Consider the following 57671-nt stretch of genomic DNA (forward strand, 5'->3'; position numbering starts at 1 on the left):
CGTGTACCTTGGTTATCCAAACTTAAGCCAATGCACCTGTTGCTTATGCTTATTGCAGGAAATCTGATTTGGGGAATCGCCAATAAGCACTCATTTTATGATTTTTGGCTATCCAACGATCAACACGCTTATATCGAGTTCAAGCAAGGCAACTACGCACAAAGTGCCGCCCTATTCGATGATCCAAACTGGAAAGCCTACAGTCGTTATCTGTCAGGTGATTTCCTTGGCGCAATTGACCAATTGAGCCCACAAGCAAGTGAACAAGGTGGTAAACCGGAAGAGCTGGCTGATTTCGCTAAGTTGATCGTCGCGAACAGCTATGCTCATACGGCTCAATTTGATAAAGCCACTGCGCTTTACAACGAACTGTTGAACAACGAAACGTATGAAGAGCAAGCGACAAACAACCTCGCTGTTGTGGAAGCTGCGATAGAGAAAATCAAGAACACACCACCGACAAAACAAGATTCAGAAAAAGTCATTGATGATAGGAAATTGGTCGACGACGAACCAAAAGAAGGGAGTAAGAAGGAGCTAGTGATCTCTGACCAAGTCTGGCTAAAACAAGTCAGACAGAATCCATCTAAGTTTCTAAGACAAAAATTTCAGCAGGAATACAGCAATGAACAAAAATAAATCGACAGTCCGAGCATTCGATCTTCTGAAATGTTGGTTTACTGTCTTATCAGCGATGATGCTTTTAATTTCAATGCCTGCAAGTGCTAGTGACATAGACCAACTTGTCAGTGGTGGTGAATTGAAGCTGAACGTTGAGATAAAAGCTCAAAATGTCGCTGTGAAACAACAAGTCGCACTCGACGTTGAAGTATTGAGTACCCGCCCCTTTAAAGAAGAGTTGGCATTACCTTACTTAGATATACCCTACACAGTCGTAAAGAAAGATGAGCAGAAAGTCGCACGTTCAGTACGCACAATCGAAGGCACTAAGTGGTTTACACAAAAAGCACGCTACTACTTGTACCCAATGCAAGCTGGCGAGTTTACTATTCCTGAATTGAGCATTCCCATTAGTGTAGAGCTTACTAACAAAATCGTTATTGAGGGCGTGATTCATTCGCAACCCATTAACTTTGCATCCAAAAAGCCCGTGAGTAACATTGATACAGACGCGTTGATTGTTAGCCCAAATGCTGATCTTTCGATATCAACCGACCGTCCGTTAACCGGCGAATTCGAAGTTGGCCACGCTATCACTGCCACGTATACGTTGAGCGTGGCAAACTCGCACATGATGTTGCTGCCGGAGATCAACATCCCAGACATTTCCGGCGTTGAGTTGTATCGCAAACCAGCAGTCAAAGAAAACGTGTTTAATCGACTGAATAAAAGCAATACCGCGACACTCAAACAACAGTTAACGTTAATCCTGCAAGAACAAGGGAAAGTTGTCTTACCAAAACAGACCATGACATGGTGGAACACAAAGACCAATCAGCTGGAATCGTTAACTATAGAGCAGCAGACGCTTCAAGTCGGTGACGCAAAGTTGTTAGACTCGTTAAGTAACACTTTAGGCTCTATCGATGGGGCTCAAACCTTATCGAATTGGTTGGGTCAATATTGGTATTACTTGGTCATCGCTGGAGTATTCCTTGCTGCGATTGCTCGCCAGATCGGAAATCACTTCATTGATTTAAAACGTTATTTTGTCGCACGCCAGCAATTAAATACCAAAAAATTTAATATTCAATTTTGTCGACACGTTGAAGAAAAGCAGTACAGCAAAGCAGTGCAAACTATCTATGAGATTACGGGGCGAAAAAACTTTTCGAAAGGCACGCTTCAACTGCCTCTAGATTCGGAATCAAACGACATTTGGAAGAAACTATTGAAGCTTGGCTACACAAAAGATGCGGAAGGCTCAGTTTCAGCTTCCCTCTCAATTTCTCTAGTAGAAGCCAAAACACTGTTAAAAGCTATCAATGATTCGCCCAAAACCCGAAGCACACCGTTTAAGTTTAATTGGAATCTGAACTAAGCGGTGAACTTAACTTAGGCTGCGGTGTAAGCAAAGACGTTGGGGTCAACTGTCACAAACAACGTCTTCAATCACGGACACTACTAAGTTTTTGAACCATTGATGTGCTGGGTTGGTAACGGTTCTTTTATGCTCAATCAAAAACAGTTCGAACATTAACTCTGGCACGTTATCTAGAGAAAAAATAGGCGCTATCTTGTCACCTATCCCCTCTAGTTCAGTTAACTTATGAGTCGCAATCAGAATTGTATTCGAACTCTGCATCACTTCCACCAACGTAAGAAGCTGTCCACTTTTAAATGCAATATCTCTCTGCACTCCATTCTTTGCTAGGTAGCTATCCACAGGGTGTTGCAGACCGTAGTTCGAACGGATATCGAGCGTGAGATCAACAAAGCGAGACTCTAGACACTGCTCAAGCGTTACATTTTCAACTTTCGCTAAAGGGTGATTAGCCGCAACATAAAAAACTGGGTAGACTCGGCCAAGGCTAACGTATGGGAATTCTATTGGGTTACTCGGGGCTTCGATGTGAATTGTAAAATCCACATCTCTGGATAGCAGCTGACTGGTTGGCGTTTTCGCTACCGGATATTCGATAAGACTAGCGTTAGGGGCTTCTTTCATAAATCGCTCAGCAAGCGGCACGGAAAGCATCCTACTCATCAATGGCGGTATCGAGACAACAAACGTTTGAACACATTCTTCTGGATTAAAAGCTGATTTTGTCACTAGGCTTCGCATCGCCAATAGTAACTCTTCCAAAGGCGCTTGCAGTTCCAGCGCTTTTTGCGTGGGCACTAAGCCATTAGACTCTCGATAAAACAATGGATCATCAAACAACTCTCGCAAGCGACTTAACGTACGACTCATCGCAGGCTGAGACAGGTACAAGGTGTTGGCAGCTCGCGTTACGTTCCTCTCTTTGATTAAAACACTTAACGACACCAATAAATTTAGATCCAGCCGAGAAAGCTGCTGTTCGATAGTCATCATAAGACATGCATCCGAGTAATATCACTCGTTAAATAATTACACCATTGTGACTAACAAACAAGTCTCTATTAAAACCATGCAACTTATATCCAACTAAAAAGGCGAACCAATCGGTTCGCCTTTCTGTTCAAATAATCGTATTTATCGATTTATTGCCAAATATGATCCTGCAGCAATCATTATTCCACCAGCACTTTGGTTTAATCTTTTATGTGCACGTGGCGTTTTAAGTAAACTAGCCATTCTACCCGCACCCATTGCAATTAGCATTAAACCGGACATCAGAGCAACCGCCGCTAAAACAGAAACCAAGACGATATCTTGTGAACGCAAAACCGTCAGATCAATAAACGTCGGCAAGAATGAAATATAGAACAGAATCACTTTCGGATTTGATGCTGAAATCAAAAAGCCTTGCACGAAACTGGCGAGTTCCGATTTCTGACTTTGTTTGGCCGCAAGTTCTGCTGAACCTTGCACTTCAGGTAGGCTCTTAAACATCTTGTAGCCCAAGTAAATCAAATAAGCGGCACCAACATAGCGAATCACCTCAAAGGCAAACGACCAGTTCTCAGCAATCGTCGCTAGACCAAAACAGGCAAGCGCAAGATAGATAAGATCACTGCATATCATCCCTAACGAAAGAGTGATGCACTTTTGCCAACCGTTAACCATGCCACGAGCTAAAATGGCAAATACGCCAGGCCCCGGAGTAATACCAAATATAAACATGGCAATAAAGAATGTAACTGCGCCTTCTAGTGACATCTGTCGTCCCTCAAATATCATTCAACATTATAATTTTCGAACGTATCATGGAGCCCCGATTCGGGTAAAGAGCGTTTTTGTCTAAGAGCGTGTTTGACTGACAGCGTTTTTAACTAAGAACGATTCACAAGACTCATGTTTTGAATAAGTGTCATACGTAACTTCCCCACTAAGCATAACCGCAAAGCTAAACCCAACATGTTTTTCGTTAAGACACAAAAAAGGCGAACCTAGTGGCCCGCCTTTGCAAAATATTGACTACGAATCAACGTAACAAGATTAGTTCGATATTGGTGACAACAACTCAGGGTTTACGACTATGTTTCTCACACCGTGGGCGTGGTCTTCGTTAAAGTCATTGCCTTCACACCAACTCCCCACTGTCGCGATGTTTACTTTCGCAACTTGTGGACGAACGCTCCATGTTACTTGGAAAGGTGAACCTTGCTCATTGTAACCAGGACCCGTTGTAGAACCTGCGTATTGAATCGCTGAACCCGTATTTTGAGGAATGTTTGGGGCTTGGTGTAATCCGTTGACTTTTGAATGTTTAGCGAGTACTTCGAAATCGAGTGCTTTGTCGTCATTCACTAATACGTAAACTTGGGTTTCTACACGCAGTTGCGGGTTGGTAATCGCGTCGTTAAAACAAGCACCCAATGTTTCACCTGGTTCAACTTGTGCAGTCGAGTACACGTAATGCACCTCGATAGTGTCACCAGAATTAAGTGAACCGTGGTCGCTAGGACAAACCTTCTGCTCGAATGGTTTAAGCTCGGCCGCGCTCAACTTACCTGTGTATTTAAATCCACTCTGGAAACCTTTACCATCACCGTTACCAGCGTATTGAGTAAACTCACCACCTTTGTGCTCAGCGTTTTTATGGAAGTGGATATTACATAGATTCATGGCTGTTGAATCTGGCGCATCCGAAAACAATCGGGCATTTGTTCCTTCGGCTGAGCCTAAATCGCGAGGCGCTTGTGGGCCAAAACCTTTTCCTTGCGTGTTTTCAGATAGGTTTGCTCTTTGTTCAGCGATAACACTGTCAGCTACAGACTCATGGTTCGCGTCAGATGCGTTCGCTTGAGCCGCCAACATAGCCATCGCGACGCTTAAAAATACACTCTTATTCTTCATATCTCTTCCCTAGAATATTGATAACTAAACCTAAAATGAACTTAACAGCAAACATATTACTATGCTCGCAAGTGAATATGGTGCTTGTCTTTGTAAGATTAGATTTCACAGCTTACTTTGGGAAGAGTATTAAAACCCTTGATGCATATAACAAGTCAAACACGGTAAATACGGCGAGTCCATTCCAGAACAAACAAATACCTACTTTGCTGACTGTCCCGTGACTCAAGCCGATAAACAAGCGGACAACACGCTACAACCAGAGCTAATAGTAGAGTTTCTGATATAAAAAAGGCGAACCATTTGGCTCGCCTTCACGTCTCATTCTATCTATTAGTTTGGCTTTCTGGTTAACGGATCAACCGTGGCCCGTGGCAAATATCCCAAACGTCATGACGTTCAATGCATCTGTCACGCCCTCTAATGATTTAATCACCGTCTTGGTCGGTTCGTTATGACGGATAAAATAGCTTCCGATACCTTTTTCATCGCTACTCTTAGCATCATTCTCAGTTGTTTCTGTTGCTGTTACTTGAGAGGGATCCGCTGATTCTGGCTCTGCATTAGCGTGAGTTCTCGTGCCTTTATTTGAATCAAGGTTTGAGTTTGCGTCATGGCCATTTATAGATTCATCGCTAATGGTTAGTTCATGGGAAGATTCGCCGCTGGTCTCAGCATTTGTATCCATTGAAGTCTCGAGATTACCCTCTTTCTCTACGCTTTTCGACATAGCGTCTTCGTTGCTCAATGTCTTGTCGTCTAGCTGATGATTATTCGTTGAAGAACAAGCTGTTAAGAAGAACAGGCTAACGATGAATATGAGTAAGTTTCTCATCATAATGATAAATCACGAGTTAATAAAACATTGTTCGATTGTATTTTATTTGGCTGATGACATCCAGTAATAAGCGGAGTAAACGTGAAAAGTCGAGTTTTGAAAGAGTAAACAAAAGCGTACGGGTTTAGCGCTTAAGCCTAATAATTCGAAATCTCAATCAGATTGCCATCAGGATCTCGAATATAAACAGAGACAATTTTTCCCATTGCACCTGTTCGCGGTACTGGTCCCTCTTCTATCACGACTGCTTGCGTTTGGATATGCTCTACGACCTCAACAATTGGTGTATTGGTAACAAAGCAGAGGTCTGCACTGCCCGCTTGCACGCGCTTTGCTTTTGGTTCGAACTCATTACCTAACTGGTGAAGGTTTATCTTTTGATTACCAAATGACAACGCCACGCGACCTTCACCGAATTGGATAGGCTTCATACCCAAGACGCGCTGATAGAAATCTACCGTTATCTCTATATCTTTAACGGTTAGTACCAAGTGATCTAAATGACTGATTTCCAAATTAATCATCCTTGTGTCGTCGTGACTAAATATTGCGTGCTGAATGGCGAATTAGCCTTAGCCACATACTCCAATGTTGGACGTGCTAACACAAGATAAGCATACAGCTTCACCTCTCACTTTGAACGAATGAAGGGAGCACAGACTGTGCTCCCTTCTCATCAGTTTTAGCTAACTTAAATCACTGTAAGTCGTTTTAGCTAGTAACAAGCACCTTCAAATACCCAGTACCAATAATTGTTGAACGGGTCGGCTCCCCAGTTATCCGCAGACGCTGTGAATCTATTGCCATAATATTGAATTACCGTACCTGCTGGATAATAGTAATTTGGGTTCCACTCTTGAAGGTTATCGCACAAGCCTTGTGGCTCAGGTTCTGGTTGAGGCTCAGGCTGAGGGAATTCAAACTCTGCGCTAATAGCAACGTAAGCATCCATTGAGCTTTGAGCACCGTCCACCAGCACGTAAATATCTTCACCCTGCACACCACCAAAACCGCAATATTCGCTGTTATCTGAGTTGGTAGAAGAGCAATCGTAGTCGCTTAGTGACGCAGGTCTGCCGATTGCGACATACAAGTCAACGTTACCGTAACCATTATAAGTCTGAATCCAAGCATCACTTCCAGGTACATTCTTTAGAACGAACTGTTGCTGTTCTTCGCCACCGCTTACAATTGGTGTTGGCACGTTTATCTCTAGTTCCACGACACCAGGTGTTGGAGTTGGAGTTGGAGTTGGAGGATTAGGGTTCGGATTTGGCTGACCAGAGCCACAGTTTTGTACATTAATACCCACTTCGCTAAACGCAGATTTCACTGCAGAGGTCTCATAACCTAGCTTTTCAGCGGCTTTGCAAACCCCGTTGGCACCTTGTTGGAAATCCGAGTTTGTTGTCCAGTAAAGTTGGTTCGCGGTTGCGTAAGCCTTAAACGCTTTTTTGATATCCCAACTATTGCTCGTGGCTAGATGGTAGAACGCTTTATTAAAGATCCCTGAACTATGGTGAACATCAATGCCATTGTAGTACTGGTTGATGTGACCGATAGACATACCATCTTGACTTGGGTTAATGAAGTAACGCATCGCATCACTATGCTTCATTACATGCTCGCCCATCTTCCAATTGAAAGTGCCATGTACATATTCACTAAGCGCCGCAGCAGCTACATCAGAGAAAGATTCGTTCATTCCGCCCGACATACCACGATACTCAAGGTTTGAGTTTTGTTCAGTAAAGCCGTGGCTCACCTCATGAGCAATCACGTCCCACGTCGCTAATGGATACATGGATTGGTTACCATCGCCAAACGTCATTTGACGGCCATCCCAAAACGCGTTCCCATAGTTCGAACCGTAGTGAACACGCATAGTAAGCTTTTGTTGAATAGGACGTGTGTTCAACCAATCTTGGTACATGTCGAACACACGTTGGCCAAAGTAATGTGCGTCGTTCATTGGCGCATACGCACCGTTAACAGCGCGATAATTATTGACGTTCTTACCGTAATTTCCGTTACAACTAAATTGATGAATCTGCCCTGAGCCTTGTTGGTTGTTCATGTTCATAGTCACAACGTTTTGGCTGTCCATCTGGCAATACGAGTTGACTTGGAATCCGCCAAACTGTGTGTTCGAGCCAAAGTGATAACGGCCACTTTTCTGGTTTCCGCCCGGTCCTTCTGCCTCAATGAACGCAATACCTTCCCAACGATCCAGTAACTCACCCGATTTAGCATCAACAAGCGTAATCGGTCTTGAGGGTGCCATGCCCAGAGTCTGCAAGAAATCGACCTTATAAATCAGGCGCGCTTGTTGCTGTTCATCAAGCCAAATAAGAAGCTCGGTGTTAGGGTCACGAATAGTCGCCGCGGCAACCCCTTTGTGCTGTGACTTTGCAATATCGACAGCTTGCTTTGCGCTAATCATTGGCAGTGTCGAGCCAATATCTGACTCAATACCCGTTAATACTTGGCCATCAACCGCTTTCGCAAAGCCCTTCTGAGAAAGATCAACCACTACCGATTGACCGTAAACCGGAATCCCGTAGTGAAGTTGTGTTTTACGTAGGAGTGTTGTTGTACCAGTGTTCACTCGACTTGCGTCTTGGTAAGCAAGTGGTTGGCTTACAGCGGTAAAACCCTGTGTTGTTTGATTGAGTACTGTAGATAAATCGACTTGCGAGTAGTCGACAATATTGGCAGCTTGAGAAGTAAACGCTATCGGAAATAGCATTAGTAAATGTGCACCACGCATACATCACCTTTATAATTATGTTTTTATTGATTCACCAACTAGATGAAGTCGCATCTTAACGATAGATATTGCACATAAAGAAACAAACTCAGTTGCATATGTGAGATTAATTCAAAACATAATTAATGATGTCTTTCGAATTGAGATATACCGCAAAAATTTATTTAAAATCTTATATTTAGCTAAATATTAAAGTGTTATTTCTATAAATAGGAAATGATAAATCGCACAGTAATAAGCATTAAAACCAATCCAAAGAAGTCACGTGAACGATAACCTCTTTGATAGTTTCACACAGGTCGGGTAACCGATAGCGAGATCAGATCGCTATCGGGCAGTGGTCTGATGAATAAGTCAAGGATGAAATGTGAATAGATGAAGAATAATCGCTGATGAAACTTACAAGATGTTCAGGCCAAATAGTTCTTTAACATCAAACAACACGGTTTCGGTTCTTTCTCTCGAGACTTGTGTACCTTGGCGTAAGATATCGATGAGTTGCGCTTTGTCATCCAACAGTTCGGCTCTGCGCGCTCTTATCGGGCGAATCATCTCTTGCAGGCACTCTTCCAATACCTTTTTAGTTTGGCCATCCCCTAACCCGCCTCTGCGGTAGTGATCTTTTAGTTCATTGACGTAGTGAGCGTCAGTATGGAAAGCATCAAGATAGGTAAACACGATGTTCCCTTCTACTTGGCCCGGATCTTCGATTCGTAGATGATTTGGGTCGGTATACATGGATTTCACTGCTGCTCGAATCTCTTTCTCAGTCGCACCTAAGTTGATAGCGTTGCCCATTGATTTGGACATCTTGCTCTTACCGTCCGTACTCGGAAGCCGAGAGGCGTTGCTAAGCAGAGGTTTACACTCATTTAAGATTGGCTTGCCCGCGAGTGAGTTAACTTTTCTCACGATCTCGTTGGTCTGCTCTAGCATCGGCAATTGGTCGTCACCAACAGGAATCAAAGTCGCGTTAAAGGCTGTGATATCAGCCGCTTGTGAAATCGGATAAGTAAGAAAACCAGCCGGAATTGAACGACCAAATTCCTTGTTTTGAATCTCACTTTTAACGGTTGGATTGCGTTCCAAACGAGCAATAGACACAAGGTTGCTGTAGAACATGGTAAGTTCAGCCAGTGTTGGTAATTGCGATTGAAGGCAGATTGTGGTTTTTGTTGGGTCGATACCTACCGCTAGATAATCAGCCACCACATTGAGAATGTTAGACGATACCTTGGCAGAATTATGAGCGTTGTCAGTAAGCCCTTGCATGTCGGCAACCAATATCGTTTGGTCGTGAATATGCTGCAACGAAGTGCGCTGCTGAAGTGAGCCAACATAGTGACCCAGATGTAAAGGGCCTGTCGCTCGGTCGCCAGTCAGAATAATTTCAGGTTTGTTCGTGTTTTGAGGTGTTTTCATAAGGTATCTCCAAGTAATAAAAGCTACTGGAGATAAAAAGAGACGACATTCTTGGTGACATTCTTCACTACCTTCCAGCAGCTAAAGAATGTGAGTATTCCGTGCTGCTCTAAATAGAGCACCACCAAAAGAAGATTGAAGTTGAAGCGGAAGTAAATTTCATTATTAAAACCTACCAACAATAAAGGTTAACGACAACCCTTTTATTGGTAGGTAATAAAACTAACGTACCGAAACCAGTTTTTGATGCGTTTTAAAACAGAAACCATTGAAGATAAATATCGTAAGTAAATGTATTAATTACATAAATCAATAATTCTAGAGCACATAGCTTGGTTGACGTTGAAGTGAGCATTCAAAAACTCAAGCTGTGCCAAAGCCGATTCCGCCGTGCGTTCGTAACCTTGAGTAAAGGTTGGCAGTAGCTGAGCAAACTTAGGGAAGCGCGCTTCTAGCCTTCGATCAGACATAAACTCATCGATAAATTCCGGTTGTGAGCTTTCAGTTTGATCCACAAGATCGATCAAACGATCAAGCGCGTAAGATTGAACAAACCGGCTCCCAGAAAGCTTTTCACCTCGGTTATAGCGAGACATCCCCACGTAAAGGTTAGTGAGCGCCTCTCCTATAATCCATTCCTGAGAATTGGGTTGTGTAGCAGCTTTTGTTGGAGGCACACAACACTGAGTATCAAAGTCGGCTTCCTGCCAAACGATTCGCCCTTCAGCAAACGGAATATGCGCTAATTCATGTGGTTCGAATACGGCAAACTCACAGAATATCCCATCGGCATAAAGTACTTTATAACCATCGATGGTGTTCCTTACGGCATAGTCGATTGGGTTGATATCAGACAACCAATGCAAGCTGTCTAAGAAATACTGTTTGTGTCCCGTTTGCACTATCGCGAAGAAATCGATGTCTGAATACTGATCCAATCGTTCCGTTTCAATGCCGACAGAACCTAACCCCAACAAGACATGTGCCTTACCTGAAGATCTTAAAGACTCCCCAATGGCATCTAAACGTTGTAAGAGTTTTTCTGGTGTATTTGGCTGTTGTGCTTGCATCGCTCTATCCCTATCAAATTGAATGCCACTCAACCTAACTGACAGTGATAACAAGCATGAAGTCTAATTTATAAAATCCGTGTTTTAGGTAACGATCTGCGCAAGTTATTGTTTCATTTAAACTCGAAAACCATCCGTTAGCGCCTGCCTTTCTATCCGATTCACACCGAAGACTTAGCTAAATACGCGGCCATTTCTTCCTCTGGCACCATGCCGCCGCCTGTCGCCCAAACAAGATGTGTTGCATTGGCTAACGTAGATTCAGTTATGCCTAACCTTTCCAGATATTCTCGGTTGTGTTCGACATGCACTGCGCCCGGCATACCAGCCAATGCAGAAGGCTCTAACTGAATACCTTCGGCTTGATTCAATTCACGCAACAGTTGATACATCCGTTCGTCTGTTAATGTGTAGTAACCATCCAATAAGCGTTCCATTGCTCGGCCAACAAAACCAGATGCACGGCCTACTGCAAGCCCGTCTGCTGCAGTCAAATTATCAATACCAAGATCTTGGACTGAGATTTCGTCATGCAAACCAGTGTGGACACCCAGCAACATACAAGGCGAATGAGTTGGTTCAGCAAAAATGCAGTGAACATCATCACCAAAAGCCATCTTTAAACCCAATGCCACACCACCAGGGCCGCCGCCAACACCACATGGCAAGTAAACGAACAATGGGTGCTCTTTGTCGACGATAATCTGATGTTGTTCGAATTGTTGTTTGAGTCTCTCTCCTGCCACCGAATAACCGAGAAACAAGGTTTGAGAGTTTTCATCATCAATGAAGAAACATCGCGGGTCTTGCTCTGCTTCTTTACGACCTTGTTCTACCGCAACACCGTAGTCTTGTTCGTACTCAACGACATTAACGCCGTGCTCACGCAGTTTGTTCTTCTTCCACGCTCTTGCATCAGCAGACATATGAACCGATACCGTAAAACCAAGCTTGGCACTCATGATGCCGATAGACATACCAAGGTTACCTGTTGACCCTACGGCAATACTGTATTGTTTAAAGAAGTCACGAAATTCAGGCTCTAACAGCTTGCTGTAATCATCGCTCTCACTCAGTAATCCAGCTTCAATCGCAAGCTTTTCGGCATGCGTAAGTACTTCATAAATACCACCACGAGCTTTGATTGAACCAGAAATCGGCAAGTGGCTGTCTTTCTTCATCATCAAGCGCCCTTTTATTGGCTGCTGATAATGAGCTTCTAATGCCAACTTCATTGCAGGGATATCGATAAGCTCAGATTCGATGATGCCATTCGTCACATGAGTTTCAGGAAATGCCTTCGCCAGATAAGGGGCAAACCTTTGTAACCTCAAACTCGCATCATGAATATCTTGTTCGCCCAATCCCACATAAGGTAAACCGCGCTCCAGAGTCGTCACATTTGGGTTAAACCAAACCACTTCTTCCAATGCAATTAATTGTTGAAGTAATGGGAAATCTGAGATGAGTTTATCGATATTCAATTCAGTCATGGGTGACCTTCTCTGGTAAAGCGCGTACTGCGCAGGTTCAATCATTAGTAACCCTATTTAAACGGGATTTTGGTGTTTGTTCAAACGACGAAAAATCACACTTACATGAACTAAATTCATCTATGGCCTAATAGTTCGAGAATTAACTCAGCTAAAGTAAGTTATGATTAACTATAACTCATAGATAGAGCTATGATATGACCTCCACGATATGTATCGAATTCCTCTTGTTTGAACCAAGGTGCCCTTAACGACATGTATAGCGAAGACAACCTGTACTCCAAAAATCAACGCTTAAACAGCCACCAGCTGTCAAAACTGCACACGTTTGAAGTAGCGGCTCGACATGGTTCTTTTTCACTTGCAGCCCAAGAATTATCGATGACACCAAGTGCGGTTTCTCATCGTATCAACAAGCTCGAAAGAGAAATGGATATACAGCTGTTTGAACGTGCGCACCGAAAAATCGCTCTAACAAGCGAAGGCAAACGCATCTATGCCGCATTGAGCCGCACCTTGAATGATCTAAACCAAGAGATTTTAGATGTTAAGAACGACGAAATATCGGGCACACTCACGATCTATTCACGACCGACATTTGCGCAGAGTTGGCTAGTACCTCGGATAGCGGACTTCAAACAACGTTACCCATCAATCACATTAAAGCTGCTAACGGGTAATGAAAATATCAGCTTTCAAGGACACGGTATCGATATTGCCATCTACTTCGATGATCTTTTTCCCGATAAACTTTTCTGCCAAGCATTCATGCACGAGAGCATGACTCCGGTTTGTAGCATTCAATACGCTGAGTTACACGGGCTTAATCAACAACCAGAGAACCTCAATAGAGCAACGTTACTGCATGACAACCAAGCATGGAACTACGATTCGAACCGCAATGAATGGGAAGTGTGGGCACAAGCGAACAAACTCAGCACTGTGCATTCAAACTCTAACATCGAGTTTGACCGTTCAGATCTCGCGATACTGGCAGCTATAAACAATGCAGGTATTGCCATTGGGCGATATAGCGTTGTATCGAAATATCTTAAAGACAATACGCTCATCGCACCGTTTGCTGAACCACCAGTTACGTGCAAACAACAGTATTATTTTGCGACGCCGTCAGAACACCAATCACCAAAAGTTAAAATGTTTATTGAGTGGGCTTTAGAGCAAAGAGATCAAATGTAGGTGTGTATGTTCGGATCGTGTGAGTAATACGGAGTACGTGGAATATGGGAATTCTTGGCACTTAACCTTCGCGGGCCTTTTACGAGCTTAGCTCCGGTGCTTTCTCAGGTTATTGACAGGTTGGCAATTAGCGCTGTTAATGAACTTGGTATTTCCAATATTAGCTTTGATGATCTGGTTGCCTAAAATCAGAAAACGCTCATCTTCGGCCAACAATAACAAGCAACAAGACAAACCTCTGCCGATGAAGAAGATGATTAAAAGCGGCGTAGCGTGGCAAGTAACGTTAGCGCTTGGGCCAAACAAGAAGGGTTACGGTGTCGCGACTCTATTGCTGACGACGGTTTTGATGTATTCACTTGGCGACAAACCAAATTTCCCTTTAAAGCGCTGACTAAAACGCCCTTCCGATTGGTAACCGCAAGACTGAGCCAACATCGCTACATTCTGTTGTCCGTTTTGCATCAGATAAAGCGCATGACTCAACCGAACTTCAGCCAACACCTCACGATATTGCATACCTTCCAACTTGAGCTTTCGAATCAGCGTGGCTCGGCTCATTGCAAAACGCTCCGCCACCGACTCTAGCGGATGCTTCTCATCTGGTGAGAGTGAAAGATAATGGCTGAGCTTTTGGCTAAACGAAACGTTGGCACTGGCAAACAATCGATGCAGCACCGCTTTTTCAGCTAATTGCTGGTACAAGCCCTGCAACCAAAACTGTTGAGTCTCTTTGCTCATGCTCTGTGTATCAAACGAGAACAGCGCGTTGAGTGAGTCTTGTAAGTTTCGATCCGCTTTCACTGTAGGCAGTCCCAGATCATTCGAACGTTCCTCACTTAAATCAAGCATCGCCTGAGAAGGTTGGAATTGAAAGCTGAATACTCGCGACAAGAAACGCCCTTTGCGGGGCATGTTCTCAAAACTTAGTGAAGCTGATGCCTCACACAACAGCAGCTCAGAATGTGAGAGCTCTACCGCCGAATCTTTCCAAAACAGGCGCTTACTGCCTGTAATGATCTGAATGATACTAGGGGATAGAATCCTCACATTACGCAGCTTTTGTAACTGCTCTGCACGAAAGATCGTCACTTGATATTGATGATTCATCTCATCCCCTTGTTTACTTATTATCAACTTGTATAAGCTATTAACGTGTATAAGTTGCGGTCAATTTCGCTTTGTCCAAAGCCATACTGTTCAACGTGAACCCAACCACTGCCGACGGCGTATTATCGTCTAGGTTAAGTTTGTCCGTTGGCAGTGCCCAAACCGTGAACTGGTAGCGGTGCATGCCATCTTTTTCCGGAGGACAAACGCCACCGTAGCCAACTGTGCCGTAATCAATACGACCTTCTTTGCCGCCGACTTTAGAGATGTCGACACCGCGAGGTAACTCGTTCACAGTTGCAGGGATATCAAACGCAACCCAGTGCCAGAAGCCACTTTCAGTCGGTGCATCTGGGTCATAAGCCGTGATTGCAAAGCTTTTGGTACCTGCTGGTGCATCTTTCCACATCAACTGTGGTGATAGGTTTTCGCCATCACAACCCCAGCTTGAGTATTCAAAGGTCTTCGCCATTGGATGACCTTCTTGAATGTCATTACTCGTTAGTTCAAACGCCTGGGCAGTGCCTACAGATAAAATGCTAATTACCAATACTGATTTAGTGATTGCTTTCATGATGGTGTTCCTCTGATTAGGTATGAACTCAGTATAGTCTGAGCAACCCGCAAGTGAATAACAATAAGTATACAATTAGCCAAATAGCACTTTCATAATGATACTTACTGCATTTTTCACCATTTTTGAAAAAACATTCAACAATTGCTATTCAAAGAGCACATATTGACGTGCAGGTTAGAAGTCATTTCCAAGGCCTTTAGTCTTACCAAAGAGCCTTTAACGAAGATGACTAGCGTTATGGATTAACACTAACTAAGACTCGCCCCTAACTAATAGTCGCACCCTACTTATGGTCCCCATTTTGAAAGGCAGTCAGTAAATAAGCGATAAAGACCTTCTTACGTTTCGGCATCAACTTCCTGTCTGCATACACTAGGCTTACTGAAACTTCCGGCATCTCATATTCAGGTAACAAACGGATCAGCTTACCTGTTTTAAAGTGCTCACGACAAATGAATTCAGGAAGCACCGCTAAGCCGAGCCCATCCAAACATGCCGTTAAGCATGCCGTGATGGTATTCACCCGCAACTGACACGGCAGATCGATCAAAATTGACTCTCCGCCTTCTAATTGTAAATGCCACTTGGGTAGACGCGCCGCCTTGTTAACCACCTCAATCATTCTAAATGGCGGTTTAAGGTCATTGGGCGAAGAAATTTCACCGAACTGTTCTAAATACTCAGGGCTAGCTACCAATACACGCTTTGATGTTGTGAGGTAGCGAGAAACCAAGCTCGAGTCCACTAGCTCACCAATTTGCGCGTAAAGATCGATCCCCTCCGCAATGATGTCGACTTCTCGATTCGTCAATTCTAAGTTCAAAGTCACGTTTGGGTGCTCTTTTAGGAAGCTGTGGATGTACTTTGCTAATACTTGATGCCCCAACTCGACGGGCAACACAACATTCAACTGCCCTCTGACCAAATCCTGATTGGCTGAAACCTCTAACTCAGCTTGGTTCATGATCTCTTGCATCTGGACACTCGACTGATAAAAGCTCTCCCCCTCTGGCGTTAAGACTAAACTTCGAGTCGAGCGAGTGATCAACCTCACACCTAGGTGCTGTTCCAGCTCGTCTAGCTTCCGGCTGACGGTCGACTTGGTCATGTTCAATGCCTCAGCTGCGTGCGTGAAACTACCACAATCAACAACTTGCGTAAAAACAGTCACAGCATTTAAGTCCATCGTACTTCTCCCAAAGTGCTATTAGTTAGATTTTTGCAACAGTGTTTTCCTTTTTTCCTATCTTATCAATCAATCGAATTCATTTACAATTCGTTACATCTAAATAAAAACAAAATGAGAAATAAAAAATGACAGAGAACAACAACGCTTCGCAAACAGTAAGCAAAAAAAAACGTAAAAAAGCTCCGCTTATTGCTACTGCGATCATGCTGTCATTGGGTTTAGCTGGCGCCGGATACTGGTACGGCTATGGTCAGTACTTTGAATCTACCGACAATGCTTATCTACAAGGCGACATCACGAATATTAGCCCTAAAGTATCAGGCTATATTGTTAAGTCTTACGTGAGTGATAACCAATCGGTTAAAGAAGGTGATTTATTAGTTCAAATCGATGACCGTGATTACCAAGCAGCCCTCGCTCAAGCTAATGCCCATTTATCCGTCGTACAATCCGACGTAAAGAACTTAATCGCCCAACAGACGTTACAACGTAGCAAAATAAACCAAGCAGAAAGTGGCGTCGATTCCGCACAAGCAGAATATGAACGTGCTATCCAACAGGTGCAGCGCTCTCGCAGCTTGTTAAAACGCAATTACGCTTCTCAAGATGAAGTCGATAGCATGGTCGCTCAACAAAAAGTGACCCTTGCAGACTTAGAAGAAGCGAAAGCCAACCTTGTCGCAAGTAATGACCAACTCTTCGTTATTGCTAGCGAAATTGAACAAGCCAAAGCCTCAGTAACAGAAGCTCAGGCACAGCAAGATCAAGCACAGCTAAACCTTGACTACACCAAAGTCTACGCACCTACTGATGGCGTCATTGGTAAACGCAGTGTACGTGAAGGCTTGTTGATTCAAGCTGGTGCACCACTTATGAGTTTGGTACCAAACAACCAAGTGTGGATTGAAGCCAACTTCAAAGAGACACAGCTAAGTGGCATTCACAAAGGTCAGACGGTTGAAGTAGAACTGGATGCGTTCCCGGGGCAACCACTTGAAGGCGTGGTCGACAGCTTCTCCCCTGCAACTGGCGCCAAGTTTGCTCTACTGCCACCAGAAAACGCGACCGGTAACTTCACTAAAATCGTTCAACGTGTACCAGTGAAAATTACTATTCCTGATCAGCAAGAGTTGAAAGGTCGACTACTTCCTGGTTTGTCTGTGGTCGCGACCATCGATAAACGAGGCTAAACCATGAGTAACGCTGATGTTGTCACCCAAACCAATGATGATGGAGAGGTTTCAAGACGCCATTGGATCGCCCTATTTGGCGGCTTAATTGGCGCGTTTATGGCGATCTTGGATATTCAGATCACCAACTCGTCTCTCAAAGACATTCAAGGTGCGCTTTCTGCCACCTTAGATGAAAGTTCGTGGATATCTACGTCTTATCTGGTCGCAGAGATGATCGCTATCCCACTCAGTGGTTGGCTTTCAAAAGCGCTTGGTAAACGTCGATATATCACGTGGACGACGGCCATCTTCACCCTCTCATCTTTGTTATGTTCATTTTCATGGAATATGACCTCGATGATCGTGTTCCGTGCGATGCAAGGCTTTAGTGGGGGCGCTTTAATTCCACTTGCCTTTTCTCTGGTGATACAGTTACTACCTGTCAACAAGCGCGCTGTGGGTATGGCACTGTTTGGTGTCACCGCAACGTTTGCTCCGTCGATTGGTCCTACGTTTGGTGGCTGGCTGACTGAGAACTTCTCGTGGCACTATATTTTCTACATCAATATTCCACCCGCCCTACTCGTGATCACCATGATTCGATACGGCTTGGAAGATGAAAAGCTTGACCTTGGTACGCTTAAAAAAGCCGATTGGTTTGGTATTGCGACCATGGCGCTGGGACTAGGTTGTCTAGAAGTGGTTCTAGAAGAAGGTAACCGTGAAGAGTGGTTCAGCTCAAGTTTTATCATTACACTTAGCATTATTTCTGCGGTGAGCTTGGTGTACTTCGTAATAAACGAACTGCAACACAAAAAGCCACTGGTGAACTTGCGGCTATTGCGTGATGGGCAGTTTGCGATGTCCTGTATCGCCTATTTGATTCTAGGGATGGCATTGCTTGGCTCTATCTATGTTCTGCCGATGTATCTCACTCAAATTCAGCAATATAACGCGATGGAAATTGGTGAAGTGTTAATGTGGATGGGTTTCCCACAACTTCTGATATTCCCAATTGTGCCCAAACTAACACAGATCATTAAGCCTAAGTACTTGGTTACCTTTGGCTTCGCGATGTTCGGTTTCAGTTGTTACGTAAATACACACATGACAATTGATTTTGGCGGGCAACAGCTGATTTTGTCTATGGTTCTACGTGCTATTGGTAGCCCGTTTATTATGGTTCCGCTGTCTTTGGTTGCTATGAAGAACATCAGCAAAATGGACACCCCTGACGCTTCGACCTTAACTAACGTAATGCGTAACTTAGGTGGCGCGTTCAGTATTGCGATTATCGCTACGCTGCTGGATAACAAAACCCGTGAGCATCTTGCACACATCAAAGAGTCGCTACCTTCTGTGAGTCAATTAGGTTGGCAAACCCTCAAAGACCAGCAAGCATTCTTTATTCAATCAGGAAGTGATGCCGCGACTGCGATGCAACAAGCGCAAGCAAGCCTACTTGGCACCATGCAACGTGACGCCGCTATCATGGCTTACAACGATGTGTTCTTAATGATGACGGCATTCTTGGCGTTAGCCGCTGTGTTGATTCTTAATATGCGTGATTAGCGCTAGAGTTTCGTTAAATAGAGCTTCAAGCAAAGAACAATATTTCGAATAAAAACTCGAACAATTAAATTGAGAGGTAAGCTTATCGACTTGCCTCTTTTTTATTTCTAAAACACGTATAACCCTACAAAAATCAGGCAAAAGTAACCTGCGTTTGAAGTCTTTCATAAATGTTATCGAATACTCCTTAATTACCAATAGTTTATTGAGTGTTTGTATGTGATATTGGCACCTTGACAATGTGCAACTTGACGCCTAAATTAAAAATAACATTTGGTATTGAGGAAAATGGATTTGACCTTACCACCTGACCTACGAGTTTTAATTGTCGACGACTCTAAGAGTGCAACTATTCTTATAAAGCAGCAACTCTCGAGCTTAGGCATTTCACATGATTGCATCTTTATTGCGACCGACTATCGACAAGCTATTAGAGCGGTCGAAACGCACTCTTTTCATGTACTTCTCATCGACTACCATTTAGAGCAATCCTTTACCGGGTTTGAACTTTTGGGAATCCTCTATCGAAACAGGCTCATCGATCATACGGTAGCCACTATTCTTGTTTCCGGTGATATGCGTCAAGAAACGGTATTAACCGCTCTTTCCGGTGAAGCACATCATTTCGTCTCTAAACCAATTCATACTCAGATGCTTGGTAAAAAGATACAACGTGCTGTGTCTGTATCAAAGAAACTTACCCAACTGAATGATTTATATCCAATCACCAATCAGGATAGTTTGACACAAGCCTTAGCGATCTCCCCTAACGGCACTAACGTTCAGTTTGAAGCGACATTAATTGAACATTTAATTGCAGGCAAAAAATGGCAGTTGCTCTCTAGCGTCATTAACAACTCTAAAACCAACATGCACCCAACAAAATTGGTTGCTGAAGCTCTCATTTTGGACAGCTTAGGTAAGCCAAATTTAGCAATAGATAAGCTACACAACTTTCTGATAGCTCAGCCACTCTCATTGAACGTTATTGACTGCTTAAGCTGCATCTATGAAAAACATAAGATGCTGTTGCCAGCTCTTAAACTGGCTATTCGCGCATTTGAAATGACACCGAGTATCAGCCACCGTGCAATCAGAGCGATTGACTTAGCAGAAAATGCAAACAACACACATATGATCATAAAGTTAGGTGAGATGTACGCAAACCACATTTCAGCTGCCGACATTGATGTCATCCACTCAATTGGTGCGCACTTTAATTCGTTAAACGCGACCTATCAACGAGAGGCAAAACTCAAGGACAAACGGATTTTACTTGAGCACGCAAAGCAATTCACAGAGTTGGTAAACCTCAAACTTCCGGTAAAACAACAGCAGCAAGTTCTGACCAGCCTTGCCCTATTTCAGAGCAGCATATTGCTCATCGAAAATAGTCCTCAGGTTGCCCACAAAAAATTGATTAGAGCTTCGGCACTGTTAGCGAATAATTTCCACAGCCAACCGACTTACTTACTCACACAGTTATTACCACTGCTCGTCCATTTTGGTGAGTACTCTCTTTATCACTTAGCGGTCGAATGTCTAAAATCTCGTGGAGAAACAGTAAGTCACAAACTTGAGTCCAAAAATGTCGACCCTTCAACGTGTATAAACATTGAAAACTTTGGGTCGATCCAGGAATTAAAGGACTACATTCACAGTTACCCATATTCAGTTGCCGCCAAACTTGACTATATATATGCAGTCCATAAAGCTCATATAGAAGAGAAACTTAGCGACGACTATTTAGAAGAAATCTTACAATTAGAACTTCCTCCAAAATGGAATCAATGGATTAGTGATTCATCACGGTATGGTTTTTCCACTAAGCCGCCTAGCCCATTCTCAACATGCAGCCGACAGGAGTCCACATGCTAGACTTTGATGCTTTAAATGCCTATTTAGACAACGACAGAGAAGTCATTTACGCCGTTTTGTCTACCTATCAAGAAGATCATGGCAATTCGCTACAAGAAATCGAAGAGTTGGTTCAGCAACAAGATTGGGACAAGCTTCATTTTACTGTACACACCTTAAAAGGCATCTTAGCCAGCTTTGGGGAAGAAACGGCCACTGTTGCATTAGAAAGAGTAGAACAAAACACACTCAATAAGCTTGCGCCGCAAGATGATGATCTTTCAGTTATCTACAGCGAAATGAAAATCATTAATCAGCAAATCAATGAGGTTCTTAGCACTTATTAGTCGATAGAATTAAGACGTGCATGGCGATGCTTAATAACCGACATAGCCAAAAGAGTTGAGGCACTTGGAAACATTGAACCTCGACTCTTACCATTTCTTTTATCATCTCCCATCTCAATTATAGATCTAACCCACACCTATAAATTCAGGTAATTTATCTAGACAAAGCAATGCATAACACATGCTTTATAAACCAGCCATCTTAATGTTTTAAATGGAAAACCAACAGATTTGATGAGATGCAAAATAGTTAAATATTTGTAGATCTTTTTGTGACATAAACATACGAGATTGCATTTTATTCATTGGTAAAAAAGAAACTGTTATCTACACTCTAATGAAACCAAGCGTTAATCACTTGATAGCATAATAATAAAACGTTCAGTCGGCTAGATAAGGACAAGGAAATGAACAATGATAGTTTTGCTGCGTTTCAGGGGCTCACGGATGAAACACCCATTACCGAATCATTTTCTACCAGTGCAGACCCTTATGCTCATTATCTGAAGGATATTGTAGGTATTGATCTGCTGTCGCGTGAAGATGAGGTGTATTACGCAAAATTGAATCGCGCGGGTGATAAAAAAGCACGTGATGTCATGATCGAATCAAACCTGCGCCTTGTTGTGAAAATCGCAAAGAATTACCTAAAACGTAAAGGCAACAACTTCACGCTGCTCGACCTGATCGAGGAAGGTAACATTGGCTTGATTAAGGCCATCGATAAATACGATCCAGAACCAGGCTATCGTTTTTCAACCTATGCTGTTTGGTGGATCCGCGAAAGTATCGAAGCCGCATTAATGAACACGGGTCGTACCGTTCGATTGCCAGCTCACGTTTGCAAAGAAATAAACAGCCTCGCCTCAAAGAAGCTCGATGTGAGCAAAAAAATGAGTAAAGAGGTTTCAATTTCTGAGCTATCCGACAGTTCAGGTGTTAAGGCCGAACGCGTCAATCAACTGGTAGCGTTAAGCGGATTTATTGACGTGACGACAACGGTTGGAACCAGCCATGCGCCAATGGTGCTTGATCAATGCGAAAGTGAATATACCCCCAACCCTCAACAAGATTGTGAAGATCAATCCTTTACCCAAGCTCTAGAACAAATCATCAATACACTTCCTCCAAAATTACAAAAGGTGCTCATCCACCGTTTTGGTTTCTTTGATAACAAGGTGAAAACGCTGTCTGAGGTCGGACAAATGTTGGATGTGAATGTTTCTAATGAACGTGTTAGACAAATGCAGAAAGAAGCGGTTGAGAGAATTCAAAAACGACTCAAATTTGATGGTTGGGTGTAAATCGCAACCCTGCTGAGAAGTGGGTGAAAATAACGTTAAGTCAAACAACAACGTTAGCTATGAAAGAACCTTAAGGGTGAGCCTCCAAACTTGCCCTTTTTGTTTGCCTAATTCGCTAGAAAACAACAGGATAGTAAGCACACGAACCCTAAAATCGCTAATGGGGAACTCCACGTTATTAGCTTACGTTAGAGAAGTGACTCGCTCACTGCGTAAAATGAGATAGTGGATATAAGTGGTTTCAAGACAATCTTGTTCCCACACAGACAAGATACGTTTGGCTGCGAAGTAATAATCTTTGTTCCTCAATAACATTCCAACCGTACGGCTGAGTTTCTCAAATCGAACTTGATCGCTGGCAGAAATATAATCGTCATCACTTTGAATAATCGGTGCTAAACCATCGGCAAACCAATTGTTTAGAATTTCTCGCATCTCCAATTCAGATTCAGGTACATCAACACTCGACAACTCTCGATGCTGAGGTGGTGGCACGATGTATTTGGATGCTTGTGGTGAACTGACATATCGATACATGTTGTCCCTCCTTTTAACTGACTCTTCTAATAATTAAGGACATTTTTATTGGTTCACAAGTTTTAATGCCCAGCTTTTAACAGCAATTTGTCATAGCAAGTGACGAGCAATACAGCACAAATAAAAAAGCCATGCAAAGCGCGTTCTGCATGGCTTTGATGAGGGCAACATTACACTGCCCTATCTATGTGTGGGCTCAAACGAACCCAACCTTTCTGGTTAGATCGAGCTTTGATCGAAGTCGTTGCCTTGATCGGTTCCAGTTTGAGAGTCTGAATCGAAGCTTCCAGAGTCGTCCGTGAAGTCAACACCTTGGTCTTGACCACCCGCACTTGTCCAATCGCTGCCACCAGATTCCATTCCGGCCATGTCTGGTTGCTGCTCTTGAGTAGAACCTTGCATGGTGTATTGATCATCAACCTCAACTTCAACAGAGCCGCTTGCACCGTCTATCGAACTACCCAATTCGTCGTAACCTTGGAATTGGATCTCACTAGTACCTTCGTAACCCTCAGGAAGTTCAACCGATACAGACTGATCTAAGTTGCCGCTGATTGTGAAGCTACCATCACCGTTATCCAGTGCGTTACTCACTGTAGAACCTTCAGGTAAGCCAGACATTTCAGCGTAATCAACCGACTCGTTACCACTCACCTCATCTGGAATCGAGATAGAGATGGTATCGCCCGGAGCCGCTGTCACATCAGCAACGCTATCTTCAGTTTCTGTTTCACTGTCTTGAGCTTGGTCATCAGCTTGTTGTGCGACGTCCACTTGCTGCTCTTCAGTTGCTTGAGCGGCTTGTACTTGTGGTTCATCACTCTGTGCTGAATCATCAGCTACTTGGATGCTTAAGCTATGGCTCGATACTTCACCACCATCGTTAACGTCGACATTCATCACTAAGTTGCCGTCGAAGTCTTCGTTTGGCCAGTATGTCCATTCGCCTTCCCCAGATTCAGCGAAAAAGCCTGCGTCATTCGCGTCTGCAACATCAACAACTTGTGCTGTATCGCTAACGCCTAACTCATCCACCAGCTGAGACTCTGTGATAGTTAATGAACCGTCATCCGCTAAGGCGTAACCTTCACTCGCTGCTGATTCATCGCCACCTTGAATATCCACGTTGAAGAAACTTTCGATGCGGTTTTCGCCATCGGTCGCTATAAATCCAACTTGAACATCTCCGGTGTAATCTTCAGCAGGTGTGAATTGATAATTACCTTGGTTATCGCTCTCTATCACGCCCTGACCTTCCATCAAGCTCACTGACTCAATGCTCAAGCTATCGCCTTCTGCATCGCTTAGGTTCGCTAACATATCTTGATCAGTGAACGACAAGGTAGCGTCCGCTGCAATTTCAGTGGTTGTGATGCTGTTAACTTCTGGAGCTGCATTATCTTGTGAATCGCCCTCTTTCACGACCACGCCAGTCTGCTCGTCATGAAGCACGCCATCTTTATCGACCACGTAAGCAATGTCTGCTTCGCCAGTAAAGCCCGGTGCCGGTGTGAACGTCCAAGTACCATCGCCATTATCGACAATCTCACCTTGGCTGCGGTCTGCTAGATGAACCAGTTTCACTTCATCGTCGCTGTCTGCATCCACATTTTCAGCCAACCCGATTAGGTCGTCCGCGGTAAGGATAATGGAATCACCCGCTACCGTTTCGAAGTCACCAGAGTCGATGCCATCTTCGAACGCTTCTGGCTCATCTCCGTAATCGACCGTTGTTGCACTTACGGTTACGAAGAACTCACCATGGAAGTCTTCAGGAGGCGTCATTTGAATGTTTGAAATATCCCAGTCGAACAGGTCGATGTATTGACCCGGCTCAGTGATCATTACTGTGTTCACACCGTCGGTTACTTCGAATCCAACAGGGAAACCTGTCATCACCAAGTTACTTAGTGTTTCTGAATCATCGACTAGGCCAACATTCAGTCCTAAGTGACCCGTTTCATCTTCACCGAAGACTAAAGGACCGTCATGGTCAGTGGTAATCACCGCGCCATCCGCAACAGGGCGAACGTACACAGGAACATCGAGAACCGTTTCAAACTCACCGTCACTCACGACAACTTGTAGGTCTGAAACGCCTGCGAAGTCACCGGTTGGTGTGAATGTCCAAGTACCATCGCCGTTGTCTGTGACTTCTCCGCCATCTTCACCGTCGGCGGTGATAATGCGTGAAACCACAAGGTCAGCCGTATCAATGTCACCGAACAGGTTCATCAAGTCGCCAGCATCGAAGGTGAACGCGCCATCTTCGTCTGTGGTCATCATCGCGTTACCGACATTGAATGGAGCGTCGTTAACTGGAATCACATCCACATTCAGCGAACCATCAACCACTTCTTCGCCATCAGTTGCTTGATATCCCAGTTCTACCAAGCCATTGAAGTCTTGAGTAGTGACTAAGTGATACATGCCGTCTGGCTGCTGAGTTAAGGTCGCATTAGCTGGAGCACGAACCGTGATGCTTTCGATACTGATCTCGTCACCATCAAGATCTGTGACTTGATCCGCGATGTAGGCTGGGTCAATCACCATGACTACATCTTCTTCGCCTTGCATCTCAATGGTTGGCGCTTCAGGTGCATCGTTCACTGGCGTGACGTCGATATTGCCGTCTACTGAGATTGTCTCTTGGCCATCGCTCACGTTAAACGTCATTGGCACATCGCCATTGAAGTTCTCGTTTGGTGTGAATGACCAAGTACCATCTTCGTTGTCTAACAACTCACCCAAGCTAGGGTCGATTTGTAGACCAGATGCTGACAGCTCGTCTGCGGTGTTATCGATGTCGGTAGCTTGAGCTAACAACATGTCTTGTGTGATAAGAATGGTGCTATCTTCGGCTGTGGTGAGTTTCACATCCTCCGACTCAGGTCCATCATTCACAGCCAGAACTTCAATGCCCGCCGTTGTTGTCGCGGTTGCACCGTCATCGTCGGTTACAACCACATCTAGGCTGATATCACCGTTAAAGTTCTCACTCGGCGTAAAGGTCACAGAACCATCATCGTTTTGAACCAATTCGCCATCAGAGCCAGTGTAAGTCACGCTTTCAAGCGACACTTCACCATCAACGTCTGAGCTGTTAGCAATCAACTGCTCAGGGCTAATGGTAATCGTGCCATCTTCGTTCATCTGGTAAGACGTTGAACCCGCCACTGGTGCGTCGTTAATGTCGGTTACGGTCACATCAATACTGGCATCAACTGTCTCAGTGCCATCAGACACTGTGAAGCCAAGGTTTACATCGCCATTGAAGTTCTCGTTTGGAGCAAAGCTGTAAGTGCCATCACCATTATCCGTGAACACACCTTCTGCGTCCGTGTAAGACACATCCGTGATAGACAAGTCATCGCCGTCAATGTCTGCAGCGCCTGCTAGTAGGTCTGCATCCGTGAAGATTAGCGTTCCATCTTCCTCAACGGTGAAGTTTTGGTCTTCAGCCGTAGGCAAGTCGTTCACTGGGTTAACTGTTAGGTCAACGCCTGCTTGAACGGTTTCAAGGCCATCTGAAACATCGAAGCTTAGGTCAATGTCGCCATTGAAGTCCGCATCCGGTGTAATCGTAAATGAACCATCATCGTTTGCCGTTACTGTTGCGTTGTCACCTGCCGTTAAGTTAGCAGCCGTAAGGTCATCGCCATCCACATCTGAAGCTTGAGCCAGTAATTGCTCTTGGCTTAGGGTGATTGAACCATCTTCATCCACGGAGTAAGCCAAGTCACCAGAGACTGGAGCGTCATTGACTGCGATAACGTCAATGCCTGCGGTAGTTTGCGCAGTTGCGCCATCTTCATCTGCAACCGTCACATCTAGGCTGACATTACCGTTGAAGTTTTCGTTTGGTGCGAAGCTGTAAGTACCGTCACCGTTATCAGTAAAGATACCGCCTGCACCCGAGTAAGAAACGTCACTAACGGATACATCACCTTCAATGTCTGAGCTGTTCGCAAGCAGCTGAGCATCAGAGATAATAATCACATTATCTTCATCGACGCTGTAGGTCGTTGAACCTGCAACTGGTAGGTCGTTTACGGCAATAACGTCGATACCTGCCGTTGTTTCAGCCGTTGCACCATCCTCATCCATAACAGACACATCAAGACTGATGTCGCCGTTAAAGTTTTCGTTCGGCGAGAAGGTGTAAGTGCCATCACCATTATCCGTGAACACACCATCTGTGCCGCTGTAGCTAACATCGCTAACAAAGACATCCCCTTCAACATCTGAGCTGTTCGCCAGAAGTTGTGCATCGCTTATGGTGATACTGCCATCTTCTTCAACGCTGTAAGAGGTTGTGCCTGCTACAGGTACGTCATTGATTGGAACAACTTGAACATCAATGTTTGCCGATACCACATCGGTGCCATCGCTGACATCGTAAGTAAGGTCGACGCTGCCATTGAAGTTCTCGTTTGGAGCGAAGGTATAAGTGCCATCGCCGTTATCCGTGAACACACCGTCGGTGCCTTCGTAGTTAACTGATTCAACAGAAAGGTCATCGCCATCGATATCCGTCGCACCAGCCAGTAACTGCTCATCAGTGAAGGTCAACGAGCCATCTTCATTAATGGTGTAGTCATGATCGTAAATCACAGAAAGATCGTTGACTGCTGTTACGGTCACATCTAGCTCAGCTGGAGTCACCCCACCGTTACCATCATCCACGTTGTAGCTAATGGAAAATTCACCGTTGAAGTTCTCTTCCGGCGTAATGGTGTAAGTACCATCACCGTTATCAGTGATTAGCGCGTTGTCGATGGAAATATCACCAACACTTGGTTCGTTACCATCCGTATCACCAGAGTCACCATCTTCATCGCCACTTAGCAATTCAGAGATGTCGATGCCATTTTCATTCGCAAGGGCTTCTTCTGCCGTTGGCAAATCAAACGCATTTTGTGTACCGACATCTTGGCTTGGAACAATCACGCCGTTCACGATATCGAATACATGCCAGTGATCACCCGATGGGTTATCTGCTAAATCTGGACTGAACGTTTCTACCAGCGTATCGCCAACGAACACCTGAACTTGCACATCTTCAACACCATCCACATCCCAACTTCTGTTGGTGTAGTTGTGTACTGAATAGTGCATGTCTGCATCTTGGTAGTTCGGAATGGTGATGGTTTCAGGGCCGTGGCCATTTACATCATCCACATCTTGCTGAACTACGTTACCTTCACCAAGATCATGGCTCATGTCGCGGTAGTAAATATGGTCTAGCTCGTTACCATTCTCTGTATCGTAGAGCCATAGATGGTTGTCCATATCGCGTGGGCTTTCACCCCAGGTCACCACGATACGCATATCTGTTTCTTCAAGTACTTCAGATATTGCAGTTACGCCACCGTTGGTATCTTCACCAGCTGGAACTAGGAAGCTGCTAGTAATAGAGCCTTCTTGTTCAATAGTAACGGTACCTTGGTCAACAACAGGACCGCTCACAGAGTAGTTACCTGATTGATCGGTCACCGCTGTGTAAGAGTGACCCGCATTGTCGGTTAACGTCACATCCGCACCTGCGATTGGATTGCCAGTTTCAGCATCCAACACGGTACCGGTTACGGTTGTTTCATCACCCGGCTCTCCGATAATTGCGGTCATGTCATCGTCTTCGATGTCAGTCGCGAATTGTAGGAGCTCTTCTTGAGTGATTGTGTATGAACCATCTTCTTCGATGGTTATCGCCACATCAGCAGAAACAATTGGCGCGTCGTTAACTGGATCAACGGTCAAGCCCAAGTTAGCGGCAATTGGTGTGTCGCCATCGCTGATGCTGTAGGCAACATCGATGTAGCCATTGAAGTTTTCGCTTGGAGTGATTGAGAACGTACCATCACCATTATCGACAATCGTTGCATCGTCACCGACCAAGGTTAAGTCGGAAGCGACAAGGTCATCACCTTCAATATCAGCGGCATTCGCTAGTAACTGCTCCTGTGTGATAGTGATGACGTTGTCTTCATCAACGTTCGCGTAAACATCAGATGTCGTTGGCAAGTCATTGGCCGGGTTTACCGTCAGATCGGCGTTCGCCAAAATCGTCTCAGTACCGTCCGAAATATCAAAGCTTAGGTCGATATCGCCATTGAAGTCAGCATCCGGTGTTACCGTGAAGGTACCATCGCCATTATCAACTACGGATGCATTATCGCCTGCGCTTAGGTTGCTTGCGGTCAGGTCATCGCCATCCACATCAGATGCTTGAGATAGCAACTGCTCTTGAGTCAGAGTAATCGAACCATCTTCATCAATGCTGTATGCCAAGTCACCCGATACTGGTGGATCGTTAATTGGCAGAACATCAATGCTTGCCGTCGTGGCCGTCGTTGCACCATCCTCATCGGTCACAACTACATCGAGGCTAACATCTCCGTCGAAGTTCGCGTTTGGTGCGAAGCTAAATGTGCCGTCACCATTGTCAGTAAAGATGCCGTCAGCGCCTGCGTAGTTAACGCTATCAATCGCCACTTCACCTTCGATATCAGAAGCATTCGCCAACAGTTGCTCTGAACTTATGGTGATAACTTCGTCTTCGTTCACTGAGTAGCTGGTTACACCTGCGATTGGCGGATCGTTCACCTCAAGAACACTAATACCCGCGGTTGTCGCTTCTGTTGCACCCTCTTCATCGGTAACGACAACATCTAGGCTAACTTCACCATTGAAGTTTTCGTTTGGTAAGAAGGTGTAAGTACCATCGCCATTGTCTTCAAAGACACCGTCTGTGCCAGAGTAAGTCACGCTATCAACGGCAACATCACCTTCAATATCCGAAGAGTTAGCTAGAAGCTGCTCATCGCTGATGGTAATTGAGTTGTCTTCATGAACTGTGTAAGACGTGCTACCCGCAACAGGCGGATCGTTCTCTGGTGTCACGCTGACATCAATGTTGGCCTGAACGGTATCCGTGCCATCTGACACATCAAAGCTGAAGTTCACATCACCATTGAAGTTCTCGTTTGGCGCAAAGCTGTAGCTTCCGTCGCCATTGTCAGTAAGAACACCGTCGGCACCAGTGTAAGTCACACCTTCAACCGATAGGTTATCCCCATCGATATCGGTAGCACCCGTCAGCAAGTCTTCATCTGTGAAGTTCAAGATGCCGTCTTCACCAATGCTGAACGTTTGATCTTGTGGTTGTGGCGCGTCATTGACTGGTGTTACCGTCAAGTCTAGGCCAGCAGCAACCATCTCTTCCCCATCAGTGACATCGTAACTAAATTCGATATTACCGTTGAAGTTTTCACTCGGAGTAATGGTGAAGCTGCCATCGTCGTTCATTTCAACGGTCGCATTTTCGTCATTAGTGGTTAGATTGATTGCGGATAGGTCATCACCATCAATATCGACAGCGTGCTCTAGCAACTGCTCTTGAGTTAGCGTGATGCTGTTGTCTTCGGCCGTAACGGCACTGATATCACCATCAACTTCTGGCGCATCATTCGCTGGCGAGATATGAATCGTCACATCTTGCGTTGCCGTTGCGGTTGTTCCTGTATCAACATCCGTTGATGTCGCATTGACCGTTAGTACCACATCACCATTGAAATCACCTGAAGGGATAAACTCTAGCCCTTCTAGCTCGCCTGGTTGCAACGACCATGTGCCATCACCGTTATCGGTACCTGCAGAAAGCGAGCTACCTTCCGGCACGTCTTCAATCAAGATAGCAAGGTTTTCTGAGCCATCGGTATCGGTTAACGCCGCATCAATATCCAGTGGTACTGGCGTATCTTCGGTACCAATAATTTGGTAATCCGCATCAGACACTGTGATTTCAATGTTATCGATGCCAAACGACTCATCACTCACACCTTGGTTCAAGGTTGAACCGAAGCCTAACTCAAGTTGACCATCTTCAACTGGTACCGTTAGGTTGATTTGGTGTGCTTGGTCATTCCAACCACTGAAGCCTTCACCTTGTGATACGCCATGAACGACTTCACCCACTTCATTGCCCGCTGAATCGTACAACGTTGTCGTGCCATCTTGAGTACGGAACGCAGAGTTATCTAACGAGGTAAGCTCTTCGCCGCCGACAAAGATTTGGAATGACTCACCATCCCAAGAATCGATTTCGTAGAAACTGAACGAGATATTAACTTCGCTCACATCACTTGGAATGTCGTAAGTTTTGCTGACTGCTTCATCGCCACCAGTGCCACCAATACGACCTAGCATGTCACCTGATTCGAAGCCTTGTGAGCTTTCAGTGCCCGTATTCCAGCCGTTCGAGCCAGACTCGAAGTTGTCTGAAGCAATCACCAAGTCAGACGCAATCGACAGCTCTGGCATATCAACCACAGATTGAACATCAATCGTCGCTTCTGCTGGTACTATCGCTGTACCGTCATTCACGTCGAAGGTCACATTCACATTGCCGTCGAAGTTTTCATTCGGAGCAAATGTGTAGGTGCCGTCGCCGTTATCAACCAGTGAACCACTGTCAGAAGCGACATTTTCAACCGATAAATTATCGCCATCAATATCGCCTGCATTTTGCAGCAGTTGCTCTTCTGTGAAGGTAAAGCTCGTGTCTTCTTGAGTCACAAACTGTGGCTCACCGACAGTTGGCAAGTCATTGACAGGGTTAACGGTAAGATCAGCCGTTGCTTGAAGCGTCGCATCACCATCGGTAATGTCGAAGTTCAAATCAATGTCGCCATTGAAGTTCGCATCTGGTGTGATAGTAAAGCTACCGTCATCGTTTGCAGTGACGGTCGCATCACCACCAACGGTCAGGTTAGCCGCTGTTAAGTCATCGCCGTCAACATCACTCGCTTGAGCAAGTAATTGCTCTTGGCTCAACGTAATTGAACCATCTTCGTCCATGCTGTACGCCAAGTCGCCCGATACCGGAGCATCGTTCACAGGCAGAACATCAATGCTTGCAGTGGTAGTTGCGGTCGCGCCATCTTCATCAGTCACGACTACGTCAAGGCTGACATCGCCGTCGAAGTTAGCGTTCGGAGCGAAGCTGAATGTGCCATCTCCATTATCAGTAAAGATACCGTCTGAACCCGTGTAGTTAACGCTATCGATCGCTACTTCACCTTCGATATCTGAAGCATTAGCCAGCAGTTGTTGAGAACTGATGGTAATCACTTCATCTTCATTCACTGAATAGCTAGTAGAGCCAGCGATTGGCGGATCGTTAACTTCAAGAACCGTAATTCCAGCGGTAGTCGCCTCGGTTGCGCCATCTTCGTCTGTCACAACAACATCAAGGCTAACTTCGCCGTTAAAGTTCTCATTTGGCGAGAAGGTGTAAGTGCCGTCACCGTTGTCTTCAAATACACCGTCGGTACCTGAATACGTCACACTATCGACTGCAACATCACCTTCGATATCCGAAGAGTTAGCTAGAAGCTGCTCATCGCTGATGGTAATTGAGTTGTCTTCATGAACGGTGTAAGACGTGCTGCCTGCAACAGGCGGATCGTTCTCTGGTGTCACGCTCACATCAACATTCGCAGTGACTGTATCTGTGCCATCTGACACATCAAAACTGAAGTTCACATCGCCATTGAAGTTCTCGTTTGGCGAAAAGCTGTAGCTTCCGTCGCCATTATCAGTAAGAACACCGTCCGCACCAGTGTAAGTCACACCTTCAACCGATAGGTCATCCCCATCAATGTCGGTCGCCCCTGTCAGCAAGTCTTCATCTGTGAAGTTCAAGATGCCGTCTTCGCCAATGCTGAACGTTTGATCTTGAGGTTGTGGAAGGTCATTTACTGGATTAACGGTGAGGTCAGCCGTCGCAACCAGCGTATCGGTACCGTCGCTAATGTCGAACGTTAGTTCAATGTCGCCATTGAAGTTCGCATCTGGTGTAATGGTAAAGCTACCATCATCGTTAGCAACGACTGTCGCGTCTCCATCAACAATTAAGTTAGAAGCAGTAAGGTCGTCTCCGTCTACATCGCTCGCTTGAGAAAGAAGTTGCTCTTGGCTCAAGGTAATTGAACCATCTTCCTCTACGCTGTATGCCAAGTCTCCTGATACTGGAACATCATTGATTGGTAAGACATCAACCGTAATATGAGTATCAACTTGAGCGCCGTCTTCATCTTGAATGGTCACATCCAACTGGACTTGGCCGTTGAAGTTTTCATTCGGTGCAAAGCTACATGTGCCGTCACCATTGATTGAGAAGATTCCGTCTGGACCGTCGTAGTTGATCTCAACAAGTTGTACGTCACCTTCAATATCAGAGGCGTTCAGCAGAACCTGAGACTCATTAAAGGTCAGTACCGAGTCTTCATCGATAGTGTAAGACGTTGGGCCAGCAACTGGCGGATCGTTCACTTCTAGAACCGTAATGCCCGCAGTCGTCGATACGGCTGCATCGTCTTCATCCACAACAACCACATCTAGGCTAACTTCGCCATTAAAGTTTTCGTTTGGAGAGAAGGTGTATGTGCCGTTACCGTTGATTTCTAGAACACCGTCACTGCCACTATAGGTAACACTATCAATCGCGACTTCCCCTTCAATATCTGAAGAGTTCGCTAGCAATTGTTCGTTACTGATCGTAATGGAGTTGTCTTCATGAACGGTGTAAGACGTGCTACCCGCCACTGGAGGATCATTCTCTGGCGTCACGCTGACATCAATGTTAGCGGTTACCGTATCGGTACCATCTGATACATTGAACGAGAAGTTTACATCGCCATTGAAGTTTTCGTTTGGCGCGAAGCTGTATGTACCATCGCCATTATCGGTTAGAACACCATCTGCGCCAGTGTAAGTTACACCTTCAACACTTAGGTCATCTCCCTCAATGTCCGTCGCACCTGTTAATAGGTCTTGGTCTGTGAAGGTTAATACACCATCTTCATTGACTGTAAATGCTTGGTCTTGTGCTTCTGGACCATCGTTCACTGGTGAAACCGTTAGCTCTAGATTGGTAGAGACAACATCATCACCATCAGACACATCAAACGTAAAGCTAACATCGCCATTGAAGTCAGCATCTGGCGTTAATGTGTAAGTACCATCACCGTTATCTGTGATAGTTACACTGTCGTCATCAGTCGCTAAGTTAAGCGCTGTTAGTTGGTCGCCATCTAAATCACGAGCATTAGCTAACAAGTCTTCTTGCGTAATGATGATAGAACCATCTTCTTCCACTGTTGCTGCAACAGGAAGTGCTTCAGGTGCATGCTCAATGTGTGCGCCTGTCGCGTTAATGTAAATGGTTTGGGAAACCGTTTCAGAATCATCATTCGATAGCTCTGTTGCGGTTGCGGTTACATGAACTTCAAGCTGCTCATTGAAGTCTTCTGGTAACTGGATTTGTAGTGAGTTTTCGATAGCCGTTGTCGGTAAGTTCACCGTACCATCAGGGCCAACCGTCACTTCACCACTGTAGATTTGGCTGTTCACTTCACCGACATCGATTGTGAAATTGAAGTCTGAATAGTCAGCATCACCGCCGCCATACAAATCTTCAAATCCGTAAACGAGCTCGCCATCTTCATTAACCGTCGTGCGAGTATGCTCGATACCATCTTGGTTTAACTGAGAGCTTGAACCACCATGGAAGATCGCGTCGCCATTCTGCCCTTGAACTACGGTTTCAGTTCCATCAGCCGCAACAAATACAAGTTGAGGATCAACCGTATCCATGTTTGCAGGCGAACCATCCGCTGCACGGAACTCGTACTGACCTTCCTGCATCGCGTCAAAGTCATTGTGCTGATGTCCGTTTGGAATCAAGAACAGATTGAAACTTTCACCTTCTTCAACTTGGAAGCTGAACTGGTCTTGTCCTGGAACAAGGTCACCGCCGCCGCCAACTTGTGACGCGTTTTCGTAAACAACTTCAACACCTGTGATGTTGCCGTCTTCATCGACTTTGTAGTAACCCGCTGCGTTTTGGTATCCCGCAGTTTCACCTTCAAAAGTTACTGTGATTTCAGTATCGTTGTAACTGGTGATACCGTTCTCTTGGTCATTCAGAACGCCTTCGTTATCGTATTGAATAACCGAACCTTCTGGCACACCATCTACGGTTACGGTAAGTGTTTCAGACAAGTCTTGGTCGACAAGCGCCGCTGCAATGTTCAGTTCAACAATGCCGCCTGGCTCGACCAAAATAGCTTGGTCATCAACGTTAACGCCGTCGCTATCGGTTATCACAAGATCCGGTGCATCCGCGACTGCTTCAATATGAACGCTAAGGTCTTGTTCTACCTCGTCAGTGCCGTCGGTAACCGTAAAGCTGAACTCTAGGTCACCACTAAAGTGCTCTTCAGGAACGAAGCTAAACGTGCCGTTACCATTGTCGGTGACTGTACCTTCATCACCAGAGTAATTGATGCTGGTAACGCTAAGGTCATCGCCATCAATATCAATCGCACCACTCAATAGATCTTCTTGAGTGAACAGGATGCTGCCATCCTCTTCGATGTGGTACATGCCTGGGGCAACAATTGGAATGTCATTCACCGGATTCACGGTCAATGTCATGTCATTGGCGGTACTGAGTTCACCATCACTCACTTCATAGGTGAATGCGATATCACCATTGAAGTTTTCCGAAGGTGTCACTGTGTAAGTACCATCGCCATTGTCTACGATACTTGCATTCGGATCGTTGGTTTCTAGCGCGCTCGCAAACAGCTCATCGCCATCTTGGTCACTCGCGTTCTCCAGCAACATCGCTTGTGTAACGAGAATTGAACCGTCTTCGTCGACATCCGCAACCATTGGTGTTGCTTCTGGCGCATCATTAACGAACTCAACTTTTAGGTCGATGTTTGCAGCCACCACATCGGTGCCGTCACTCACATCAAACGTTAAGTCAACATTGCCAAAGAAGCCCTGCTCTGGCGTTAATGTGTATGTGCCATCACCATTGTCTGTCACATCTACCGTATCACTCGCACTTGTCACGTTCAGTACGGAAAGCTCATCACCTTCAACATCGGTCGCTTGTGCTAATAGTTCAGCTTCTGTAATAGTGATCGCTTGACCATCTTCCGTTGTGAAAGACATGTCTGGAACGTCTGGTGCATCATTGATTGGGTTTACGGTTAGATTGAGGTCAGCTGCAACAGTTTCGATCGCATCTGTTACATCGTAAGTAAATTCAATTTCACCAAAGAAGTCTGCGCTTGGTGTGATAGTGAAGCTACCGTCTGGGTTTTCTACAACAACCGCATTTGGATCGTTGGTCGCAAAGTTAACCGCTTCAAGGTTATCACCATCGACATCCGTTGCATTCGCTAACAGATCCTCTTGAGTGATAGTGATTGAACCATCTTCATCAACAGCGGCTTCAATTGGACCGCTAACTTCAGGGCCTTCGTTGACAATTTCAACGTCTACTCTTGCAGTACTTGGTGCGCTTGCTTGACCGTCACTGATATCGAAGGTCAGGTTCACTTCACCGTAGAAGTCCTCTGCAGGTTCGAAGGTAAAGGTATTATCACCATTATCCGTTAACGTACCTTGTGTTTGGTCTGCAAGTAATAGGTTTTCGACATGAAGAATGTCACCATCAACATCGGTCGCGCCAGACAATAGGTCTTTCGCTTCGATGATCATAGAGCCATTTTCAAGCATTTGGGTGTGCAATGGTTCACCCGGAACCGGCACATCATTAACAGGTACAACGGTCAGATCTAGATGGGTTGCAACTTCATCGGTGCCATCGAATACCTTGTAATCAATGTCGATTTCACCATTGAAGTTTTCATTCGGCATGAAGGTAAATGTACCATCACCATTGTCGACTAAATCACCGTCATCACCACCGTAAGTGATGTCAGAAATAGACAGCGCATCGCCTTCTACATCTGTAGTGTTCGACAGTAAATCCTCAGCACTGAACGTAATACCTTGGTCTTCGTCTGTCGATAGAACCATTGGACCAGAAACGATTGGCGCATCATTCACCGACTCAAAGTTGATGTTAATGATGTTGTCATCAGTCAACTCACCATCAGAAACTTGGTAACCTAGCTCAATTTCACCGTAGAAGTTTTCATCTGGTGTCACCGTCCAAGTACCATCGCCGTTGTCAGTCAGTGTTGCATGCTCTGAGTTTTCACCCACCAGCTCAAGATTTTGAATATCAAGATCATCGCCATCGATATCTGATGCTTGTGCCAGTAACTGTTCTTCTGTAATCACAACAGAAGCAAATTGAGCAGAACCTTCAGTATCGATAGTGATATTAGGAAGATCAGCCGTTAGCTCGATTTCGTTGTCACCTGCATGGATGTTCAATTCAACCGTTTCAGTGATTTCAGAACCGTCTACACCAATCGATGTAAACACGGCTTCATCATGACAAGTTTGTGACACTGTCATGTTTTGTACAACGTAAGTACCATTTCCTTGGACGGTGCCGAGTTCAAAGTAAGACACTGGTTGGTCAACGGTTAACGTGTAGTCTGTCTCGAAAGTACCACGGTCTTCTTTGTGGTAAGTCATCGAGTCAATCATGTCGCCATCTTCATTGAAGGCGCGAATTTCGACTTCAGTAAAGTGACGTGACTCTTCCATGAACCAACCGCCCAAGCCATCTAGGTGGAAGCTGATTTCATTGATGTCTTGACCTTCAACCGAGATAGTCAGTTTTTCATCACCACTCAAGCCTTGACGGTCGGTATCACCGATACCATGACCAATGTGGGTATTACCATTCCACGCACCAAGCGGATCATCGTTACTTTGAACCGTAACCGTTAAATCACCATCCGAGAACTCACGAGTGTAAGGGTCAACTTCTGTACCCCAATCGTCTACGCTCGCGTTATCGTCGAAGGTACCAATTTGTGTGGTATGTGTTCCCTCAGCTAAAGCATCTTCACTTGGTACAAAGCGTACTTCTGTATCGGCAGGAACTTCTTGCCCAACTTCGAGTACTACCCACTCATTATCAAGATTGGCTTCAATGATGCCGTTTTCTGGCGCTTGGTCTAAACGTAGTGCAGGTTCTTCACGAAGCGTCACACCAACCGTTTGGTCTTCTTGCGCTTGGATGAAGATCTCTTCGCCCGCTTCTGGCGCATCATTAACTGGATTAACCGTTAGATCGAGTGTGGTCAGGACTTCATTGTCACCATCACTGATGCTGTATGTGAAGTCCAACTCGCCATTAAAGTTCTCGGTGTGCGTGATGGTGAATGAACCATCGTCGTTAGCAACAATTGTCGCGTCAGGGTCGTTGGTTTGAAGGTTAGACGCCGTTAACTCATCACCCTCAACGTCAGTAGCATTCGCAAGCAGCTGCTCTTGAGTAATAGTGATTGAATTATCTTCGTCGACTTCGGCTTCAATACCGGACGTTTCAGGGCCGTCATTGACAGCAATGACATCAATGCCCGCTGTCGTTGTCGCCGTTGCACCGTCTTCGTCAACGACGACAACATCTAGTGAGATGTCTCCGTCGAAGTTTTCATTTGGCGTGAAGGTGTAGGTGCCATTTCCGTTATCAACGAACGAACCATCGTCACCAGCGTAAGTTACACTCGATAGAGCAACATCACCCTCTACATCTGAAGAGTTCGCTAATAGCTGTTCATCACTGATCGTGATTTGGCCATCTTCTTGAACTGTATAAGCTGTCGAGCCCGCTACAGGAGGATCGTTCTCCGGCGTTACACTTACATCAATATGGGCGGCTGTTGAACCCGTGCCATCAGAAACATCAAATGAGAATTGAACATCACCATTGAAGTTCTCGTTTGGTGCAAAGCTGTAAGTGCCGTCACCATTATCACTAAGAACACCATCAGCCCCCGTGTAGAGCACATTTTCAATCGACAGTTCATCACCATCAATATCTGACGCGCCTGCAAGTAGGTCAGCATCGGTGAAGAGTAACGTACCGTCTTCTTCAATCGTGAACTGTTGATCTTGCGCTTGTGGCAAGTCATTCAACGGGTTCACTGTGATATCAAGACCAACTTGAACCTCACCACCATCGTTATCGATGATATCGAAACTCAAGTCTAGGTCGCCGTTGTAATCAGCGTCTGGTGTAATGGTGTAGCTACCATCATCGTTTTGTTGGATGGTTGCGTTTTCATCGGTCGAAAGGTTAATAACTTCTAGGTTTTCGCTATCAATATCACCAGCTCGCGCCAGTAACTGCTCTTGGCTTAGTGTGATTGAGCTGTCTTCGTTGATGGTGTAAGCCAAATCGCCCGATACTGGTGGATCGTTAATTGGCAGTACATCAACATTAATCAGTGTCTCTACCGTCGCACCATCTTCATCTTGAATGGTCACACCCAATTGAACCTGACCATTGAAGTTTTCGTTTGGTGCAAAGCTACATGTACCATCACCATTTACAGTGAAGATACCGTCTTCCCCATCGTAATTGATACCTACTAGTTCGACATCACCTTCAACATCAGAGGCATTCACTAGAATCTGAGATTCGCTGAATGTAAGAACGGAATCTTCATCAATGGTGTATGACGTTGGACCTGCGACCGGTGGATCATTCACTTCTAGAACGGTAATGCCCGCGGTGGTCTCATCAATCGAACCGTCTTCATCAGCAACAATCACGTCAAGACTGATATCGCCACTGAAGTTTTCATTAGGAAGGAAGGTGTAACTGCCGTCACCATTATCTTGGAACACACCATCGGTGCCACTGTAGGTCACGCTATCAACCGATACCGCACCTTCAACGTCAGAAGAGTTTGCTAACAATTGCTCATCAGAAATTGTGATGGCGTTGTCTTCGTTGACCATATACGAGGTAGAGCCCGCAACTGGCGGATCGTTCTCAGGTGTCACGCTCACATCAATGTTAGCACTGACCGTTTCTGTGCCATCAGACACATCGAAACTGAAGTTGACATCGCCATTGAAGTTTTCGTTTGGTGCAAAGGTATAAGTACCATCACCATGGTCTGTTAATACACCGTCACCGCCTGTGTAGCTGACGCCTTCTACGGTGAGGTCATCGCCATCGATATCGGTGGCACCAGTAAGCAGATCAGCGTCGGTGAATTGCAGCGTACCGTCTTCTTCAATGCTGAATTGTTGGTCTTGAGGAACCGGCAAGTCATTGACTGGATTAACCGTAAGATCGGCGGTTGCTTGAACCGTGTCAGTACCATCCGTGATGTTGAATTGGATATCAACGTCACCATTAAAGTTCGCATCAGGAACAATGGTAAAGCTACCATCATCATTAGCGGTTACCGTTGCGTTACCATCAACCGTTAAGTCGCTCGCGGTCAGGTCTTCGCCTTCAACATCGGATGCTTGAGACAACAGTTGCTCTTGGCTCAATGTGATTGAACCGTCTTCGTTAACGCTGTAAGCCAAATCACCCGATACTGGTGCATCGTTAATTGGCAGAACATCCACGTTGATAACGGTATCAACTTCTACACCGTCTTCATCACGAATGGTCACATCGAGTTGAACTTGGCCATTAAAGTTCTCATTCGGAGCGAAGCTGAAAGTGCCGTCACCATTTACCGAGAAGATACCGTCAGGGCCGTTGTAGTTAATACCAACAAGCTCAACATCCCCTTCTACATCAGAAGCATTCAGTAGCACTTGTGACTCACTGAATGTAAGTACAGAGTCTTCATCAATGGTGTAAGACGTTGGGCCTGCAACCGGCGGATCGTTCACTTCAAGAACATTGATACCCACGGTCGTCGCGTCAGTCGCACCATTTTCATCAGCAACAACCACATCCAGTGCAATTTCACCGCTGAAGTTCTCATTTGGCGAGAAGGTGTAAGTGCCGTTACCATTGATTTCAAGGACACCATCACTACCCGAGTAAGTCACGCTGTCTATCGATACATCACCTTCAATATCTGAAGATGTTGCCAATAGTTGTGCATCAGAAATGGTAATCGAATTGTCTTCATTAACAGTGTAAGACGTAGAGCCAGCAACTGGCGGATCGTTCTCTGGAGTCACGCTAACATCAATGTTTGCAGACACCGTGTCGGTGCCGTCTGACACGTTGAAGCCGAAGTTTACATCGCCATTGAAGTTCTCGTTTGGAGCGAAAGTGTACGTACCATTACCGTTGTCGGTAAGAATACCGTCGCCACCATCGTAGGTCACACCTTCAACCGTTAGGTTGTCACCTTCAATGTCTGTAGCGCCTGTTAACAGGTCAGCGTCGGTAAAGACAAGCGTTCCGTCTTCCTCGATTTCAAACGTTTTATCTTCAGGAACCGGCGCGTCATTAATCGGACGTACCGTTAAATCAATTGCGCTGCTAATTGTTTCTTGGCCGTCACTGATGTCAAAAGTAAGGTCAAGTTCACCATTAAAGTCAGCTGAAGGAACAACGGTGAAAGTACCATCACCATTGTCTTGAACTGTTGCATCAGCACCAACTTGAACGTTCGAAGCAACAAGCTCGTCCCCATCTACATCACTTGCGTATTCGAGTAATTGTTCTTGAGTGAATGTTATGGAACCGTCTTCATCCATGATGTAAGCCAGATCTTGTTCTGCTTCTGGCGCATCATTTTCACTTTCTACTTGGATTTTGAACGTTTCGCTTACTGTTTCGGAATCAAAGTCATCTTCTACTTCACTGATTGTCTCTTCATCTGAAGCTTGAACATCAACGGCGAATGTCTCTTCTACCGTCTGTGAATCGAGGTCGTCACCGACTTGTTGCTCACCCGATTCAGAAGATGTAGAACTCGGCGCTGCAGAGGTTCGTGCAGCTTGGCCTTGTTCTTCATTACCTTCAGCGTCTGATCCGCCTGTCACAGACTCTGCGTTATCACCACCTACAGCTTGTGCGCCCGCTCCAGCTCCGCCACCACTACCAGCAGCATTGTCCGAACCAGCTTCCGAAGCCGCACCACCGACTACATTGGATTGAGCTGCGTCTGAATTTCCATCGCTTTCTGGCGTCTCGTCTTGAACAGCCGCACCAGAAGCCGACGCATCTTCAGCATTACCTGCGCCACTCGGATTGTCTTCTAAAGCCTGATTAACCTCGTCGGCCGCATCCGTGTTTTCAGCACCCGTCGCTATTGTCGACGCAATCGTATTTTGTTGATTTTGTTGATTCTGCTGTTGGGAGGGTGTACCCGCGTCGTTCGTGTCCGTTTGTTCTACCGCGTCATTTAGATCTTCGTTTTGGTTGTTTTGGTTATTTTCGCCTGCCATTACAGCCTCCGTTGCTACTAGCTAACTGATCGTATTTAGAAGCATTAAAGGACACCATTTTGAAAAACCAAATTTTTATACAACATTTTTCATATTTTCTTTTTAAAGAGAAAGAATCAAAAAAAATTTGAAAACTGCCTTTAAACATCCTTAGTTATTGTGATTAAAGCAATTAAGGCAGTGGAGCAATGATAGACATGACGAATTTGTTGCGCTCAGTCGACGACAACCACAAAGGGCTGCAATTGCTATTAGGCGACTTTTACAATGACTTTTCTGATGCAGCCCTAAATATAGAAGAGCTTCATAAAGGTAATCGTTTTGATGAACTCAGCAGTTATTCAAAAAAATTGAAGACCATCTTAACCTTGCTATGCGACCAAGATCTTCCGCCTAAAATGGCCAAATTGGAACATTTGAGTAAGCACGAATTCCCTGCACCAGAAGATCTTTTAGAGGATGTAAAAACTGAATTGCACAACGTCAATCGACAAATCCATCACTTGTTGGATATTAAGGAAGTTGTAGATGACGAGTCATCGAGGTAGGTCATGAGCAATAAACAAATAGAACATCACCTCAGAAAAGCACTCGTTTCTAACAACGAGGCTTCCAAGGTCACAACAGATGACACCATAGTGCTTGCAAGTGCGATGACTAGCGTTCACAAGACGTTACTCATCATTTTTCTACTTGCTTTGGTGGCTATCGCCGTGGCGTCACAAGCACGCATCGACATAGTTGTTTCTGTACGTGGCGAACTACTATTGGAGTCTGATGTTGAGAAGGTTCAACATCTGGAGGGTGGGATATTAGAAGAGCTGTTAGTGAGAAAAGGAGAAGTTGTGTATGAAGGCCAGCCTATTGCTCGAATCCGTTCACTCGACCGTAACACCCAACTCGATACAGTGAATACCGAAATCATTCAGCTGGAACTCGATAAAATCCGTTATGAAAGCTTGCGTGACATGGTCGAACCAAACTTTGCTTCTTACATCGAAAATTACCCAGAACAAGTTCAAGTCAACATGAATACGTGGCAGCAAGAGTTCTCGAAGAACCGCTCCAACGAAGAGCTGATCACTCACGATATTAAACACAAAAACTCTTTGATTGGATCAATGCTAAAGCGTCGTAAAAGCTCAGATAACCAACTATCGCTAATTCGCAAACAACTCGACATCAAAAATACGCTTTATAAAGAAGAGATGGCGTCATATGTCGACGTTCTAAATATGAAAGTACAAGAATCCAATATGGTTCGTGAGATTGAAAACCTTGATGAGTCGGTCATGAACGAACGTTTCCAACTCGACAAACTCGAGAAACAACATCGAGATTTGGTTGAGAACCGTAACTCCGAGTACCAAGCACAAATCATTCAAGCCAATAAAGATCTCAAACTGAAACGGATCCTTCAACCACAACATTCCGACAAGGTTGATCGCTTAATCGTCTACTCGCCAGTGGATGGTGTGGTCGACAAGTTACACTTCAACTTCCGCTCTGCGGTAATACCACCCGGCGAGAGTATCGCTGATATTGCACCAATCAATAACTCCCTACACGGTGAAGCGAAAATCCCGCGTAAAGACATGGGGTTTGTTGAAATTGGCCAAGCGGTAAAAGTAAAAATGGATACCTATAACTTCGCAAAATATGGATTTGTTGAGGGAACCATCGCCTCAATCAGCCGTTCATCCTATGAAGAAGAAGATGCTGAATTCTATTTGGCAGAGATTGAGATTGATCGAAACTTTCTTGAACGAGGAGGCACTCAATACAAGTTATCGCCCTATATGGAATTTACCGCAGATGTAAAAACAGGCTCGCGTCGCGTGATCGAATACGCAGCGAAACCTGTGATGTCTGCCATCGAAGATGCATTCGATGAGAGGTAATCAATGAGCGGAAAACCTTCTTACAACATTTCCGTACCGGCCTTGCGACTCAGCATTTTGTTTAGTGTCGTACTGGCAGCTCTCGCTTTCTATTTATACTTTTCTTGGTCAAAAGTCGACTCGGTTGCGCAAGTGCAAAGCGCCCCACTTCTGATACAAGCCCAAAAGCTCAATCAGACCATAGAATTTGACATTCAAACCTTGCAGCACTGCTTAAAAGCCAACAATTGCAGTACCAGTGACTTTAACCTGTCTACTTTGAAGGGTGAGATTGATGAATTCCGCTCTTTAGCCTCTTTGAACAAAACCGAATTCAGTTTGGTTGGTGCGACCGAATACACCCAACTTGAATTAGCTATCAATCGCTTTTCCGACAGCGCTAAAACACGCAATGACATACTCGACTTATACCTATCGCTGACGAACAAGTACCTACAGATGGATGACAACTATCGCACCATGTTCAACAACCATGCGAGTGACTTAATGTCAGAGAAAAATGAGTTCTTTGTCTGGTTGTTTATGGTGGTCGTGATATTGGCCGTGATTGCCGTTTTCTCTAACTCAGTTGCCATGTTGAAACTGAAGAAATCCAGCTCTAACGAGCGAGAAATCGACTATGAGTTTGATGCCCTGTATCAAGAGCTAAAGGAACTCGATTTACAAAGACTCGAAGAGCTTCTTAATGAAGTGAGCATCAACCCCAAACAACGCCAAATCTACTCTCACCTCAAGTTGATCTTCAGTAAACTGGAAGACCAAAAACGCAATAACGATCTCTACAAACAACTATACGCACTGATTGGCTACGAGATTCGTGGGATCACCAATACCATCAACGGTGGTGTTCAGTACCTAGTACAAGAGACCGATGAAAGTGGCGTATTGATGGCGAAGGATATTACCTCAGCGTGTAGTACCTTATCTGAGTTAGCAGAAAACTATAACCGTTTGATTTCACAGGGTACGGAAAGTAAATCGAAAGAATTTTCACTACTCAACGTATTGTCGGAATTGATGATTCATATCAGCGCCAAAATTCAACGAAATGAAGGTGAACTTGACTGCTTTATCTCTGACAACTTACCCAATCGTGTAGAAGGTCAATCCACCAGCTTGTTCTGGATATTGTTCCTGCAGCTTTCCAATGCCATTCAACTCAAATCAAATAAGAAACTATTTGTGACGATTGAATCTGGCGCGGCTTCTGATATGGAAAACACCCGTGTCACCATCAACCTCAACTTCTTATCAACGCTGGATGTCTCTGTTGCCAAGCTCAATAAACTCCATTGGAGCGATCACAAAGACCATACTGCGAACACCGATGACTTGGCGAAAAGTGTTCTGAAGGATTACGGATATTATGAGAGTCACTGGTTCCAATCCGGGGCTCAGGAACGTTTTCAGATTGAACTCGATCTTAAGGCTAAGAACTTTCACACAGAGAAGACTCGCTTCGATGGCAAGCGTTTACTGCTGTGTGCCAATACTCAAATCCGTATTGATGTGATGAAGAAAATGCTCAGTAACTTAGGACTAGACATAACCGAGATTCGTACTGCAAATGAGCTTTTCTCAGCGGCGAAAACGTTCGGTGATTACGATGCGATTATGCTGACCGATACCTTTGAACCTAACAAGCTGCCGTCGTTGAGCAAAACGGTCAAATCTCAGCTTAAGAACTACCCAAACACCAAGCTATTACTGTCAGTGACTAACACTCAACAAGCACAAGAGTGCCATAGCTTCGTCGACAAGATCATCAACTCACCTGCTATCCCCTATGAGTTTATTCCTAACTTACTCACCATTATGGAAGCAGAAGCTTCGGAAGAGCAAATGGAGAACAGCTCTTTCCTTATCGTAGAGGATGACCGAGTTCAGCAGATTTTACTTAAACGGATTCTTACCAAACAAGAATATGAACCAGACATGGTTGGCGATGGCGCTGACGCAGTGAAACACTTCATGAATAAACGTTCTGACATCATCTTCATGGATTGCATCATGCCGGGGATGGGGGGCATCGAAGCAACAAAACGCATTCGCCAGTTCGAACAACAAAACGAGAAAAAACCTTGCACCATCATAGGTGCAACCGCATTGACCAGCAGTAACGAACATCAGGCTTGTATTGAAGCGGGAATGGATTACGTGATCAGCAAACCTTATAAAAGCGACCAAATCATCAAGGTGATCAACAAGTATGTTGCAGTACAGAAACTTAACTAGCGGCATCATAGCTGCGCTTACATTAAGCACGACACCTTCAGCATCGGCGACTACCCTGCTGGAGGCGGTAGAGCTCGGCCTGCAAAACAGCCTGTCTCTTCGCGCCAGTGATAAGGGCGTGGAAGAGAATGAATACAACATTGGTATCAGTCGCTCTAAGTTTCTTCCTTCTTTAAATGGTGCTGCTGATACCACATGGAATGAAAATGAAACTTTGCTATCGAGTGTGCCTGATGAGACTTCTAGCTATAACTCAAACAGCTACAGCCTTTCTCTTTCCCAATCGGTCTTCAATCTGGGCGATATTTTCAAATATGGAACAGCTAAGCTCGACTTCAATATTGAAGAGATTAAACACGAGAACAAAATCCAAAGCACAATCTCAGAAATCGGCTCTCAATATTTTGAGTATTTAAAAAACAACGCCCAAATTAAAGCGACCAAGGTAGAGCTTAAATCGTCTGAAACGCGTGAACATCAAATGCGACGCAATGTAGAGCTAGGTAACACCGCCGCCAGTGAGCTGTACGAAGTGATTGCTCAGAAAGAAGGTGTGTCGAACCGATTAAGAACCTTGCAAAAAGATCGACGTGTCATTCTCAACGGGCTCTCTATTCAAATTCAATACCCTATCACTCCGTCGCAAGACATATACGAAAGCGTGCCTTTAAAAGAGATCAACGAAACCGAGCAACGCACGATCATGGATCAGGCGTTAAAGCTGAATAACGACTTGTTGGTGGCAAAGAAAAACGTAGAGAGGAGCCGCAGAAGCTTAAAAGAGAGCGGTTCGAACTTCTTACCGACCGTGTCGCTTTCAGCCAGCTATCGACACGATGACGCCAATAACTACGATAAAACCGACATTACAGCAACTGGCGAAAGTAACTCAACCAGTGTTGGCTTAAACCTCGCCGTGCCTATCTTGTCGGGTGGTTCTGATTACTATGGCTATCAAAAATCATCGACGGCCATCGAACGTACTGAGCTGCTTTACCAAGATTCGCTTTATACCACACGTAACAGCGTGAATACCTCAGTGCTCAACATTAACGATTTCTCGCAGTCTATAAGCAGTTACGAAAATATCATTCGCGCCAACTACGCCTCTTATAAAGGGATCCAAAGAGCCTACCAATTAGGCACGCGTACCATCACCGACTTGCTGGCAGCGGAAAGTAAACTGTTCAGCGCTTTGAGAGACTATGAAAGCGCACGATACGACTACATCATCGAGACCATCAAGCTTGAGCAAATTAAAGGGATACTCTCAATTCAATCGATAGAGAGCATCATGCAATTAATGAGCGATATTGAGGGACGAGACAATCAAGACTTGGTGCCGAAACACCTTCTCTCAACGGAGTCATTGAGAAAAGGAGGTCGCAATGCAAACTGAGCAGTTTTCGCAAAAGATCAATATGGCTGATAAGTGCTATCTGACTTTCTCAACGATAATATCAACCCTGTTTGGCTTGGTGCTGCCCTTCTCTATTCTGATCATTTTTGACCGAGTGTTACCCAACCAAGCACAAGATACTCTTTTCTTATTGTTCGCAATTATCTTGATTTCCATCTTCCTCGACTATCATCTGAAAAATCAGGAAGAGAAAATTTCCTCTGTCATCATGAGGCAGTTTGAGACCAACTTAACCAACAAGGTATTTCAATCCATCTGTTTGGCTGACATCTCTAAATTCCGTCGTTTAGAACCGGGGGAATACCTTGAGCGAATCTCAACCATTCCAGAGCTTAAAACCTTCTTTGGTGGCGAATCGGTTCGAGCGCTGATTAACCTAGCCGTCAGTGTGATTACCATCCTAATTATTGGCCTAATTAACATATGGGCTGGTGTGACGCTTCTGATTGCGTCGCTGATCTTAGCTATTTTCGCGTGGAGCCTTTCCAAACAAAAGATTGGCAGCTTACAGAATAAGTCCGATATCGAAGGCTTAACCACATCCAAAATCATTGAGATTATCTCTAGTCCACTTGATATCAAAGCTCGAAACATGGAGTACCGAGTTGAAAGTCTGATGACACAAATGGTCGAAGAGCGCGAAGTTGAGAACATTAAATATGAGCAGATTGAATCGAACTTCAGCCTAATATTGGCGCTGATCCAACAGCTCTCCATTGCTTGTGTTGTTGTGGTATTGGCAACAGCCGTTATCAACATGGAATCGAGTCAAGGCATCATGGCCGCCATTATCATGCTGACCAACCGTTATTTTGCGCCTTACCAACAAGTGATGCGCACCGCGAGTCGCTGGGAGTTAAACAAACTCCACATACAACGTATCGCCGAACTGCTTGAGCTTGCGGCTTCTGTTGATCATCAACATGAGACAACGGAAGTTGAACGTATTTCGGTTAAGTATTCTGAAAAACAACGTATCGAGTTCGAACTCGGCCAAGCCTATTTGCTGACAGGAAAAAGTGGTTCAGGTAAGACCCACCTCGCTAACTGTATTACGCGCCAGAACAGCGATAACAAACTCGACATCATGATTAATGACACGCCTCTGGATGACGTGAACTACAACGTTTGGCGTAACAGCGTGTTGATGGTCGACAAAACAAGCTCGTTTGTTGAAGGAACTATTATTGATAACCTAACTTGCTTCCGACCAAGTTTGAATAATACGGCGTTTACACTGTGTGAAACCATGAATATCAAAGCGCAAATTGACGGACTTCCTGCTGGTTTTTATACGGAACTCAAAGGGCATATGCGTAATCCATTCTCTCGCCAAGTTGGATATGCCTTATTATTGGTTCGTGCTCTACTCGCCAGTAAACGCGTGTTGATATTTGATGACATCGATTGTGTCTTTGATGAAGAATTTGCACGAATGGTACTCACCAGTACAGCTTATCGTGCCAATGACAAAATCCTAATCATCGCCAGTAATAAAATGGATAAACTTAACCACCGCCTCAAACGCGTAAAACTTACCGGAGGTGACCAATGAGTATCCTAGTTGACTTCAACAATGTTCCGCAGCGTGTGTTGGACTTTGAATCAAGTGCTTATGATGAACGCTACGGTCAGTCGCCGCTGATTCGCGGCTTAGCCTACACCTTGATAGCGCTGGAATGGGAGGGTACGCCTTCTATACTCAGTGACGCTTTTATTCCTCAGCCAAAAGACAGCGACAGTTTTACTGCAACTATAGAGCGTCTTGGATATCGCTGTGATATAACCAAGCTAAAGACACTCGAGAATATCGATAAATACCCTCACCCATGCTTTATTGAGATAGAGAACCTTAGTGCGATCTTCTTAGGCACCAAAGATGGAAAGTTGATCCTGTTTGATTACACGAACAACAACACCATTGAATATCCAATGTGTAAAAAGCCGTGTTTGCTTATTTCTATTAGTGAATACTCTCGTTTGTTCCGTGAACCACCACCGGAATCTCAAGACAGAAGCAATTGGATAAAGTACGCTTTCTATCGTTACAACAATGAACTCAAAAGCCTGATCATCCTCAGCTTTGTGATCAGTATCTTGGGAGCGTTACAACCGTTCTTCATTATGAGTGTGTATAACTTCGCGCTCACTTCGAGCTCTCAAGCCACACTCTATTGGTTGACCCTATTTGCCGTGATCGTTGGCTTCTCGGAATACTTCTTCAAAAAGATGCGAGTCAACATCATTGCCACCTCCGGTAAAGATCTCGCGGTGCACATATCTCAAGCCGTAATATCGAAACTGCTTTGGCTACCCTACGCAATGACTTCAACCGCAGGGGTTTCGTCTCAGTTGGCTCGTTTGAAAGATATCGATACCTTCCGCCGCTTAGTGACCGCAGAATCGACCCTTAGTTACTTTGATATGCCGTTTGTGATTGTATTCATCATTGCGATTGCTCTGATGTCTGGCACCGCTGCACTTGTGGTGATAGGCGGCTTAATCTTGATGTTAGTGTTCTGTATTTACTCTCGTTATATCTACTCACAAGCCACATCTAAAAGCTCTCGCGCTAACGCCATGGTCTCTTACCAATGGAATGAAATCCTTCGCGGTATTAAGACTATTCAAGGCTTGCCTTTGTTGCGCGTGGTTCAATCTCGTTTTAGTGCCTCCCATATGCAAAGCACCAGTGATGCGGAGAGCGTTGCCGTAACTAACAGTAAGATTCAGGCTGCTGGCGGCAGTTTAATTCAAGTGATTGGTACGGCAAGTATTGTGACAGCCGTCATTGGCGTAATGGAAGGCACTTCCGATGCTGGTGCTATGCTCGCGACCGTTATTCTGGTTTGGAAAGCGTTAGGCCCAATCATGGGCATCTATAACTCAATTTCTAAGTTCCAGTCGATCAAGGCTTCATCAGCACAGATCAACAACTTGATGTCGATGAATGATGACAAATTAACCTTGGAGAAAAGCCCGCCTATTCGCTTGTTCCAAGGCAACATTGTGGGCAGCGGCGTCAGCCACCGATATGCGGGAGCGGCGACCGGCTTAACCAATCTTGGTTTCAAAGTCCCAGCCAGTGCCAAAATGGTCGTTTGTGGCCCTACGGGTTGCGGAAAAACCACACTAATTTCAATCATTGCAGGGTTAGAAGACCGCTATCAAGGCGCAGTGTCTGTCGATGGTTACAACATTAAACAGTTCAATAGCTATCGCTATCGCACATCAATCAATTACATCCCTTTCAATTTGCACATTTTCGAAGGTTCTTTGGAAACCAACTTCATTTTGCACAATGGATTGATTCACACAGAGAAAATGCAGGAGATGGTGAGCTTCTTCGAATTAGACGAATGGCTGCCGGAAGGCTTGGCAACTCAATTGAGTGTCGATAAATGCAAAGGCCTTCCCAATGGTATTCAGCAAAAGCTGCGTTTGGCGCTTGGTTTAGGCAACTGTGAGCAATCTCTGATCATCATTGATGAACCCTTTAATGGGGCTGAAAATGAAAACGCGCAGTATTTTAACCGTTTGTTCAGCGATAAGTTGTTGAGCAAAACAGTCATTTTTTCAACCAATGATCCTGGCTTGATCGCCACTTCCAATATGAGTTTGGTTCTAGAGCCTGACGGGAATCTTAAATATTTTGGCTTAACAGACAAATACTTAAACAGTCTAAGTTAAACACAGCGATGCTTACTCACAGATTACTCGTTCGATAAATGGATGTAATTGACAAAAACATAAGTGAGAGAGATGATTCGCTCTAAAATCACTGATAACAAGGAAGCAAATGTACACATTCGTTGCAGACAAGCTTGATGTAGCTTACTTATCCGCAATTCCTGAAAATCATATGCTTCAGGACTGTGACGTGCCTGAAGAAGAAATCGAGCTCCGAGAGATCATTGAAATTTGGTACGAATTTTCATTCCTGCCCGCTTTCAACCTGCAGAAAATTGAAATCGCTAATAAACCAGAGCTTACAATCATACAAACACACGTTTTGAACAATGATGCGAGCACTCTCGCCTTTCTATTAAAAAATCGAGTTTATCGCGCTGCGTTAAATAGAATGCTCAGCGTTTGGACATTAGAGCCCTCCGCAAAAAACGCACTGAAGCAACTTCTATTAGAAGCAAAACAAGATAAAGATCATCCTCATTAACTCAGCTTTTTAAGCTATTCATCAATAAGCATAAAAAGTAAACCTACTGATAATCACTATACATTGTTAGAAATGGATTCCTTTTATAGGTAAGCTACAGAATCACAAGAAGTTATACCCCTCCCACACTTCCATTAAATTTACCGTTTCAAGGTTTCCATATCCGCATTTTTATTCTACTGTTTTTATATAAAAACAGTTGGATGGATCCTTTATATGGCGATTACGGTCTGGAATAACCTTTCAGTCAAACATAAACTCTTTGGCTTAGTTCTACTTCCCATTTCACTACTGCTTTTCCTTGCTGGCAGACAAGCATATATCTTGACGACTCAGTTAACCGATTTCGAACGAACAAATCAGTTATCTGTTTATCTTCAAGATATTTCCGTTCTCTATCGGAGTACTTTGGCCTCTAGTCCAGAAGAGTTCGCAAGGCAAAGTAGCCAAGTTAAAGCAGAACTAAAAAACCTATCTCCCACTATTTTCTTGCGTACTTCAAGTGAGATGGACCAGCTTGTTGCCGACTTCAGCGAAGCTACTCTATCGACAATGGAAGCCACTGACAGTTACGACAAATTAGATGCCCTTGAGTGGCAGAGCGATTTATACAAACAGCTGCTCCTTGAAATAGAAAAAGTCCCATTTCAAAACACCAAACGTGAAATTCAGCAACACCTCACCGCACTACAACAACTTGAATGGTTGATGTTTTGGTCAAACGAGGAATTCAAGCTGGGTACTTCTCTGATTGAAATATTCCAAACTAGCCAAGAGTACGACCCCGAACTTGCTGAACAAATCAAAACCTTGAGCGAAAGACAGCAATTGTTTCTAGAACGTTTTGTTTCATTGAATGCCAACGAACATCAAGTGTCGCTGATGGTTGAAGTCTTCAGAAGCGATGTGTTTGCTCAAAGCCAAGAGATCAGAAACGCATTACTCGACCTAAACGCAATCAGCCAATTAACACCACAAGAAGTTTCTGTTGGCTTGGAAGCGATGAGTGCTCGTCTCAGCTTATTACAAAGCCTCGGCACTGTTATCAAGCAAGAGTTCCAACAAGAAGTTGAGCAAGCGATCTCAGACGCGCAAGTACAACGAACACTGTTTATCTCCATCGTTGCCCTACTCGCTACCATTGTCATGGGGTTAACCCTAAGCTTAGCGAGACAAGTAACCAACAACCTAGGCTTGATACTTAAGTTCTTGAAGAGTGAAAACGATGAAACACGCCCTTCTTTAGACAAGCTCATTCAGGGTAAAGACGAACTCAGCCTATTTGCTCAACAAGTTGAACGGCTAACCATTGAAAGAGAACACGCTAAGGAAAGGTTAACGCTTGCTAAAGAAGACGCAGAGCGCGCCAAAGAAGACGCGGAAGAAGCGAAGGACCACGCGATACAAGCCAGTAAGGCCAAAAGTAGCTTCTTGGCTAACATGTCACACGAAATTCGTACCCCATTGAATGGGGTTATCGGCATCTCAGAAATCCTGTCAGATACACCGCTCACACCAACCCAACGAGATTACGTCGATACCATTGAGACCTCATCTCAACTGCTTCTAAGCCTTATCAACGACATTTTAGACTTCTCTAAGATTGAATCTGGCATGCTATTAATCAGCCCGCATTCCGCATCCGTCAGAGAATCGATATACGACATAGCCTCGATTGTGGCGCCAAAAGCGAAAGAACAAAAAATAGAAATTAATGTTGATATCAGCCCAGACACACCGGCACGCGTGATGATAGACGATCACCGTTTAAGACAGATCTTGATGAACTTTATGTCGAATGCAGTGAAGTTTACTGCAGAAGGCGGCGTCACCCTATCAATCCAAACGTTCAACAAGTCAGAAAACAGTGTCACCCTTAGATTTGGTGTACGAGACACCGGTATTGGGATCGACAAACAACAACAGAAACAAATATTCGAACCCTTTGCTCAAGAAGATGATTCAACCACACGCCAATTCGGAGGTACTGGTCTTGGCCTAGCCATCAGCACACAGTTGGTTGAACTTATGGGTGGCCAGATTCAGCTCGACTCCGTCAAGGGCGAAGGCAGCTGTTTCTACTTCGACTTAGAATTACCCGTCGATATTATGCTACCGAAACCAAGTACAGCAACGTCTGATATTTATGTGCTGGGTAACGAAAACATACTGACTAAACGAATAGAATGGGATCTTAACCTTTATGGCTTAAAAGTGACTCAGCGAACGAACGACACTGCTGTAATTACATCACAACTCGCCACTCAAAAACACACTAAACCTATCACTGTCGTTTTCGCTGAAGATGACGCATTCCTAGCTAACTCCCACGCCGATAACTTAGCTAAGCTGTACCAAAACGGCATCACTATCTGTTTGATACGTTCCTTCTTAAGTGAGCCAGCGGATCTTGGTGACAGCGTTACAGCACAAGTCGCACAGCCCCTACTCGGCTTGCGTTTAATTAAAGCTATTGAGCTTTGTGATACGCGAGGTTTGGCGGAACTATCAGAGGCAAGCCGGCCACCAGTAGAGATTCAACACAAAATCCTCATCGTTGAAGACAACAAGATCAACCAGAAGATTGCTGGGCTTCATGTTGGAAAAAGTGGATTTGAATTTGAGTTTGCGAATAACGGCCAAGAAGCTGTGGACATGTTTACCGCAAACCCACATTACGCCGCCATTCTTATGGATTGTATGATGCCCGTTATGGACGGCTTTGAAGCAACAGGCAACATTCGCCGAGTTGAAAAAGAGACCAATGCTACGCGACGCATCCCTATCATCGCTCTTACCGCCAGTGTGATTGATGACGATATTCAAAAGTGTTTCGATGTGGGTATGGACGACTACGTGCCAAAACCATTCAAATTCGAGATGTTGAAGGAGAAAGTGCTTGCGGCTGTAGAAGCGATGCCACTGCCAGCTGCGCATACCGCGCCAGCAGCATCAACAAGTTCAACCGTTACTCCTATTCATAGTGCACAAACAGCCAAGAAAACATTACCAGAGCAAGCTGAGCCTAACGTTGTGCCAAGCAAGTCAGAGAAGATCCTTTTGGTTGAAGACAATCGCGTAAACCAGAAAGTTGCTTCAGTCATGCTTAAGAAAGCAGGATATACCTTTGAAATTGCGGACAACGGACAGATCGCCGTTGATATGTATCAGAACGACAGTAGCTTCGACATTATTTTAATGGACTGCATGATGCCTGTGATGGATGGTTTCACCGCAACCAGGGAGATTAGAGAACACGAGAAAAACTTAGGCTTAACAAAGACTCCTATCATCGCGTTAACCGCTAGTGTAATTGATGATGATATTCAAAAGTGCTTTGATTCCGGAATGGATGGGTACGTCGCGAAACCCGTAAGAAAAGAAAAGCTATTCCACCAAATAGAAAGTGCGACTTGTTAGGAGAAACTAATGGATTGGATCAAAACAGTGAAATCACTCCAGTGCAGAGTTCTGCTACGAGCAGTTCTAGGGTTATTCGGAAGTTTACTTATTTTCAACCCTGCTCATGCCACTGAAGATTACGCAATATTTACTTTAGACACAGGGTTTGAAGAGATATCGATAAACAAAGCAAGAAAGCTATATAGAGGTAAAACTAAACGCCTCAATGGCAAGCGTGTTGAACTGTCTGATTGGCCTGAGAACAGCACCGAAAGAGGAGAGTTTTATCAGCTTTTGCTTGGGAAAAATGCCGCTCAAATGAACGCTCACTGGGCTGGCTTATCTTTTTCTGGAAAAGCGCGTTACCCAAGAGAAATCAAAACGGCATCAACCGATAGCTTAGTGGACTGGCTGGATGACAAACCAAACCGTATTGGTTACTCCCCACTCTCTTCGGTTCCTCAAAATGCCAACGTTCTCTACATTATAAGTTCGGAGAAATAATATGAAAAAGATAATTACGTCAGTGCTATGTGCTTCGATTTCCTCTCCGGCTTTTGCGATTATTGAACTTACCGATAATTTGTCATTAAGTGGCTTTGGTTCAACATCTTGGGCGAAATCAGACAATGATAATCCACTCATCATTAACCGAGGCTTTACTGATGAGAGCTGCTACGACTGTGATACCACATTTGGCGTTCAATTAGACTACTTTTACAACTCATTCAAAGCCTCTGTTCAAGTGGTGAAAGCCCCCCAATACGATTGGAGTGACCCTCAGCTTGAGTGGGCTTACCTTGGCTATGAATTCAATGACTTTGATGTCAGCATCGGTCGATTGAGACTGCCACTGTTTCTTACCTCTGAGTACTATTATGTCGGCCAAGCCTACATGACAGCGAGGCCACCGACAGAAGTATATAACGCCGTATTGGGTATCACCGCATTTAACGGGATTAAAGTCAGCTGGACTCACGATGTGAGTGATGAGGCAACGCTGTTACTCTCCCCTTTCTTCGGCGTAAAAGACAAAAACGAAGTCGATTTTAATTCGAGTACAGAACTGGAGTTTGAAACCAACCGCATGTTTGGTGCCAACCTTCAGTTAAGTGGAGAGAACTATCGTTGGAATTTGTCATTCCTCGATTCCAACTTTGATCAGACTGTAAAGATTAAAAACGTTGGTGCGCTGCCTACTGCAGACAACCAACACATCCAGCTTTGGTCTTTGGGTGCTGAGTATGAATTTGGTCAAGCGGTACTATCAAGTGAAGGACAAATCAGTGACTTCTCTTCATCAATGTATGCAAGTTTGGGCTACAGATTGAATTCGTTTACGCCTTATGTCGTTTACGGTGCAGAATTTAACTCAAACGAACACCTTACAGGCAACAGCTATTTGATTGGTATCGATTACGACGTATTGCCGAACGTTTCTATCAATGGTGAAGTACAATACTTTGAAGCTCGTAAGTCAAATGGAGCCTTTATCGAGGACTTCAATCCACTGACAGGCTTTGATGATAAAGATGCTGTACTCTATACTATTATGCTGAGTTTCGTGTTCTAACCTCTACCACGAAAACGTATGCTCAGTGAAACGAAAAGCCCAAGGCAACCTCTTTGCCTTGGGCTTTTTTATCATCAATCAGAAGCTGATTTAGTACTTAAACAGCACTTTTACATCCCCCGTCAGTGCAGACTCATCAACGTAACCAATGGCGTTGGTTTTTGACGCTACCGTTGTGATGGCTTCGCTATAATCTACGACTTGAATTGGAGCTTCTGCTTTACCTGTGAAGACTAGCCTTGACCAAGCAGATTGAAGCTGCGATTCACTGCGTCCTGTTGCTACCTCGTGAAAGGCTAGTCGCCCCTCAGAACCATCAGTCAGTTCGACGATTTGTGCTTTCGTACCATTTGATAACTTGCTCTTTTTACCCATAAAGAGTTTTTTAACATCAGATTTTGATAATGAATCAACACCTGCATTGTTACCAATAACGACCAT

At 44.7% G+C, this 57671-nt stretch carries 33 protein-coding genes and 1 pseudogene (2 of these 34 cut by a window edge); 19 read left to right on the plus strand and 15 right to left on the minus strand.

The window, feature by feature from the left end; all coding sequences use genetic code 11:
- Positions 1–639, plus strand: the 3' portion of a protein-coding gene (locus FTW16_RS14895; protein ID WP_146491646.1) for a hypothetical protein. Its footprint begins 81 nt before the window's first position; the window shows 639 of its 720 coding nt (coding positions 82–720); its start codon lies off the left edge, out of view; the stop codon is at positions 637–639.
- Positions 626–2002 (plus strand): BatD family protein, encoded by a 1377-nt coding sequence (locus tag FTW16_RS14900; RefSeq protein ID WP_146491647.1) that lies wholly within the window; start codon positions 626–628, stop codon positions 2000–2002. Before FTW16_RS14895 ends, FTW16_RS14900 begins: the two co-directional genes overlap by 14 nt.
- Positions 2003–2047: 45 nt before the next feature.
- On the opposite strand, the gene FTW16_RS14905 is transcribed toward FTW16_RS14900, so the two are convergent.
- From FTW16_RS14905 to FTW16_RS14945, 9 genes are all read right to left on the minus strand, one after another.
- Positions 2048–2998, minus strand: coding sequence for a LysR family transcriptional regulator (locus FTW16_RS14905; RefSeq protein WP_146491648.1), 951 nt, complete (start codon positions 2996–2998; stop codon positions 2048–2050).
- Positions 2999–3139: 141 nt separating this feature from the next.
- On the minus strand, positions 3140–3766 hold the full coding sequence (locus FTW16_RS14910; RefSeq protein WP_146491649.1) for a LysE family translocator: 627 nt from the start codon (positions 3764–3766) through the stop codon (positions 3140–3142).
- Between the two features lie 279 nt (positions 3767–4045).
- On the minus strand, positions 4046–4906 hold the full coding sequence (locus tag FTW16_RS14915; protein ID WP_146491650.1) for a delta-class carbonic anhydrase: 861 nt from the start codon (positions 4904–4906) through the stop codon (positions 4046–4048).
- Between the two features lie 358 nt (positions 4907–5264).
- Positions 5265–5744 (minus strand): hypothetical protein, encoded by a 480-nt coding sequence (locus FTW16_RS14920; protein WP_146491651.1) that lies wholly within the window; start codon positions 5742–5744, stop codon positions 5265–5267.
- Between the two features lie 137 nt (positions 5745–5881).
- Entirely contained in the window at positions 5882–6268 is a 387-nt protein-coding gene (locus tag FTW16_RS14925) for a VOC family protein (RefSeq protein ID WP_409994451.1), read from the minus strand.
- A gap of 191 nt (positions 6269–6459) precedes the next feature.
- Entirely contained in the window at positions 6460–8514 is a 2055-nt protein-coding gene (locus FTW16_RS14930) for a M4 family metallopeptidase (protein WP_146491653.1), read from the minus strand.
- 399 nt (positions 8515–8913) lie between these two features.
- Positions 8914–9936, minus strand: coding sequence for a tryptophan--tRNA ligase (trpS, locus tag FTW16_RS14935; RefSeq protein WP_146491654.1), 1023 nt, complete (start codon positions 9934–9936; stop codon positions 8914–8916).
- Positions 9937–10232: 296 nt separating this feature from the next.
- Complete coding sequence (locus FTW16_RS14940) at positions 10233–11006, minus strand: hypothetical protein (protein ID WP_146491655.1); 774 nt, start codon at positions 11004–11006, stop codon at positions 10233–10235.
- Between the two features lie 161 nt (positions 11007–11167).
- The gene (locus FTW16_RS14945; RefSeq protein ID WP_146491656.1) at positions 11168–12499 is read right to left on the minus strand and encodes a D-serine ammonia-lyase; all 1332 of its coding nucleotides are present in this window, start codon (positions 12497–12499) and stop codon (positions 11168–11170) included.
- A 255-nt stretch (positions 12500–12754) separates the two neighbouring features.
- On the opposite strand from FTW16_RS14945, the gene dsdC reads away from it, so the two are divergent.
- Together dsdC and FTW16_RS14955 are read left to right on the plus strand one after the other, a co-directional pair.
- Entirely contained in the window at positions 12755–13696 is a 942-nt protein-coding gene (gene dsdC, locus FTW16_RS14950; protein WP_146491657.1) for a DNA-binding transcriptional regulator DsdC, read from the plus strand.
- Positions 13697–13808: 112 nt separating this feature from the next.
- Positions 13809–14000, plus strand: a pseudogene (locus FTW16_RS14955) (MFS transporter); the annotation flags it as partial.
- An 8-nt stretch (positions 14001–14008) separates the two neighbouring features.
- On the opposite strand, the gene FTW16_RS14960 reads toward FTW16_RS14955, so the two are convergent.
- From FTW16_RS14960 to FTW16_RS14970, 3 genes are all read right to left on the minus strand, one after another.
- On the minus strand, positions 14009–14806 hold the full coding sequence (locus FTW16_RS14960; protein WP_146491658.1) for a helix-turn-helix transcriptional regulator: 798 nt from the start codon (positions 14804–14806) through the stop codon (positions 14009–14011).
- Between the two features lie 40 nt (positions 14807–14846).
- Positions 14847–15380: a YbhB/YbcL family Raf kinase inhibitor-like protein gene (locus tag FTW16_RS14965; protein ID WP_146491659.1), complete on the minus strand. Its 534-nt coding sequence runs from the start codon at positions 15378–15380 to the stop codon at positions 14847–14849.
- A 286-nt stretch (positions 15381–15666) separates the two neighbouring features.
- Positions 15667–16569, minus strand: coding sequence for a LysR family transcriptional regulator (locus FTW16_RS14970; protein ID WP_146491660.1), 903 nt, complete (start codon positions 16567–16569; stop codon positions 15667–15669).
- 128 nt (positions 16570–16697) lie between these two features.
- Here FTW16_RS14970 and FTW16_RS14975 point away from each other — a divergent pair, with 128 nt between their 5' ends.
- From FTW16_RS14975 to FTW16_RS14995, 5 genes are all read left to right on the plus strand, one after another.
- Complete coding sequence (locus FTW16_RS14975) at positions 16698–17762, plus strand: HlyD family secretion protein (RefSeq protein ID WP_146491661.1); 1065 nt, start codon at positions 16698–16700, stop codon at positions 17760–17762.
- Between the two features lie 3 nt (positions 17763–17765).
- Positions 17766–19316, plus strand: coding sequence for a DHA2 family efflux MFS transporter permease subunit (locus FTW16_RS14980; RefSeq protein ID WP_146491662.1), 1551 nt, complete (start codon positions 17766–17768; stop codon positions 19314–19316).
- 288 nt (positions 19317–19604) lie between these two features.
- Positions 19605–21194, plus strand: a complete 1590-nt coding sequence (locus FTW16_RS14985; protein WP_146491663.1) for a response regulator — start codon at positions 19605–19607, stop codon at positions 21192–21194.
- Positions 21188–21520: an Hpt domain-containing protein gene (locus FTW16_RS14990; RefSeq protein ID WP_146491664.1), complete on the plus strand. Its 333-nt coding sequence runs from the start codon at positions 21188–21190 to the stop codon at positions 21518–21520. The genes FTW16_RS14985 and FTW16_RS14990 overlap by 7 nt, the downstream gene beginning before the upstream one ends.
- Before the next feature lie 407 nt (positions 21521–21927).
- Positions 21928–22824, plus strand: a complete 897-nt coding sequence (locus tag FTW16_RS14995) for an RNA polymerase sigma factor RpoD/SigA (protein ID WP_146491665.1) — start codon at positions 21928–21930, stop codon at positions 22822–22824.
- Positions 22825–23007: 183 nt separating this feature from the next.
- On the opposite strand, the gene FTW16_RS15000 is transcribed toward FTW16_RS14995, so the two are convergent.
- Together FTW16_RS15000 and FTW16_RS15005 are read right to left on the minus strand one after the other, a co-directional pair.
- Complete coding sequence (locus FTW16_RS15000) at positions 23008–23361, minus strand: hypothetical protein (protein ID WP_146491666.1); 354 nt, start codon at positions 23359–23361, stop codon at positions 23008–23010.
- 219 nt (positions 23362–23580) lie between these two features.
- The gene (locus FTW16_RS15005) at positions 23581–42525 is read right to left on the minus strand and encodes a tandem-95 repeat protein (RefSeq protein ID WP_146491667.1); all 18945 of its coding nucleotides are present in this window, start codon (positions 42523–42525) and stop codon (positions 23581–23583) included.
- Positions 42526–42713: 188 nt separating this feature from the next.
- On the opposite strand from FTW16_RS15005, the gene FTW16_RS15010 reads away from it, so the two are divergent.
- The 10 genes from FTW16_RS15010 to FTW16_RS15055 all read left to right on the plus strand — a co-directional run bounded on the left by FTW16_RS15010 (position 42714) and on the right by FTW16_RS15055 (position 57230).
- Positions 42714–43073, plus strand: coding sequence for a hypothetical protein (locus FTW16_RS15010; protein ID WP_146491668.1), 360 nt, complete (start codon positions 42714–42716; stop codon positions 43071–43073).
- A 3-nt stretch (positions 43074–43076) separates the two neighbouring features.
- The gene (locus FTW16_RS15015) at positions 43077–44426 is read left to right on the plus strand and encodes an HlyD family type I secretion periplasmic adaptor subunit (RefSeq protein ID WP_146491669.1); all 1350 of its coding nucleotides are present in this window, start codon (positions 43077–43079) and stop codon (positions 44424–44426) included.
- Positions 44427–44429: 3 nt separating this feature from the next.
- Complete coding sequence (locus FTW16_RS15020; protein WP_146491670.1) at positions 44430–46661, plus strand: response regulator; 2232 nt, start codon at positions 44430–44432, stop codon at positions 46659–46661.
- A complete protein-coding gene (locus tag FTW16_RS15025; protein ID WP_146491671.1) occupies positions 46636–48060 on the plus strand; it encodes a TolC family protein in 1425 nt (474 codons plus the stop codon). The genes FTW16_RS15020 and FTW16_RS15025 overlap by 26 nt, the downstream gene beginning before the upstream one ends.
- Positions 48050–49636: an ABC transporter transmembrane domain-containing protein gene (locus FTW16_RS15030; RefSeq protein ID WP_146491672.1), complete on the plus strand. Its 1587-nt coding sequence runs from the start codon at positions 48050–48052 to the stop codon at positions 49634–49636. Before FTW16_RS15025 ends, FTW16_RS15030 begins: the two co-directional genes overlap by 11 nt.
- Positions 49633–51771, plus strand: a complete 2139-nt coding sequence (locus tag FTW16_RS15035; protein ID WP_146491673.1) for an ATP-binding cassette domain-containing protein — start codon at positions 49633–49635, stop codon at positions 51769–51771. Before FTW16_RS15030 ends, FTW16_RS15035 begins: the two co-directional genes overlap by 4 nt.
- Positions 51772–51880: 109 nt before the next feature.
- Positions 51881–52255 (plus strand): hypothetical protein, encoded by a 375-nt coding sequence (locus FTW16_RS15040; RefSeq protein WP_146491674.1) that lies wholly within the window; start codon positions 51881–51883, stop codon positions 52253–52255.
- A gap of 216 nt (positions 52256–52471) precedes the next feature.
- Positions 52472–55675, plus strand: a complete 3204-nt coding sequence (locus FTW16_RS15045; protein ID WP_146491675.1) for a response regulator — start codon at positions 52472–52474, stop codon at positions 55673–55675.
- A 9-nt stretch (positions 55676–55684) separates the two neighbouring features.
- Positions 55685–56161: a hypothetical protein gene (locus tag FTW16_RS15050; protein ID WP_146491676.1), complete on the plus strand. Its 477-nt coding sequence runs from the start codon at positions 55685–55687 to the stop codon at positions 56159–56161.
- Position 56162: 1 nt separating this feature from the next.
- Complete coding sequence (locus FTW16_RS15055) at positions 56163–57230, plus strand: sulfate ABC transporter permease (RefSeq protein ID WP_146491677.1); 1068 nt, start codon at positions 56163–56165, stop codon at positions 57228–57230.
- A 90-nt stretch (positions 57231–57320) separates the two neighbouring features.
- On the opposite strand, the gene FTW16_RS15060 is transcribed toward FTW16_RS15055, so the two are convergent.
- On the minus strand, positions 57321–57671 hold the 3' portion of the coding sequence (locus FTW16_RS15060) for a phosphate ABC transporter substrate-binding protein (protein ID WP_086713848.1). 60 nt of this gene lie beyond the right edge of the window; the window shows 351 of its 411 coding nt (coding positions 61–411); the start codon falls outside the window, past its right edge; the stop codon is at positions 57321–57323.

It is taken from the genome of Vibrio sp. T20, from assembly GCF_007858795.1.
Classification (GTDB): Bacteria; Pseudomonadota; Gammaproteobacteria; order Enterobacterales; family Vibrionaceae; genus Vibrio; species Vibrio satsumensis.

Bases quoted from the DNA above. Each gene is read 5' to 3' on its own strand.
- FTW16_RS14945 (WP_146491656.1), bottom strand. From the start codon at position 12,499: ATGACTGAATTGAATATCGATAAACTCATCTCAGATTTCCCATTACTT.
- FTW16_RS15050 (WP_146491676.1), top strand. From the start codon at position 55,685: ATGGATTGGATCAAAACAGTGAAATCACTCCAGTGCAGAGTTCTGCTA.
- FTW16_RS14940 (WP_146491655.1), bottom strand. From the start codon at position 11,006: ATGCAAGCACAACAGCCAAATACACCAGAAAAACTCTTACAACGTTTA.
- FTW16_RS15010 (WP_146491668.1), top strand. From the start codon at position 42,714: ATGATAGACATGACGAATTTGTTGCGCTCAGTCGACGACAACCACAAA.
- FTW16_RS15020 (WP_146491670.1), top strand. From the start codon at position 44,430: ATGAGCGGAAAACCTTCTTACAACATTTCCGTACCGGCCTTGCGACTC.
- FTW16_RS14920 (WP_146491651.1), bottom strand. From the start codon at position 5,744: ATGATGAGAAACTTACTCATATTCATCGTTAGCCTGTTCTTCTTAACA.
- FTW16_RS14990 (WP_146491664.1), top strand. From the start codon at position 21,188: ATGCTAGACTTTGATGCTTTAAATGCCTATTTAGACAACGACAGAGAA.
- FTW16_RS15015 (WP_146491669.1), top strand. From the start codon at position 43,077: ATGAGCAATAAACAAATAGAACATCACCTCAGAAAAGCACTCGTTTCT.
- FTW16_RS14985 (WP_146491663.1), top strand. From the start codon at position 19,605: ATGGATTTGACCTTACCACCTGACCTACGAGTTTTAATTGTCGACGAC.
- FTW16_RS14960 (WP_146491658.1), bottom strand. From the start codon at position 14,806: ATGAATCATCAATATCAAGTGACGATCTTTCGTGCAGAGCAGTTACAA.
- FTW16_RS15040 (WP_146491674.1), top strand. From the start codon at position 51,881: ATGTACACATTCGTTGCAGACAAGCTTGATGTAGCTTACTTATCCGCA.
- dsdC (WP_146491657.1), top strand. From the start codon at position 12,755: ATGTATAGCGAAGACAACCTGTACTCCAAAAATCAACGCTTAAACAGC.
- FTW16_RS14915 (WP_146491650.1), bottom strand. From the start codon at position 4,906: ATGAAGAATAAGAGTGTATTTTTAAGCGTCGCGATGGCTATGTTGGCG.
- FTW16_RS14930 (WP_146491653.1), bottom strand. From the start codon at position 8,514: ATGCGTGGTGCACATTTACTAATGCTATTTCCGATAGCGTTTACTTCT.
- FTW16_RS14910 (WP_146491649.1), bottom strand. From the start codon at position 3,766: ATGTCACTAGAAGGCGCAGTTACATTCTTTATTGCCATGTTTATATTT.
- FTW16_RS14900 (WP_146491647.1), top strand. From the start codon at position 626: ATGAACAAAAATAAATCGACAGTCCGAGCATTCGATCTTCTGAAATGT.
- FTW16_RS14995 (WP_146491665.1), top strand. From the start codon at position 21,928: ATGAACAATGATAGTTTTGCTGCGTTTCAGGGGCTCACGGATGAAACA.
- FTW16_RS14965 (WP_146491659.1), bottom strand. From the start codon at position 15,380: ATGAAAGCAATCACTAAATCAGTATTGGTAATTAGCATTTTATCTGTA.
- FTW16_RS14905 (WP_146491648.1), bottom strand. From the start codon at position 2,998: ATGATGACTATCGAACAGCAGCTTTCTCGGCTGGATCTAAATTTATTG.
- FTW16_RS15035 (WP_146491673.1), top strand. From the start codon at position 49,633: ATGAGTATCCTAGTTGACTTCAACAATGTTCCGCAGCGTGTGTTGGAC.
- FTW16_RS15005 (WP_146491667.1), bottom strand. From the start codon at position 42,525: ATGGCAGGCGAAAATAACCAAAACAACCAAAACGAAGATCTAAATGAC.
- FTW16_RS15000 (WP_146491666.1), bottom strand. From the start codon at position 23,361: ATGTATCGATATGTCAGTTCACCACAAGCATCCAAATACATCGTGCCA.
- FTW16_RS14970 (WP_146491660.1), bottom strand. From the start codon at position 16,569: ATGGACTTAAATGCTGTGACTGTTTTTACGCAAGTTGTTGATTGTGGT.
- FTW16_RS15025 (WP_146491671.1), top strand. From the start codon at position 46,636: ATGTTGCAGTACAGAAACTTAACTAGCGGCATCATAGCTGCGCTTACA.
- FTW16_RS15045 (WP_146491675.1), top strand. From the start codon at position 52,472: ATGGCGATTACGGTCTGGAATAACCTTTCAGTCAAACATAAACTCTTT.
- FTW16_RS15055 (WP_146491677.1), top strand. From the start codon at position 56,163: ATGAAAAAGATAATTACGTCAGTGCTATGTGCTTCGATTTCCTCTCCG.
- FTW16_RS14925 (WP_409994451.1), bottom strand. From the start codon at position 6,268: ATGATTAATTTGGAAATCAGTCATTTAGATCACTTGGTACTAACCGTT.
- FTW16_RS14980 (WP_146491662.1), top strand. From the start codon at position 17,766: ATGAGTAACGCTGATGTTGTCACCCAAACCAATGATGATGGAGAGGTT.
- FTW16_RS14975 (WP_146491661.1), top strand. From the start codon at position 16,698: ATGACAGAGAACAACAACGCTTCGCAAACAGTAAGCAAAAAAAAACGT.
- FTW16_RS15030 (WP_146491672.1), top strand. From the start codon at position 48,050: ATGCAAACTGAGCAGTTTTCGCAAAAGATCAATATGGCTGATAAGTGC.
- trpS (WP_146491654.1), bottom strand. From the start codon at position 9,936: ATGAAAACACCTCAAAACACGAACAAACCTGAAATTATTCTGACTGGC.